Origin of the sequence: Streptomyces sp. NPDC005435, assembly GCF_040703155.1 — a bacterium.
Lineage (GTDB): Bacteria > Actinomycetota > Actinomycetes > Streptomycetales > Streptomycetaceae > Streptomyces.
Window position 1 is genome coordinate 1 of sequence record NZ_JBEXEQ010000024.1, and the last position, 56,464, is coordinate 56,464.

Annotated in this window: 49 protein-coding genes, 1 tRNA gene, 1 other RNA gene and 2 pseudogenes (1 of these 53 cut by a window edge); 11 read left to right on the plus strand and 42 right to left on the minus strand. The window is 72.4% G+C overall.

Going from position 1 to position 56,464, the window contains the following annotated elements; genetic code table 11:
- The 7 genes and pseudogenes from AB0898_RS26560 to clpS form a co-directional block, all read right to left on the minus strand.
- Positions 1 to 251, minus strand: a pseudogene (locus AB0898_RS26560) (hypothetical protein); the annotation flags it as partial.
- Between the two features lie 316 nt (positions 252 to 567).
- Complete coding sequence (locus AB0898_RS26565; RefSeq protein ID WP_366805516.1) at positions 568 to 1,518, minus strand: cysteine synthase; 951 nt, start codon at positions 1,516 to 1,518, stop codon at positions 568 to 570.
- Between the two features lie 16 nt (positions 1,519 to 1,534).
- The gene (locus AB0898_RS26570) at positions 1,535 to 1,813 is read right to left on the minus strand and encodes a MoaD/ThiS family protein (protein WP_361106667.1); all 279 of its coding nucleotides are present in this window, start codon (positions 1,811 to 1,813) and stop codon (positions 1,535 to 1,537) included.
- 162 nt (positions 1,814 to 1,975) lie between these two features.
- Positions 1,976 to 2,398: a Mov34/MPN/PAD-1 family protein gene (locus AB0898_RS26575; protein WP_018549663.1), complete on the minus strand. Its 423-nt coding sequence runs from the start codon at positions 2,396 to 2,398 to the stop codon at positions 1,976 to 1,978.
- Between the two features lie 145 nt (positions 2,399 to 2,543).
- Positions 2,544 to 3,962 carry an amino acid permease gene (locus AB0898_RS26580; protein ID WP_366805517.1) on the minus strand — a complete coding sequence of 473 codons (1,419 nt, stop codon included), beginning with the start codon at positions 3,960 to 3,962 and terminating at the stop codon, positions 2,544 to 2,546.
- 380 nt (positions 3,963 to 4,342) lie between these two features.
- A complete protein-coding gene (locus AB0898_RS26585; RefSeq protein ID WP_366805518.1) occupies positions 4,343 to 4,954 on the minus strand; it encodes a DUF2017 domain-containing protein in 612 nt (203 codons plus the stop codon).
- A gap of 9 nt (positions 4,955 to 4,963) precedes the next feature.
- Positions 4,964 to 5,329, minus strand: coding sequence for an ATP-dependent Clp protease adapter ClpS (clpS, locus tag AB0898_RS26590; RefSeq protein WP_051095398.1), 366 nt, complete (start codon positions 5,327 to 5,329; stop codon positions 4,964 to 4,966).
- Positions 5,330 to 5,337: 8 nt separating this feature from the next.
- Here clpS and AB0898_RS26595 point away from each other — a divergent pair, with 8 nt between their 5' ends.
- Both AB0898_RS26595 and AB0898_RS26600 read left to right on the plus strand, forming a co-directional pair.
- Positions 5,338 to 6,684, plus strand: a complete 1,347-nt coding sequence (locus tag AB0898_RS26595) for a nicotinate phosphoribosyltransferase (protein ID WP_366805519.1) — start codon at positions 5,338 to 5,340, stop codon at positions 6,682 to 6,684.
- Between the two features lie 93 nt (positions 6,685 to 6,777).
- On the plus strand, positions 6,778 to 7,371 hold the full coding sequence (locus tag AB0898_RS26600; RefSeq protein WP_366805520.1) for an isochorismatase family protein: 594 nt from the start codon (positions 6,778 to 6,780) through the stop codon (positions 7,369 to 7,371).
- Here AB0898_RS26600 and AB0898_RS26605 read toward each other — a convergent pair.
- The 3 genes from AB0898_RS26605 to AB0898_RS26615 form a co-directional block, all read right to left on the minus strand.
- Positions 7,361 to 7,714: a hypothetical protein gene (locus tag AB0898_RS26605; RefSeq protein ID WP_366805521.1), complete on the minus strand. Its 354-nt coding sequence runs from the start codon at positions 7,712 to 7,714 to the stop codon at positions 7,361 to 7,363. The genes AB0898_RS26600 and AB0898_RS26605 overlap by 11 nt on opposite strands.
- Before the next feature lie 216 nt (positions 7,715 to 7,930).
- The gene (locus tag AB0898_RS26610) at positions 7,931 to 8,251 is read right to left on the minus strand and encodes a hypothetical protein (protein WP_366805522.1); all 321 of its coding nucleotides are present in this window, start codon (positions 8,249 to 8,251) and stop codon (positions 7,931 to 7,933) included.
- Between the two features lie 121 nt (positions 8,252 to 8,372).
- On the minus strand, positions 8,373 to 10,718 hold the full coding sequence (locus tag AB0898_RS26615; protein ID WP_366805523.1) for an immune inhibitor A domain-containing protein: 2,346 nt from the start codon (positions 10,716 to 10,718) through the stop codon (positions 8,373 to 8,375).
- Between the two features lie 360 nt (positions 10,719 to 11,078).
- Here AB0898_RS26615 and AB0898_RS26620 point away from each other — a divergent pair, with 360 nt between their 5' ends.
- Positions 11,079 to 11,375: a hypothetical protein gene (locus tag AB0898_RS26620; RefSeq protein ID WP_366805524.1), complete on the plus strand. Its 297-nt coding sequence runs from the start codon at positions 11,079 to 11,081 to the stop codon at positions 11,373 to 11,375.
- 107 nt (positions 11,376 to 11,482) lie between these two features.
- Here the strand turns inward: AB0898_RS26620 and AB0898_RS26625 are convergent, their stop codons facing one another.
- Positions 11,483 to 12,292: an RDD family protein gene (locus tag AB0898_RS26625; RefSeq protein WP_366805525.1), complete on the minus strand. Its 810-nt coding sequence runs from the start codon at positions 12,290 to 12,292 to the stop codon at positions 11,483 to 11,485.
- Between the two features lie 71 nt (positions 12,293 to 12,363).
- Complete coding sequence (locus AB0898_RS31905) at positions 12,364 to 13,041, minus strand: RDD family protein (RefSeq protein ID WP_407078414.1); 678 nt, start codon at positions 13,039 to 13,041, stop codon at positions 12,364 to 12,366.
- A gap of 919 nt (positions 13,042 to 13,960) precedes the next feature.
- Between AB0898_RS31905 and AB0898_RS31910 the strand changes: the two genes are divergently transcribed.
- A complete protein-coding gene (locus AB0898_RS31910; protein WP_407078415.1) occupies positions 13,961 to 14,149 on the plus strand; it encodes a hypothetical protein in 189 nt (62 codons plus the stop codon).
- Here AB0898_RS31910 and AB0898_RS31915 read toward each other — a convergent pair.
- Positions 14,137 to 14,580 (minus strand): annotated as a pseudogene (locus AB0898_RS31915) (hypothetical protein); the annotation flags it as partial. The gene AB0898_RS31910 and the pseudogene AB0898_RS31915 sit on opposite strands and share 13 nt — an antisense overlap.
- Between AB0898_RS31915 and AB0898_RS26635 the strand changes: the two are divergent.
- Positions 14,516 to 14,929, plus strand: coding sequence for an SsgA family sporulation/cell division regulator (locus tag AB0898_RS26635; protein ID WP_199585872.1), 414 nt, complete (start codon positions 14,516 to 14,518; stop codon positions 14,927 to 14,929). The pseudogene AB0898_RS31915 and the gene AB0898_RS26635 sit on opposite strands and share 65 nt — an antisense overlap.
- 23 nt (positions 14,930 to 14,952) lie before the next feature.
- Here AB0898_RS26635 and AB0898_RS26640 read toward each other — a convergent pair whose 3' ends face one another.
- Entirely contained in the window at positions 14,953 to 16,362 is a 1,410-nt protein-coding gene (locus AB0898_RS26640) for an FAD-linked oxidase C-terminal domain-containing protein (RefSeq protein WP_366805527.1), read from the minus strand.
- A 97-nt stretch (positions 16,363 to 16,459) separates the two neighbouring features.
- Here AB0898_RS26640 and AB0898_RS26645 point away from each other — a divergent pair, with 97 nt between their 5' ends.
- The gene (locus tag AB0898_RS26645; RefSeq protein WP_366805528.1) at positions 16,460 to 17,935 is read left to right on the plus strand and encodes a tetratricopeptide repeat protein; all 1,476 of its coding nucleotides are present in this window, start codon (positions 16,460 to 16,462) and stop codon (positions 17,933 to 17,935) included.
- 34 nt (positions 17,936 to 17,969) lie between these two features.
- Here the strand turns inward: AB0898_RS26645 and hppD are convergent, their stop codons facing one another.
- On the minus strand, positions 17,970 to 19,115 hold the full coding sequence (gene hppD, locus AB0898_RS26650; RefSeq protein WP_366805529.1) for a 4-hydroxyphenylpyruvate dioxygenase: 1,146 nt from the start codon (positions 19,113 to 19,115) through the stop codon (positions 17,970 to 17,972).
- 123 nt (positions 19,116 to 19,238) lie between these two features.
- On the opposite strand from hppD, the gene AB0898_RS26655 reads away from it, so the two are divergent.
- Entirely contained in the window at positions 19,239 to 19,715 is a 477-nt protein-coding gene (locus AB0898_RS26655) for an Lrp/AsnC family transcriptional regulator (RefSeq protein ID WP_366805530.1), read from the plus strand.
- Here AB0898_RS26655 and AB0898_RS26660 read toward each other — a convergent pair.
- From AB0898_RS26660 to AB0898_RS26675, 4 genes are all read right to left on the minus strand, one after another.
- Positions 19,712 to 20,503 (minus strand): S16 family serine protease, encoded by a 792-nt coding sequence (locus AB0898_RS26660; protein ID WP_366805531.1) that lies wholly within the window; start codon positions 20,501 to 20,503, stop codon positions 19,712 to 19,714. The two genes, AB0898_RS26655 and AB0898_RS26660, sit on opposite strands and share 4 nt — an antisense overlap.
- Before the next feature lie 1,253 nt (positions 20,504 to 21,756).
- Positions 21,757 to 22,398 carry a helix-turn-helix domain-containing protein gene (locus AB0898_RS26665; RefSeq protein ID WP_366805532.1) on the minus strand — a complete coding sequence of 214 codons (642 nt, stop codon included), beginning with the start codon at positions 22,396 to 22,398 and terminating at the stop codon, positions 21,757 to 21,759.
- A gap of 390 nt (positions 22,399 to 22,788) precedes the next feature.
- On the minus strand, positions 22,789 to 24,588 hold the full coding sequence (locus tag AB0898_RS26670; RefSeq protein ID WP_366805533.1) for a DEAD/DEAH box helicase: 1,800 nt from the start codon (positions 24,586 to 24,588) through the stop codon (positions 22,789 to 22,791).
- Positions 24,589 to 24,772: 184 nt separating this feature from the next.
- The gene (locus AB0898_RS26675; protein WP_366805534.1) at positions 24,773 to 25,891 is read right to left on the minus strand and encodes an NAD(P)/FAD-dependent oxidoreductase; all 1,119 of its coding nucleotides are present in this window, start codon (positions 25,889 to 25,891) and stop codon (positions 24,773 to 24,775) included.
- A 53-nt stretch (positions 25,892 to 25,944) separates the two neighbouring features.
- Here AB0898_RS26675 and AB0898_RS26680 point away from each other — a divergent pair, with 53 nt between their 5' ends.
- Both AB0898_RS26680 and AB0898_RS26685 read left to right on the plus strand, forming a co-directional pair.
- Positions 25,945 to 26,631 carry a TetR/AcrR family transcriptional regulator C-terminal domain-containing protein gene (locus AB0898_RS26680; RefSeq protein WP_366805535.1) on the plus strand — a complete coding sequence of 229 codons (687 nt, stop codon included), beginning with the start codon at positions 25,945 to 25,947 and terminating at the stop codon, positions 26,629 to 26,631.
- 83 nt (positions 26,632 to 26,714) lie between these two features.
- Positions 26,715 to 26,789, plus strand: a tRNA-Cys gene (locus AB0898_RS26685).
- A 61-nt stretch (positions 26,790 to 26,850) separates the two neighbouring features.
- On the opposite strand, the gene AB0898_RS26690 is transcribed toward AB0898_RS26685, so the two are convergent.
- From AB0898_RS26690 to AB0898_RS26725, 8 genes are all read right to left on the minus strand, one after another.
- Complete coding sequence (locus tag AB0898_RS26690) at positions 26,851 to 28,029, minus strand: SUKH-4 family immunity protein (RefSeq protein WP_366805536.1); 1,179 nt, start codon at positions 28,027 to 28,029, stop codon at positions 26,851 to 26,853.
- 263 nt (positions 28,030 to 28,292) lie between these two features.
- Positions 28,293 to 28,433: a hypothetical protein gene (locus AB0898_RS26695; protein ID WP_366805537.1), complete on the minus strand. Its 141-nt coding sequence runs from the start codon at positions 28,431 to 28,433 to the stop codon at positions 28,293 to 28,295.
- Complete coding sequence (locus AB0898_RS26700; RefSeq protein ID WP_366805538.1) at positions 28,430 to 30,739, minus strand: molybdopterin cofactor-binding domain-containing protein; 2,310 nt, start codon at positions 30,737 to 30,739, stop codon at positions 28,430 to 28,432. The genes AB0898_RS26695 and AB0898_RS26700 overlap by 4 nt, the downstream gene beginning before the upstream one ends.
- Positions 30,736 to 32,427: a 2Fe-2S iron-sulfur cluster-binding protein gene (locus AB0898_RS26705; protein WP_366805539.1), complete on the minus strand. Its 1,692-nt coding sequence runs from the start codon at positions 32,425 to 32,427 to the stop codon at positions 30,736 to 30,738. Before AB0898_RS26705 ends, AB0898_RS26700 begins: the two co-directional genes overlap by 4 nt.
- Positions 32,424 to 33,317, minus strand: coding sequence for an FAD binding domain-containing protein (locus AB0898_RS26710; protein WP_366805540.1), 894 nt, complete (start codon positions 33,315 to 33,317; stop codon positions 32,424 to 32,426). Before AB0898_RS26710 ends, AB0898_RS26705 begins: the two co-directional genes overlap by 4 nt.
- A gap of 224 nt (positions 33,318 to 33,541) precedes the next feature.
- Positions 33,542 to 35,260: a beta-N-acetylhexosaminidase gene (locus AB0898_RS26715; protein ID WP_366805599.1), complete on the minus strand. Its 1,719-nt coding sequence runs from the start codon at positions 35,258 to 35,260 to the stop codon at positions 33,542 to 33,544.
- A 294-nt stretch (positions 35,261 to 35,554) separates the two neighbouring features.
- Complete coding sequence (locus tag AB0898_RS26720; protein ID WP_018549697.1) at positions 35,555 to 35,836, minus strand: DUF3039 domain-containing protein; 282 nt, start codon at positions 35,834 to 35,836, stop codon at positions 35,555 to 35,557.
- 29 nt (positions 35,837 to 35,865) lie between these two features.
- Entirely contained in the window at positions 35,866 to 36,438 is a 573-nt protein-coding gene (locus AB0898_RS26725; RefSeq protein ID WP_366805541.1) for a YqgE/AlgH family protein, read from the minus strand.
- 285 nt (positions 36,439 to 36,723) lie between these two features.
- On the opposite strand from AB0898_RS26725, the gene murA reads away from it, so the two are divergent.
- Positions 36,724 to 38,064 (plus strand): UDP-N-acetylglucosamine 1-carboxyvinyltransferase, encoded by a 1,341-nt coding sequence (murA, locus tag AB0898_RS26730; RefSeq protein ID WP_199588359.1) that lies wholly within the window; start codon positions 36,724 to 36,726, stop codon positions 38,062 to 38,064.
- Between the two features lie 197 nt (positions 38,065 to 38,261).
- Here the strand turns inward: murA and AB0898_RS26735 are convergent, their stop codons facing one another.
- The 10 genes from AB0898_RS26735 to AB0898_RS26780 form a co-directional block, all read right to left on the minus strand.
- A complete protein-coding gene (locus AB0898_RS26735; RefSeq protein ID WP_018549700.1) occupies positions 38,262 to 38,543 on the minus strand; it encodes an HU family DNA-binding protein in 282 nt (93 codons plus the stop codon).
- Positions 38,544 to 38,808: 265 nt separating this feature from the next.
- Positions 38,809 to 40,224, minus strand: coding sequence for an NAD-dependent malic enzyme (locus AB0898_RS26740; protein WP_366805542.1), 1,416 nt, complete (start codon positions 40,222 to 40,224; stop codon positions 38,809 to 38,811).
- 347 nt (positions 40,225 to 40,571) lie between these two features.
- Positions 40,572 to 42,887: a UvrD-helicase domain-containing protein gene (locus tag AB0898_RS26745; protein WP_366805543.1), complete on the minus strand. Its 2,316-nt coding sequence runs from the start codon at positions 42,885 to 42,887 to the stop codon at positions 40,572 to 40,574.
- Positions 42,888 to 42,974: 87 nt separating this feature from the next.
- Positions 42,975 to 43,748: a zf-HC2 domain-containing protein gene (locus tag AB0898_RS26750; RefSeq protein ID WP_366805544.1), complete on the minus strand. Its 774-nt coding sequence runs from the start codon at positions 43,746 to 43,748 to the stop codon at positions 42,975 to 42,977.
- Between the two features lie 38 nt (positions 43,749 to 43,786).
- Positions 43,787 to 44,371, minus strand: a complete 585-nt coding sequence (locus AB0898_RS26755; RefSeq protein WP_026249241.1) for a sigma-70 family RNA polymerase sigma factor — start codon at positions 44,369 to 44,371, stop codon at positions 43,787 to 43,789.
- Between the two features lie 269 nt (positions 44,372 to 44,640).
- Positions 44,641 to 45,234: a CGNR zinc finger domain-containing protein gene (locus AB0898_RS26760; RefSeq protein WP_366805545.1), complete on the minus strand. Its 594-nt coding sequence runs from the start codon at positions 45,232 to 45,234 to the stop codon at positions 44,641 to 44,643.
- Positions 45,235 to 45,277: 43 nt separating this feature from the next.
- On the minus strand, positions 45,278 to 46,615 hold the full coding sequence (locus AB0898_RS26765) for an acyltransferase family protein (protein WP_366805546.1): 1,338 nt from the start codon (positions 46,613 to 46,615) through the stop codon (positions 45,278 to 45,280).
- Complete coding sequence (locus AB0898_RS26770; protein WP_407078412.1) at positions 46,612 to 48,852, minus strand: bifunctional polysaccharide deacetylase/glycosyltransferase family 2 protein; 2,241 nt, start codon at positions 48,850 to 48,852, stop codon at positions 46,612 to 46,614. Before AB0898_RS26770 ends, AB0898_RS26765 begins: the two co-directional genes overlap by 4 nt.
- Positions 48,852 to 50,147, minus strand: coding sequence for a hypothetical protein (locus AB0898_RS26775; RefSeq protein WP_366805547.1), 1,296 nt, complete (start codon positions 50,145 to 50,147; stop codon positions 48,852 to 48,854). Before AB0898_RS26775 ends, AB0898_RS26770 begins: the two co-directional genes overlap by 1 nt.
- 223 nt (positions 50,148 to 50,370) lie before the next feature.
- Positions 50,371 to 51,345, minus strand: coding sequence for a LysR family transcriptional regulator (locus AB0898_RS26780; protein WP_366805548.1), 975 nt, complete (start codon positions 51,343 to 51,345; stop codon positions 50,371 to 50,373).
- An 86-nt stretch (positions 51,346 to 51,431) separates the two neighbouring features.
- On the opposite strand from AB0898_RS26780, the gene AB0898_RS26785 reads away from it, so the two are divergent.
- Entirely contained in the window at positions 51,432 to 52,658 is a 1,227-nt protein-coding gene (locus tag AB0898_RS26785; protein WP_366805549.1) for an MFS transporter, read from the plus strand.
- Between the two features lie 72 nt (positions 52,659 to 52,730).
- On the opposite strand, the gene ssrA is transcribed toward AB0898_RS26785, so the two are convergent.
- From ssrA to ftsE, 5 genes are all read right to left on the minus strand, one after another.
- Positions 52,731 to 53,099: a transfer-messenger RNA gene (gene ssrA / locus AB0898_RS26790) on the minus strand.
- A gap of 105 nt (positions 53,100 to 53,204) precedes the next feature.
- Entirely contained in the window at positions 53,205 to 53,744 is a 540-nt protein-coding gene (gene smpB / locus AB0898_RS26795) for an SsrA-binding protein SmpB (RefSeq protein ID WP_366805550.1), read from the minus strand.
- 67 nt (positions 53,745 to 53,811) lie between these two features.
- Positions 53,812 to 54,987 (minus strand): S41 family peptidase, encoded by a 1,176-nt coding sequence (locus AB0898_RS26800; RefSeq protein ID WP_366805551.1) that lies wholly within the window; start codon positions 54,985 to 54,987, stop codon positions 53,812 to 53,814.
- A 68-nt stretch (positions 54,988 to 55,055) separates the two neighbouring features.
- A complete protein-coding gene (ftsX, locus tag AB0898_RS26805) occupies positions 55,056 to 55,976 on the minus strand; it encodes a permease-like cell division protein FtsX (protein WP_366805552.1) in 921 nt (306 codons plus the stop codon).
- A gap of 34 nt (positions 55,977 to 56,010) precedes the next feature.
- Positions 56,011 to 56,464: the 3' portion of a cell division ATP-binding protein FtsE gene (gene ftsE, locus AB0898_RS26810; RefSeq protein WP_018549716.1), read on the minus strand. 236 nt of this gene lie beyond the right edge of the window; the window shows 454 of its 690 coding nt (coding positions 237-690); its start codon lies off the right edge, out of view — the gene reads right to left on this strand; it ends in the stop codon at positions 56,011 to 56,013.

Consider the following 56,464-nt stretch of genomic DNA (forward strand, 5'->3'; position numbering starts at 1 on the left):
GTGGCGCACAGATGGGTGGTGGGGACCTTCTGGCCGGCCTTGCCGGTGGTGTGGAAGGTCTGCCGGTCGGGGTCGGTCAGCGCCTTGTGGTTCTGGGTGACGCGGGACGCCGGGGCCGGGTGGGCCGCGGGGGCGGCTCCGGCCGAGGGCGCCGAGGTCATTCCGGCGACGGAGAGGGCGAGTGCGGGGAGGGCGACGGCGAGGAGTCTGGCCAGACTCCGTCTCCGCCCGCCGGTGCGTGACTCACGCATGGGGTACTGCCTCCATGGGGAAGTGGGGGTTCTCGCACTGGATTGGCAGGCACGTGACGCGCGTAGCGGCGGCAGAGCGCGCGGTCATGGGCATGACACTCTCAGACGTCCGACGTGTCGATGAGCGTGACATGTCAGGTCGCGGGAGGAACGTAGCCCCGGGGCGCGGACGCCCGGCAGTACCGCACGGAATTCTTTGCCCCGCCATAGAAAGCGGTTGGCCCCCTCATAGGAGGGGGCTGACGCGATCTTGTGAGCTTCCCGGGTTTGACCGGAAGAGGCCTTGTAAGAAAGGCCTCGCAGGACGGGGCCGGGCTCAGGCCCAGAGCTGGCCGTGCAGCGCCTCGACCGCCTCTTCGGTGGTCGCGGCGGTGTAGACGCCGGTGGAGAGGTACTTCCAGCCGCCGTCGGCCACCACGAACACGATGTCCGCGCTCTCCCCCGCCTTGACCGCCTTGCGGCCGACCCCGATCGCCGCGTGCAGCACGGCGCCGGTGGAGACGCCCGCGAAGATGCCCTCCTGCTGGAGGAGTTCACGGGTACGGGCCACCGCGTCCGCCGAGCCGACGGAGAACCGGGTGGTGAGCACGGAGGCGTCGTACAGCTCGGGGACGAAGCCCTCGTCGAGGTTGCGCAGGCCGTAGACCAGGTCGTCGTAGCGCGGCTCGGCGGCGACGATCTTCACGTCCGGCTTCTGCTCGCGCAGATAGCGGCCGACGCCCATCAGGGTGCCGGTGGTGCCGAGGCCCGCCACGAAGTGGGTGACCGAGGGCAGGTCGGCCAGGATCTCGGGGCCGGTGGTGGCGTAGTGGGCGCCCGCGTTGTCCGGGTTGCCGTACTGGTAGAGCATCACCCAGTCGGGGTGCTCGGCCGCCAGCTCCTTGGCCATACGCACGGCGGTGTTGGAGCCGCCCGCCGCCGGGGAGGGGATGATCTCCGCGCCCCACATGGCGAGCAGGTCGCGGCGCTCCTGCGAGGTGTTCTCCGGCATGACGCAGACCATGCGGTAGCCCTTGAGCTTCGCGGCCATGGCGAGCGAGATGCCGGTGTTGCCGGAGGTGGGCTCCAGGATGGTGCGGCCCGGGGTGAGGCGGCCGTCCTTCTCCGCCTGCTCGATCATGTGCAGCGCGGGGCGGTCCTTGACCGAGCCGGTGGGGTTGCGGTCCTCCAGCTTGGCCCACAGGCGGACGTCGGGGGACGGCGAGAGCCGCGGCAGACGCACCAGAGGGGTGTCGCCCACCGCGGCCAGCGGGGAGTCGTAACGCATGGAACCCGACGACCGATCAGGCCATGCCGCCGGCCACGGCCGGCAGGATCGTGACGGTGTCGCCGTCGGACAGCTTGGTGTCGATGCCGTCCACGAAGCGCACGTCCTCGTCGTTCAGGTAGACGTTCACGAACCGGCGCAGCTGACCGGCGTCGACCACCCGGTCCCGGATGCCCGCGTGCCGGGTCTCCAGGTCGGCGAACAGCTCGGCGAGGGTCTCCCCGGCGCCCTCGACCGCCTTCTGGCCGTCGGTGTACTGGCGGAGGATGGTGGGGATGCGGACCTCGATGGCCATGGTTGCGGGCTCCTGTCGAAAGATGTCGTCGGACCTGCGGGCTCGCTGTGTCAGCGGTGGGCCCGCACCACGGTCAGAACCATGGGCTCATCGTATCGATTCCCGGTCCGCCGACCGGAAGGCATTCCCACATGCCGGACATTTTCCGACCGCACCATGAGATCAGTACGTTTCGACGACCTTGATCTCCTCTTCGGTGACCTCGCCGTCCAGGATGCGGAAGGAACGGAACTGGAAGTCGCCGAGGCCGTCGGCGTCCGCCGTGGAGACCAGGACGTAGTGGGCGCCGGGCTCGTTCGCGTAGCCGATGTCGGTGCGCGAGGGGTACGCCTCGGTCGCGGTGTGGGAGTGGTAGACGATCACCGGCTCCTCGTCGCGGTCGTCCATCTCCCGGTAGAGCTTCAGCAGGTCCTGCGAGTCGAACTCGTAGAACGTGGGCGAGCGGGCCGCGTTCAGCATCGGGATGAAGCGCTCGGGGCGGCCGGTGCCCTCCGGTCCCGCGACCACGCCGCACGCCTCGTCGGGGTGGTCCGCGCGGGCGTGGGCGACGATCTTGTCGTACAGGTCCTGGGTGATGGTCAGCATGGTCGCCAGGATAAAAGCATGGGCCGTCCCGTACCGAGGTGCGGTACGGGACGGCCCACATGGCGGACGCCCTGAGCGGCGGCCGGCGGGAGTGCCACGAGTACTCCCGACGGCCGGGCGTCCTGGATGGTCTTGTCCGGTGGGGTCAGCCCACCTTCTCCAGAGCGGGTTCGTCGCGCTCCCCGGCCAGCGGCGTACGCGACTTCATGACGAACCAGCCGATGCCGAGGGCGACGGCCCAGACCGCCATCACGTAGAGGCAGATGCGGGAGTCGGCATCGTACGCGATCAAGCCCGTGACGAAGAGCAGGAAGACGATGGCGATGTACGAGCACACCGCGCCGCCCGGGGCCGGGAAGGACGAGGCGGGCAGCTCGCCCGCGACGACCTTGCGGCGGTAGAGCACGTGGCTGATCAGGATCATCAGCCAGGTCCAGATGCCCGCGGCGGTGGCGATGGAGGTGACGTAGCCGAAGGCCTTCGCCGGGACGATGTAGTTCAGGACCACGCCGATGCCCATGAAGAGCACCGAGACGGTGACACCGATCGCCGGCGTCTTGGAGGACGACAGCCGGGAGAAGATCCTCGGGGCCTCGCCGCTGTCCGCCAGGGTGCGCAGCATGCGGCCCGTGGAGTACATGCCGGAGTTGCAGGAGGAGAGCGCGGCGGTCAGGACGACGAAGTTGACGATGCCCGCGCCGGCCGGGATGCCGATCTCGGCGAACGCCTTCACGAAGGGGCTGACACCCGGTGAGAACTCGGTCCACTTGACCACGCACAGGATCACGGTCAGGGCGCCGACGTAGAAGAGGGCGATGCGCCAGGGCAGGGTGTTGATGGCCTTCGGGAGGGTCTTCTCGGGGTCCTCGGACTCGCCCGCGGTGACGCCGACCAGCTCGACGGCGAGGTAGGCGAACATGACGCCCTGGAGCGTCATCAGGGAGGAGCCGATGCCCTTGGGGAAGAAGCCGTCGAACGCGTAGAGGTTCGAGACGGAGGCGGTGTCACCGGCGGCGCTGAAGCCGAAGGTCAGCACGCCGAGGCCGATCACGATCATGCCGATGAGGGCCGTGACCTTGACCATCGAGAACCAGAACTCCAGCTCGCCGAAGAGCTTCACGGAGATCAGGTTGACGCCGAACAGGACCACCAGGAAGACCAGCGCCGTGACCCACTGCGGGACGGACGGGAACCAGTAGTTGACGTAGATCGCGGCGGCCGTCAGCTCGGCCATGCCGGTGACGACCCACATCAGCCAGTACGTCCAGCCGGTGAAGTAACCGAAGAAGGGGCCGAGGAATTCGCGTGAGTACTCGGCGAAGGAGCCGGAGACCGGGCGGTAGAGCAGCAGCTCGCCCAGGGCCCGCATGATGAAGAAGATGATCGCGCCCGCGAGGGCGTACATGAGGATCAGGCTGGGACCGGCCTTGGCGATGTTCGCCCCGGCTCCCAGGAACAGGCCGACGCCGACCGCGCCGCCGATGGCGATCATCTGGACCTGGCGGCTGCCGAGTCCTCGCTCGTACCCCTCCTCAGGGGCTTCGGTGACCTTCTCAGAGGCCATGGTGGTGCGCCTTTCTCCATGCCGACCCGTGGCCGGTCGACGGCCTCGGATCGGGTTTCGATCCCCCCGGAACTGATGGAGCTGGGCGGGTTACGAGCCCGCCCTTGCCTGGCCGACGGTCGCCGGCTCGGTGGCGCACCCGGCCGAACATGGGTGGTGTTCGCCGGGCGGTCGTGAAGATTTATCACGGCCGCAACAATGATCAAAGAGGGGCCCTGTGGCGCAACACACAGGAAGAAGCGGACAAAGAACGCACGAATAGTGCAAACCAGGCCGCAACGGTGACGCGATCGTTATCCGGATTTGAGCGTCCTCTGAGCGAACACGAAAACCGGCAGATCGTTACAAACCGCTACGGCATCGGGGTTACGGCGTAATGGTCACGGCAGCAGCGTGGAGACGAGCGTCTCCTGGAGGCCGCCCAGCCAGAGATAGGCGAGCACCATCGGCTTGCGCGGATCGTGGTCCGGGAGGTGGTACAGCGGGTCGGTGTCGTCCTCGTCGGTGATCTCCAGCCGGGCACCGATCGCGAGCCGCAGATCGTTGAGCGCGTTCAGCCACTGCCGGGACTCGTCCGGGGAGAGCTTCAGCACCGCCACGCCCTCGTCGGCCGCCGCCGAGGCGGGGGCGTCCAGGGTGCGGATCACCGCGAGGGCGTTGTCCCGCTTGCCCGCGCGCAGGTCGTTCTCGGTGTAGCGGCGGAACTCGGCCGAGTACTCCTGGCGCTCGGCCGCCTCCGCGGCGGTGTCCGGCTCCCGCTCGGGGTCGGTGTAGGCGTCCGGGAAGAGCCGGCGCAGCACCGGGTCGGTGGGCGGCTCGCTCGGGCCCTCGGCGAACAGCCCGGCCAGCGGGTCGGCGGAGGCGTCCTCGGCGGGGCCGGGGCCGATCAGCTCCAGGAGCTGGACGGCCAGCGACCGGATGATGGAGATCTCGACGTCGTCGAGCGCGACGGCCGCGCCGCCGCCGGGGAGCGGTTCGAAGTGTCCGGGCATGTGTCTGGGTTACTTCCGGTCCTGCTGGAGGGTGGCCCACAGGCCGTAGCCGTGCATCGCCTGCACGTCGCGTTCCATCTCCTCGCGGCTGCCGCTGGAGACGACCGCCCGGCCCTTGTGGTGGACGTCGAGCATGAGCTTGGTGGCCTTGTCCTTGGGATAGCCGAAGTACGTCTGGAAGACATACGTCACATAGCTCATGAGGTTGACCGGGTCGTTGTGCACGATCGTGACCCAGGGGACGTCGGGCTCGGGTACGGCGAAGACCTCCTCCGCCGACTCGGTGCGTTCGATCTCTACGGGAGCGGGTGACGTCACACAGCAATGCTGCCACGTGCCCCAGAAATCGTCACACTGACGAAATGGGAGTACCATCCCTCCTCATGAACGCAGCGGACCTTGGGCTGCCGGTCGACGTCCCCTCGACGGCGCTCTTCACGGACCAGTACGAGCTGACCATGCTGCAGGCCGCCCTGCGGGCCGGAACGGCCGAGCGGCGCAGTGTGTTCGAGGTCTTCACCCGGCGCCTGCCCGACGGCCGCCGGTACGGAGTCGTCGCCGGCACCGGGCGGGTGCTGGACGCGGTGACGAACTTCCGCTTCGACGCGGGGATGCTCGGCTTCCTGCGCGAGCGGGAGATCGTCGACGCCGCGACCCTCGACTGGCTCGCGGACTACCGCTTCCAGGGCGACATCTGGGGCTACCCCGAGGGCGAGGTGTACTTCCCCGGCTCGCCGGTGCTGCGGGTCGAGGGCAGCTTCGCGGAGTGCGTGCTGCTGGAGACGGTGATCCTCTCCATCCTCAACCACGATTCGGCGATCGCCGCGGCCGCCTCCCGGATGTCCTCCGCCGCCGGCGAGCGGCCGCTGATCGAGATGGGCGCCCGGCGCACGCACGAGCTGGCCGCCGTGGCCGCCGCCCGCGCCGCCTACATCGGCGGCTTCGCCACCACCTCCGACCTCGCGGCGGGCTTCCGCTACGGCATCCCGACCGTCGGCACCTCCGCGCACGCCTTCACCCTGCTCCACGACAACGAGCGGGACGCCTTCCGCGCCCAGGTGGACGCGCTGGGCGCGGGCACGACGCTGCTGGTGGACACGTACGACGTCGCCGAGGCGGTGCGTACGGCGGTGGAGGTGGCCGGGACCGGGCTGGGTGCCGTGCGCATCGACTCCGGCGACCTGCTGCTGGTCGCGCACCGGGTGCGGCGGCAGCTGGACGAGCTGGGCGCGACGGACACGCGGATCGTGGTCACCTCGGACCTGGACGAGTACGCCATCGCCTCGCTGGCGGCGGCGCCGGTGGACGCGTACGGGGTGGGCACGCAGCTGGTGACCGGCTCCGGGCACCCGACCTGCTCGATGGTCTACAAGCTGGTCGCCCGCGCGGAGTCCGCCGACCCCGCTTCGCCGCTGGTGCCGGTGGCGAAGAAGTCCAGCGGCGGCAAGACCTCCATCGGCGGGCGCAAGTGGGCGGCGCGGCGCCTGGACGGCTCCGGGATCGCGGAGGCCGAGGTCGTGGGCACCGGCCCGGTCCCGGACGACCTCGTCGACCGGCAGCTCCTGGTCGAGCTGGTCAAGGGCGGCGAGGTGATCGCCCGCGAGCCGCTGGACGTGGCCCGCGACCGGCACATCGCGGCCCGCGCGAACCTGCCGCTTTCGGCGACCCAGCTGTCCCGGGGGGAACCGGTCCTCCCGACGGAGTACGTGCACCTGGGCTCGGGTAGCTAGAGCGGGAGCGCTCTACGCCGTTCACGCCCTCTCCCGCCGGAGCCCGGAAGTCTCTAGGCTCGATTCCTTGGACCTCACTCGAAGGACACCAGCATGCGCCGCGCCTTGATCGTCGTAGACGTGCAGAACGACTTCTGCGAGGGGGGCAGCCTCGCGGTGGCGGGGGGCGCGGACGTGGCCGCCGCCATCACCGAGCTGATCGGCCAGGCCGCCGGCACGGGCTACCGGCACGTGGTGGCCACCCGCGACCACCACATCGCGCCCGGCGGCCACTTCGCCGACAACCCCGACTACGTCCACTCCTGGCCCGCCCACTGCGTCGCCGGCACCGAGGGCGTCGGCTTCCACCCCAACTTCGCCCCGGCGGTCGCCTCCGGCGCGGTGGACGCGGTCTTCGACAAGGGCGCCTACTCCGCCGCCTACAGCGGCTTCGAGGGCGCCGACGAGAACGGCACGACGCTCTCCGAGTGGCTCCGGGAACGGGGCGTGGAGGAGGTCGACGTGGTGGGCATCGCGACGGACCACTGCGTGCGGGCTACCGCCCTGGACGCGGCGAGGGAAGGCTTCCGAACCCACGTCCTCCTGGACCTGACAGCCGGCGTCGCTCAGGAAACAACGGACCAGGCCCTGGAGGCGCTGCGCAAGGCGGGCGTGAATCTGACGGGCAAGCCGGTGGTCAGCGGATGACGTGAATCTCCGGCAGGGGGCCGAGTCCGAGCCCCTCCCGGTCGAGCAGCTGCCGCGCCAGCCCCCGCGCCCTGGCCCACCCCTCGTCCCGGGCCGGCGCCTGCGGACTCCAGCGGTCGGGGTCGCCGCTCATCTCCCCGAACACGGCGTCGATCTCCCGCAGCCCCGCGAGGACGGCCGCATCGAGGACCCCCTCCGCCACGAGCCGCGGGGCGACGCCGGTGGCATGCTCAAGATCCAGAGCGATCTCATCCGTCACCACACCGTGCCTCCGCACCCACCCCACCTGCTCCTCAGCGGACGCGGCCACCAGCCGCAAGGCCCCGATCACGAAGCTCCTCATGGCACCCGACGGTACGGGTCGCTGCGCGGCCGTGACAGGTCGAGTGCGGGTGCGTGGTGGCTGGTCGCGCAGTTCCCCGCGCCCCTTTGAGGTGGGACCAGTCACGCCGGTCAGCAGGAGGCCCCTCGCTGTCGCCGGCGACGGACCTGGTCCCACCTGAAGGGGCGCGGGGAACTGCGCGACAAGCCACGACGCGCCCGCAGCCGAAAACGCACCTCACGTCCCCGAAGGCACCGCAGGTCTCAGCAAGGAGCGGATCGGCCGCCACAGGCCGGAGGCCGACGTGCCGTCCAGCGGTGCCGTCCGCCAGACCAGCCCGTCCGGATGGTGCAGGACGGCCGTGATCTCGTCCGGGGTGGGCGGCGCCGTGTTGCCCCGGAGGTACACCGCCCGGAGGCCCAGGTTACGGAGCCGGGTCAGCGCGCGGGCGCGATTGCGGGAGTGGACCAGGACTCGGACCCCGGCGGAGCCGTACGGCAGGTTCAAAGCCACCACCACCGTGCCGTTCGGCAGTCTGCTGAAGCCTCCTGCGGCCATGCGGTCACATCCCCGTTCCGTCCGGTGTCAATAAGCCGTCCACAGGACGCACCTAAACACGATCGGCGGCAACCCGCCAGGGGATTGCCGCCGATACGTCTGTGACCTGCGATGATGCCGACTACTTCACCGCGCGGCCGACCTCCAGCTCGATCGTCGAGCCGTCCGCCGCCTCCTTGGCGATCTTGATCTTCGTGTTGGTGTCAGTGATCTTGACGCCACCGGTGGGGTTCGCCGGGTCGTAGTAGGTGTTCGCGTGGTCGTTGAAGACCGACACCCCCTTCGACGCCTTGATCTTCGTCGCGACGTCGCTCTTGTGCAGCGTGATCCCGTCCGTGCCGTAGAGGCTGAACGGCGAGTCGTACGCCTGGACGCGGTTGCGCAGCAGCGTGCCGTCGGACCACTTCAGCGCCGTCGGGTGCGAGTCGACCGGCAGGATGAGACCCGTACCGGGGTGCCCGTTGGCGGAGTTGGTGTTGTTGTCCGCCTGGGAGGTGTCCCACTTCCAGATCAACAGGCCGTTCTGGTACGGGTAGTGCTCCACCCAGCCCGGCTTCGAGGCGAAGCCGAAGTTGTACGGGCCGACCTTCAGCGTCTTGTCGTACGACTCGTACTGACGGTTCTCCGCGATGTAGTACTGCGCGTAGTCCTTGGTGAAGGACGCCCCGATCCGGGAGAAGCCGTTGGCCGCCCAACCGGGGTCGGCGGACTCGGCGTTGTCGGAGAAGACGGCCGAGCCGTCGGCGGTCAGCGTGATCTCGTCGGCCGCGAAGCCCTTCAGCGCGAGGCCGCCGTCCGTCTGGTAGCGGAAGCGCACCTGGATCTTCTGACCGGCGTAGGCGTCCAGCGGGAAGGACAGCTTCTTGTAGCCGTCCACCGTGCCGGTGAGCGCGGGCTTGCCGGAGCCGTCCTCCGGGATGGCCGCGCCGTCCACCGTGCCGTTGAGCGCGGTCCAGTTGGCGCCGCCGTCGGTGGACACCTCGGTGTAGAGGTAGTCGTAGCCGGCCTCGATGTCGTACCAGCCGTCCAGGCTCAGCGTGGCCGAGGACTTGCCGGTGAGGTCGACGGACCGGGTCAGCGTGTTCTTGAGGTCGTTGCCGCTGCCGCTCCACCACTGGCTCGCGCCCTCGGCCGGAGTGACCACCTCGGTGGTGACCGCCTTCTTGGGCAGCGAAACCACCAGCGCCTGACGGTACTTGGTGTTGTACTCGGCGAGGCCCAGCTTGTGCCAGGAGGAGACACCCGCCTTGGCGGTGTCGTAAGTCAGCCAGCCCAGCTGGAGCTTGTCCCAGGCGTTCATGTCCCCGGGGAGGTCACCGATGGCCTCCTTGCCGGTGCCGAGCCAGGAACCGGAGGACATCAGGGTCCAGAAACCGGTGGAGTTGTCGCCCCCGGCGGTGTCGTACTCGTCCGGCAGCCCGAGGTCGTGGCCGTACTCGTGGGCGAAGACGCCGAGTCCGCCGTTCTCCGGCTGGATGGTGTAGTCGCCGACCCAGACGCCGGTGTCGCCGATCTGGGTGCCGCCGAGCTTGTTGTCGGAGGGACCGGTCGCGCCGGCGTCGGTGCCGAACGCGTACCAGCGGTGGGCCCAGATGGCGTCCTCGCCCTGCGCGCCGCCGCCCGCGGACTCGTCCTCGCCGGCGTGCACGATCTGGAAGTGGTCGATGTAACCGTCGGGCTCGTTGAAGTTGCCGTCGCCGTCGTAGTCGTAACGGTCCCACTGGTCGTACTTGGCGAGTTCCGCGTGGATCTCGGCGGCGCTGTCACCGGCGGCCTCGCGGTCGGCGACCCAGGCGTTGACGCCGTCCTGGACCGCGTACCAGGCGCCGGTGGAGGCCTTGTTGGAGCCGTAACGGGCCTCGTTGTAAGGGACCTTGACCCAGTCGGTGACCTCACCGTCGACCGAGTAGCGGCCCGAGGACTGCTTCTCGTAGTACTTCTTCAGCGACTCGGTGTTCTTGCCGGTGCCGAAGTAGAGGTCCTGGTAGTGCTTCTGGTCGTAATCCTTCTGCCAGGCCGTGGAGTTGTCCTGCTTGCGGTCCGGCGCGGCAATCTGGTTGTGCAGCGGCCCGGGGGTGCCGCCGTACCGGGAGTCCGTCTTGTCGCCGAACTCCACCAGGATGGTGAAGATCTTGTCCGTCTTCTCCCGTCCCAGCTCGACGTACTTGCTGTCGCCCTTGCGGCTCTTGAGCTGGACGACCTTGGAGCCGTGGCGGTCCTGCAGCTTGGCCTTGCCCGCGATGAGCTGGGAGACCGCCTCCCGGCGCTGAGCCTGCTGGGTCCTGCTCAGCGGACCGTCGAAGTCGTGCTTCCGCTGGGCCGCGGGCGCCGGGTCGTGCCGGTTCTCGGCCGCCGGCCGGGGCGCCGCGCTCGCCTCCGCGACGGCGAACGTCACGAATGTGGCGGAGGCCGCGGCGAGGGCCACACCTATCGCCGTGGTTCTGAACGTCCAGGATCTGCTGGTCACTTGATTTCCTCCCCCGCGCCGCGCGCACGGCAGGAGGGTTCCGGTTTCATGGAAGGTTCCGTGCGCGCACGATCAACGCGTGTAGTCAAGTGCCGTTATTTGACTAGAGGTTTAGAAGAAAAGACAGATCTTGACTTGTACAGGACAGGTGCACTATGCGCGGCGGGGGTTCGCTTTACGGACGGCCGCGTCCTCTGAACGGGCGCGCACATTCGCCCAGTTGAGGGCGGTCATGACTCCGTGCGCCCCCTGTGCACCGGTACCCGGGGCAAGGTCACGCTTACCTGGCGCGTGACTCGGGCATGGACGCGGGGAGAGTCCAGTGGCACCCCCACATCATCTTCCGAGGACACGATTGCCATGCCTCGTCCGACCGCCGCACAGCTCGCCTACGGTTCCTGCACCGTGATCTTCTCCACCCTCGCCATGCTGCTGCTGTCACAGACGAGTTCCGGCCCCGGAATCGCCGTGATCGCCCTGGCCGCGCTCGCCCTCGGCGTCCTGGTGGCCATGACCGTGCCGCACCCCCGGCGGGCGCGACCGGCCCACCCCCACAGCGCGCCGCGGAGCGTGCCGGCGCCCACGCCGCTGGAGAGCGCGCGGCGGGAGCCGGTGGCGGCCTCGGCCGAGCCGGTACGCCAACGGACGGCCTCCTGACGGTAGTTCACCCCCCGGCGTCGTACGCGTACGGGAGGGGCGGGCCGGGGTTTCTCGCCCCGGCCCGCCCCTGCCGTACGTGAGCGCGCCCTCGTCTCCGCCGCCGGTTACCGCGTGCTGACCACCACCGTCTTGGCCGCCTTGTCGTGCAGACCCTGCTTGTACGGGCGGTCGAAGTAGCTCCAGCCGCCGCAGATCGCCGTCCAGATGCAGGCGCAGCAGAACGCGAACGGCAGCCACAGCACCAGCGCGCGCACCAGGGAGGTCTGCGCGGAGGGGGTGGAGCCGTTGTCCAGGTTGGCCACGCGCATGTGGAACCACTTCATGCCGAGCGTCTGGCCGGTCCGCGCGATCAGGATCGTGTCGTACGCGATGTAGAGGATCGCGGCGATGACCGACTGCGCGAAGGACTTCCCGGCGTTCATGCCCTGGCCGTTCACGTCGTACTGGTGCACCCCGAACGCCCAGGTCACCAGCCAGACGACGATCCCGACCATGATCATGTCGAGGATGCGGGCGATGGTGCGCTTGCCGCTGTCGGCGAGCGGGGGCATGCCGGCGAGGGGGTCGGCGGGGTATCCGGGACCGCCCGGCCCTCCGGGACCGCCGTAGGGGCCGCCGCCCTGACCTCCGTAGGGGCCGCCGCTCTGGTTCCCGTAGGGGCCGCCCTGACCGCCGTACGGGCCACCGCCGCCCTGGCCGCCGTAGGGGTTGCCCGGCCCGTAGGGGTTGCCGCCGGGCTGTCCGGGGCCGCCGCCCGGCGGGGGTGGCTGGCCGCCGGGGGGCGGGGGCTGCTGTCCGCCGTCGCGCGGGGCGTCGTACGGCGAGCCCCACCCCTGCTCCGACGGGGGGCGCTTCCTCAGCGGATCGTCGTCGGGGGGCTGCGGTCCGGAGCCGGAGGGCGGTTCGCTGCTCATGGCCCGAGTGGACCGCGAACGCCCCGGCTCCGCACCCGGCGGGCGGCCGTACGGAGTACCGTCCGGCGGCCTCAGTCCGCGACGAAGGTGTGCGCCGCCTTGTCGTGCCAGCACTGGCGCCAGGGGCGGTCGAACAGCCCCCACAGCACACCGACCGCCCCGATGCCGAGGAGCCCCGGCACGCAGTAGACGAGCCAGCGGCGCAGGGCGGCGCCGAACGTCGGCGGCTCGTGCGCCTCGATGTCCCGCACCTGGAGCCCGACCAGCCGCTTGCCGAGCGTACGGCCCCACTTGGCGGTGGGCAGCACCTCGTAGACCACGCCGAAGAGGAGCAGTACGGCGAGGACGACGGCGAGGTACGTGCCGGTCGTGCCGTCGATCAGCCAGACGGTGACGGTACGGCCGGACAGCCGGGCCGCGTCGATCTTGTGCCGGAGGTGGTCCACGGCGCGGACCCCCAGGGGGACGGCGGCGGCCGCGGTGACGGCGCCGATGAAGAGGTTGTCGATGAGCCGGGCGACGAGTCGCTTGCCGAGCCCCGCGGGCCGCGCCGCCGCCTGCCGCCGGGCCGCGGCCAGGAACGGGTCCTCCACCACCGGCTTCCACGGCGCGACCGTCTGCTCCTCCCCTCCCCCGGCCAGCTGATGCACCTGCTGGGCCCAGGACGCCTGCCCGCCGCCTCCGGCGTTCTGCCCGCCGAGTTCGGGCGCGACGGGGCTCCCCGGCTGCCCGCCCCGCGCCCCGGGCACCCCGTACCCGCCCAGGGGACCACCGGGCAGCCCCTGGGCACCGGGAGCGGTGACGACGTCGAACCCACGGGGCCCTGCGGGGGCTTGGGCGGCGTGGGGGGTGCCGACACCGGCCGGACCCTGCGCGCCTGACCCTGCGGGGGCTTGGGCAGCGTGGGGGGTGCCGGCCCCGGCGGGGGTCTGACCCTGCGCGCCGGGAACACCTACGGCACCGAAGCCTCCGGCGGCTGCGGGGCCGCTTGTCCCGGTGGGGCTCTGAACACCCGGTCGGCTGCCGGCACCGGCAGCCCCCTGCGCGCCGGGAGCACCGAAGCCTCCGGCCGGGCCCTGGGCGCCGGCCCCGCCGGGACCGCTCGCCCCACCCGCCCCTCGGGCGTCGGATCCGGCTGCGGCGCCCGGGTGACCGCCCGTGCCGGTGAACCCCTGGGCACCGGCCCCCGTGGGGACACCGGCCGCGCCGGGACCGCTCGCCCCGCCCGCCCCCTGGGCACCGGGCCCGGCCACCGGGTGACCACCCGCACCGGTGAACCCCTGCGCACCGGGCGCCCCTTGGCCGTCGACGCCAGGTCCGCCCGCGCCGCCGGGGGCACCGGCCGGAGCCCAGCCCCCGGCCTCCGGTCCGCCCCCGCCGCTGCCCGCAGGGTCCTGCGCGGCGAACCGGCCGCCCGAGGCGACGGAAACACCCTCACCGGAACCAGCCGGCCCCCGCGCCCCCGGAACCCCCGCACCCCCCTGCGGAGACGCCCCGACGGGCCCCTGCGTACCGCCGAACCCACCCGCGCCCGCGCCACCGGGGTAGGACTGCGCACCGCCCCCGTGCCCCTGCGCAGCAGAACCCGAACCCCCCTGCTGAACCGGCGGAGCCTCCCGCTGAACCGGCGGAGCCCCCGGACCCGGCGTGGGCCGCCGGCTCAGGAACGTGTCCGCCACGGGCGCGTCCGTGTCCCAGGCGGGGTTCCCCGTAGGGGGTTCCTCGTCGAAGAAGTGGGGGCCCGTCTCCTCGACCACGGCGGGGGTGGCGGCGCGGCCCGTGGGCGGGGTGAGCGGTTCGCCGTCGGCCGGGGCGGGGCGGCTGGTGCCGGGCATCCAGGCCGTGCCGTTCCAGTAGCGGACGTAACCGGGGATGGACGGATCCGGGTAGTAGCCCTCACGGGGCCTGTCGTCACCGTGGGCCGGCGTAGGGGCGCTCATGTCCGTCCCGTATCTGCTCGGAGGTGGGATAGGAACCCCCACATCTATCAGACCCGCGCATCCGGCACCGCCAGTCCGGCCGGACCCACCCTTTCCGGGCGATGCCGGACCCCTGCGCGACGTACCGACGGGGTAGCGGCGACCGTACGAAGAACGCGCCGGCGGGGCCCCGCGGGAATCCCGGAAAAAACTTTCCCGAACCCGCGTAATGCCCGGGCCACTTCCCCCTCTCCCTTCCCGTGGGCCCGCCCAGGAGGCCCCGGTGAGAGAGGAAACGCAGGTCATGGAGCACACGGTGGTGGAGCGGGAACTGGAGCTCAAGCTCATCCTTTCGCCCGAGCGGAGCATCCCCGTCCCGGCCCGGCTGAGCTACCGCTCGGACGACCCCTACGCGATCCACGTCACGTTCCACATCAACTCCGACTTCCCCGTCAACTGGACGTTCGCCCGCGAGCTGCTGGTGGAGGGCGTGTTCCGGCCGTGCGGGCACGGGGATGTGCGGGTGTGGCCGACGAAGGTGAACGGCCGCAGTGTCGTGCTGATGGCGCTCAGCTCGCCGGACGGCGACGCCCTCCTGGAGGCGCCCACCCCGCAGGTCTCGGCGTGGCTGGAGCGGACGCTGCGGGTGGTGGCGCCGGGTGCCGAGGCCGAGCAGCTGGGGATCGACGCCGCGCTCGACCAGCTGCTCGCCAGGTGAACGGCCCGGCGTGCGAAGGGGGTTCAGAACAGCTTGCCGGGGTTGAGGATGCCGAGCGGATCGAAGACGCCCTTCACCGCGCGCTGCATCTCGACCCCGACGGGCCCGATCTCCCGCGCCAGCCACTCCTTCTTCAGCACGCCCACCCCGTGCTCGCCGGTGATCGTGCCGCCGAGTTCGAGGCCGAGCGCCATGATCTCGTCGAAGGACTCGCGGGCGCGGCGGGACTCGTCGGGATCGCGGGCGTCGAAGCAGACGGTGGGGTGGGTGTTGCCGTCGCCCGCGTGGGCGCACAGGCCGATGGTGAGGTCGTACTTGGCGGCGATCCGCTCGACCCCGGCGAGCATCTCGCCGAGCCGGGAGCGGGGCACGCACACGTCGTCGATCATCGTCGTGCCCTTGACCGCCTCCAGCGCGGTCAGCGAGAGCCGCCGGGCCTGGAGGAGGAGTTCGGACTCGGCGGCGTCCTCGGCGGGCACCACCTGGGTGGCGCCCGCCTCCGCGCACAGCGTGCCGAGGGCGGCGAGGTCGGCGGCGGGGTCCGGGGTGTCGAAGGCGGCGAGCAGCAGCGCCTCGGTGGTCTCGGGCAGGCCCATGCGGGCGAAGTCGTTGACCGCCTTGACGGTCGTACGGTCCATCAGCTCCAGGAGGGACGGCACATGCCCTCCGGCCATGATCCGGCAGACCGCGTCGCAGGCGTCGGCCGCCGAGGCGAACTCGGCGGCCAGCACCAGTTGCGCGGGCGGCTTGGGGCGCAGGGCGAGCACGGCCCGTACGACGATGCCGAGCGAGCCCTCGGAGCCGACGAACAGCCGGGTGAGGTCGTACCCGGCGACGCCCTTGGCGGTGCGGCGGCCGGTGGACATGAGCCGGCCGTCGGCGAGGACGACGTCGAGCCCGAGGACGTACTCGGCGGTGACCCCGTACTTGACGCAGCACAGCCCGCCCGAGGCGGTGCCGATGTTGCCGCCGATGGTGCAGGTCTCCCAGCTGGAGGGGTCCGGGGGGTAGTAGAGGCCGTGTTCGCCGACGGCGCGGGAGAGCGTGGCGTTGACGACGCCGGGCTCGACGACGGCGACCCGGTCCACGGGGTTGATCTCCAGGATGCGGTCCATCCTGGTGAGGGACAGCACGATGCAGCCCTCGGAGGCGTTGGCCGCGCCGGACAGGCCGGTGCGGGCGCCCTGCGGGACGACCGGCACGCGCAGTTCGGTGGCGGTGCGCATGACGTGCTGGACCTGTTCGACGGTCCGGGGCAGGACGACGACGGCGGGCGTCCCGGCCGGGCAGAAGCTCGCCATGTCGTTGGCGTAGGAGACGGTGACCTCGGGGTCGGTCAGGACGGCCTCGGCGGGCAGGCCCGCGAGGAGCCGGTCGGTGAGGCTGCCGGCGGTCGCGGTGTCGTCGTCGCGGGGCGCTTCGATACGGCTCATGATCCGAGCGTCGCACTCGGGGCCATCGGTGTGAACCCCGTACGCGCCGCCCTTGGGCCACCCGGATGTGCTCGTCATATTGGCGCACAGTTGCCGCATGGAGAAGCGACAGTACGGGCATCCCGGTCCCGGTACGTCCCTGGTGGCCGAGTCCGCGCCGCGCCGACGCCGGCGGTGGCCCCGGCGGCTGCTGGCCGTCACGCTGGTGAGTGGGGCGGCGGCGGGCGCGGTCGTTGCCCTGCCGTCCACCGGGCCCCGGCCGCGCGAGCAGCGGCCCCCGGCTCCGGCGCCGGGCCCCCGGGCGTTGGCGCTGACGGCGGTGACCACCGGGCTCCCGGCCGCGCTGCCCCAGCTGACGGGGCTGATCGCACGGCAGGAGGCCGCGGTGCGGCAGCGGCCGGCCGACGCGCGCGCCTGGGCGGCGCTCGGCGCGGCCTACGTGGCGCGGGGGCGCCAGACGGCCGACGCGGCGGACTTCCCGAAGGCCGAGCGGGCGCTGAACAGCTCGCTCCAGGTGAAGAGCACGGGGAACGCGGAGGCGCTCGGCGCGCTCACGGCGCTGGCCAACGCGCGCCGGGACTTCCCGGCGGCGAAGCGGTACGGCGAGCAGGTGCTGAAGCTGACGCCGAAGAGCTGGCCGGCGTATCCGCCGCTGATCGACGCGTACAACGGGCTCGGTGACTACACCAACGCCCGCGCCACCCTCGACAAGCTGATGGCGCTGCGCACCTCCCCGGCCGAGCGGCCCGCCGTGATGGCGCGGGCGGCCGGTGTCTACCGGGACCGGGGCTGGCGCGAGGACGCGGTGGCCCAGCTGACGGACGCGGCGGCGGCCGCCGGTACCCCCGCCGAGCAGGCGGCCTGGCTGGCCGGGGTCGGGCAGCTGGCCTGGGAGCGGGGCGACCGGGACGACGCGCTGCGGCACTTCGAGGCGGCGCTGAAGCTCGACCCGGCGCAGGGCGCGGCGGCGGCGGGCCGGGCGCGCACGCTGGCCGCGCTGGGCCGCACCGACCAGGCGCTGACGGCGTACCGGGATGCCCTCGCCAAGCACCCTGACCCTCAAACCGCGCTGGAATGCGGCGAGTTGTACGAGTCGCTGGGGCGCACCCAGGACGCCGAGAAGCAGTACGCGCGGGTACGGACCCTGGCCGCGCGGGCCGCCTCCGGCGGGGTGGACGAGGAGCTGCTGCTCGGCCGCCTGGAGGCGGATCACGGCGACCCGGACGAGGCGGTGACCCGGCTGCGCGCGGAGTGGAAGCGCCAGCCCGGCATCGAGGTGGCCGACGCGCTCGGCTGGGCGCTGCACCGGGCCGGTGACGACGTGGAGGCGCTGAAGTACGCCGTCATCGCCACCGACAAGGCGAAGGGCGGCGGGGTGCGCAGCGCGCCGCACGCCTTCCACCGGGGCATGATCGAGCGGGAGTTGGGCCATGTCGGGCCCGCGCGGCGGCAGTTGTCGGACGCGCTCCTGGTGAACCCGTACTTCTCGCCGGTGCGGGCGCCCGAGGCGCGGCGGGCGGTGGCGGGGCTGGGCGACCCGGAGGACGGGACGCTGCCGGAGGACGCGCTGTAGCAGGGGCGCCCGAAGAGGGGCGCCCCCAACTCACCTACAGATTCCCGCGCTTGGCCTGCTCGCGCTCGATCGCCTCGAACAGGGCCTTGAAGTTGCCCTTGCCGAAGCCCATCGAGCCGTGGCGCTCGATGAGTTCGAAGAAGACGGTCGGCTTGTCCTGGACCGGCTTGGTGAAGATCTGCAGCAGATAGCCGTCCTCGTCGCGGTCGGCGAGGATCTTCAGCTCGCGCAGGGTCTCGATCGGCACGCGGGTGTCGCCGACCCACTCGCCGAGGGTGTCGTAGTAGGAGTCCGGGGTGTCGAGGAACTGGACTCCGGCCTCGCGCATGGTGCGTACGGTGCGGACGATGTCGTTGGTGTTCAGCGCGATGTGCTGGACGCCCGCGCCGCCGTAGAACTCCAGGTACTCGTCGATCTGGGACTTCCGCTTGCCGACGGCGGGCTCGTTGATCGGGAACTTGACCTTGAGGGTGCCGTCCGCGACGACCTTGGACATCAGCGCGCTGTACTCGGTGGCGATGTCGTCGCCCACGAACTCCTTCATGTTCGTGAAGCCCATGACCTTGTTGTAGAACTCCACCCACTCGTTCATACGGCCGAGTTCGACGTTGCCGACGCAGTGGTCCACGGCCTGGAAGGTGCGCTGGGCGGGCGGCTGGACGATGGGCTCGGCGGCGGTGAAGCCGGGCAGGTACGGGCCGTCGTAGCCGGTGCGCTCGACCAGGGTGTGGCGGGTCTCGCCGTAGGTGGCGATGGCGGCGAGGACGACGGTGCCGTGCTCGTCCTTCACCTCGTACGGCTCGGCGAGCGGGCGGGCGCCGTGCTCGACGGCGTAGGCGAAGGCGGCGCGGGCGTCCGGGACCTCGATGGCGAGGTCGACGACGCCGTCCCCGTGCTCGGCGACGTGCTGGGCCAGGAACTCGCCCCACGGGGTGCCGGGCCTGATCACCGAGGTGAACACGAACCGGGCGGAGCCGTTCTCCAGGACGTAACTCGCGGTCTCCCGGCTGCCGTTCTCCGGTCCGGAGTAGGCGACCAGGGTCATGCCGAAGGCGGTGGAGTAGTAGTGCGCGGCCTGCTTGGCGTTGCCCACGGCGAAGACGACCGCGTCCATTCCCTTGACCGGGAAGGGGTCGGCCTGCCGGGCGGTGTCGGGAGTGTGGTCTGTGGTCTGCGTCATAGCCGAAGGGTGGCTCCGGTCCGCAAGGTGCGCAATAGTTCGCGTATCGACTGGGCAGTCTGTTCAGCCGTACGGCCGTGTCGGCGGGCTTTCTGTACAGGATGACCATTGCGGGAGGGTGCCGTGGCGATCGACCAGCTGGACGGGCGGATCATCGTGCTGCTCGCCGAGGAGCCGCGCATCGGTGTGCTGGAGATGTCCCGCCGGCTCGGGGTGGCGCGGGGTACGGCGCAGGCCCGCCTGGACCGGCTGCGGTCGGGCGGCGTGATCCGCGGCTTCGGCCCGCAGGTGGACCCGGCGGCGCTCGGCTACCCGGTCACGGCCTTCGCCACCCTCCAGATCCGCCAGGGCCGGGGTCCGGACGTACGGGCCCACCTCGCGGGCGTGCCCGAGGTCCTGGAGCTGCTGACGACGACGGGCACCGGGGACATGCTGTGCCGGCTGGTCGCCCGCTCCAACGCCGATCTGCAGCGGGTGATCGACCGGGTGGTGGCGTTCGAGGGGATCGAGCGGGCGTCGACGACGATCGTGATGGAGACGCCGGTGCCGCTGCGGATCATTCCGCTGGTGGAGCAGGCGGCGGACGAGTCCCCGGACTAACAGCTGGGGACCTTCCCCTTGCCCTTCTCCAGGGCGACGAGGGAGTTCACGGCACCCTTGAGGGTGGTCACCGGGACGAGGCGCAGGCCCTTGGGCAGCTCGGCCTTGGCGTCCGCGCACTCGGCCCTCGGCACCAGGAAGACGGTGGCGCCGTCGCGCCGGGCGGCCCGGGTCTTCAGCGGCACCCCGCCGACCGCGCCGACCTTGCCGTCGGCGTCGATGGTGCCGGTGCCCGCGACGGTACGGCCCCCGGTCAGATCCCCTCCGCTGCCGTCGCCGTCCAGCTTGTCCACGATGCCGAGGGTGAAGAGCAGACCCGCGCTGGGGCCGCCGACGTCGGCGAGCTTCAGGGTGACCTTCACGCGGTCGGGGTCCAGGTGCAGATAGTCCAGCGCGGCGTCGGTGGCCGCGTTCTGGGACTCCTTCATCTGCGCGGAGTTGTGCTTCTCGATCTCCTTGACGGTGTTCCCTGTGGGGTAGACCGAGCCGTGCGGCATGACGGCGCGGTCGGTACGGAACCAGTTGTCCACGACGTCCCCGAGCGAGACCCGCGCGTCCGGCGAGGTCGCCTCGATGGTCGTCATCCGCAGCTCACCACTGGTCTTCCTCACGGGCGCCCCGGCAACGGTGATCACCGGCGTCCCCCGGTTCTCCCCCAGCACATTCGCCGTCATCCCCGGCTGCGCCACCGCGAACGGCAACGGCACGACAGCCACCGTGACAATCAGCCCGACCACGGGCACAGCACACACGGCAACGGCCTGAAGACGCGAGAGACGAGAGAACACGCCCACAATCTAACGCGACGGGGTTCGTGGGGCGGGGGCGGCTCCGGGTGGGGGTGGGGGCCGGTGGGGCGAGGGGGCGCCGCTCGGGCGGGCGGCGGGGCGAGGGATGCGCTACCCGGACGGGCGGCGGACCGGGGCCGGGCGGGGGCAGAGGCGGCAGCCACGACCACTCAACGCACCAGCCGGGTCACGGCAGCCCAGACGGCGGCCAGGGCGGGGGCGCGACCGGGGCCGGACTGGGGCGGAGGCAGAGGCCAGCAGCCAGGACCACGCGACACACCTGCCGGGACACGGCACACCAGACGGCGGACCGGGGCGAGGGGTGCGCCGCCTGGGTGGGCGGGCGACCGGGGCCGGGCTGGTGCAGCGGCAGCGGCAGCTGCCACTCGACACGCCTGCCCGGTCGCGGCACGCCACACGGCGGACCGGGGCGGGGGACGCTGCCCTGGCAGACGGCCGACCGGGGCCCGGCTGGGGCAGCGGCAGCTGCCACTCGACACGCCTGCCCGGTCGCGGCGCACCAGACGGCGGACCGGGGCGAGGGGCGCGCCGCCTGGGTGGGCGGGCGACCGGGGCCGGGCTGGGGCAGCGGCAGCGGCAGCGGCCACTCGACACGCCTGCCCGGTCGCGGCACGCCACACGGCGGAGCGGGGCGGGGGTGCGCCGCCCCGGGCGAGCGGGCGCGGCCGGAGCCGGGCTGGGGCAGCGGCAGCGGCAGCGGCAGCGGCAGCGGCCACTCGACACGCCTGACGGGTCACGGCCCACCACACGGCGGACCGGGGCGGGGGGCGCTGCCTTGGCGGACGGCCGACCGGGGCCCGGCTGGGGCTGGGGCAGCGGCCGGGGCCCACTCGGCGCACCTGCCGGGGCGCGGCGCACCAGGCGGCGGGCCGGGGCGAACAACGTGAGAGGGGCCGGGCCCGGAGGTGCCCGGGGTGAAGGACGCGAGCGAGAACGGGCCCGGGGCGCGAATCGGGGCCTCTGTGGAACGGGTGAACCGGATCGGGTGACGCGGCCGGGGCCGGGCAGGCCGGAACACGGCGCCACCCGAACCAGCCGCCCGGCCGGGAGCCGCCATCACCCCGCAGACCGGCCAGACGGCGGCAGCCCAGGCGGAGGGGGCGACGGGCAGCGTGTCAGGGGCGCACGGCATGCCTGACAGGCGGACAGGCCCCGGCGTGGACAACGCGACCGCGACCCGCGCCGGTACTCCCCGCGTCCACGTCAGCCGGCGCCCCCGCCAAGACCCCGCGTCAGCGGAGCGCTTCGGAGATTTCCTGGGCCGCTTCCAGGACGCGGGGGCCGACGCGGTCGGGGATGGCGTCGGTGAGCATGACGACGCCGACGCTGCCTTCGAGGCCGGTGACGCCGACGAGGGGGGCCGCGGCGCCGCTGGCTCCGGCCTCCAGTTCGCCGTGGGTGAGGGTGTAGCCGGGCTCGGCGGAGCGGGAGTGGCGGGCGGCGAGGATGGCCCGGCCGGCGGCGCCGCGGTCCAGCGAGTGACGGAAGCCGGCGCGGTAGGCCACGTGGTAGTCGGTCCAGGTCGGCTCCACCACGGCGACGGCCAGCGCCTCGGTGCCGTCCACGAGCGTCAGATGGGCCGTCGCCCCGATGTCCTCGGCCAGCGAGCGCAGCGCGGGCAGCGCGGCCTCCCGTACGAGGGGATGCACCTGGCGGCCCAGCCGCAGCACCCCGAGCCCGACCCGGGCCCGGCCGCCGAGGTCGCGCCGTACGAGGGCGTGCTGTTCGAGCGTGGCGAGCAGGCGGTACACCACCGTGCGGTTCACTCCCAGCCGGGTGGACAGCTCGGTGACGGTCAGCCCGTGATCCGTGTCGGCCAGCAGCTTGAGGACGCGCAGTCCCCGGTCCAGCGTCTGGGAGGTCTCCGCGGTCACGACGCCCACTCCTTCGGCGGTGAGGTCGGCACCCTGCGGGCAGCGGCCCGCGCCGGACGGTCCCGTCCGCGACGCGCTGCGAGGGCGCCGATCGGCAGGACGGCCCGGCGGCCCCGGACCCTGTCGCTTCACGGCTGCGCTCCGCGGCGGCGCTGCCACGGGGCGTATGCGTAGCGGGACAGTAGCGAAGGGGGTTCGCTCAGCGGAAGGCTTCGTCCACAATCCGGGCGGGGAGTGGGGCGGGGCGGGCGTTTTGCCCGCGTATGGACGGCGGAGGGGGAGCCACACCGTGTCCCTCACGGGGTCCGGGGCGGAGCCCCGTGAGGCCGGCTTCTCAGCGGACCGGGACGGGCGGGCGGGTGGGAAGCATTCGCCGAACCCAGCGGAGCGTCACCGCATCCGGGTCGCCCACTCCTGCACCTTCTCGATCCGCTGCCTCAGCTGCCCCGCCGTCGCCTCCGCACTCGGCGGCCCCCCGCACACCCGCCGCAGCTCGGTGTGGATCACCCCGTGCGGCTTGCCACTCTGGTGCACATACGCGCTCACCATCGTGTTGAGCTTCTTCCGGAGCTCCATCATCTCCTTGTGGCTGACCACGGGGCGCCGCTCGGCGGGCAGCTCCAGCAGATCCGCCTCCGCGTCCGGCTTCTTGCGGCTGTGCGCGATCTGCCGTGCCTGCCGCTTCTGGAGCAGCATCTGCACCTGATCGGGCTCAAGGAGTCCCGGGATGCCCAGGTAGTCCTGCTCCTCCTCGCTCCCCGGATGCGCCTGCATACCGAACTCGGCACCGTCGTACAGCACCCGGTCGAAGACCGCCTCGGACTCCAGCGCCTCGAAGGAGAACTGCTCCTGCTCGCCGGTGTCCTCGTCCTGCTCCTTGTTCGCCTCGTCCATCTCCTTCTCGGACTCGGCGTACGGGTCTTCCTCGCCCTCCTTCTTCGGCTTGTCGAGGGCGTGGTCCCGTTCCTTCTCCATCTCGTTGGCGAAGGTCAGCAGGTCGGGCACGGTCGGCAGGAACACGGACGCGGTCTCGCCGCGCCGCCGGGACCGTACGAAACGCCCGACGGCCTGCGCGAAGAACAGCGGCGTGGAGATCGTCGTCGCGTACACGCCCACCGCGAGCCGGGGCACGTCGACGCCCTCGGACACCATGCGGACCGCGACCATCCAGCGGTCGTCGCTCGCGCTGAAGTCGTCGATCCGCTTCGAGGCGCCGGTGTCGTCGGAGAGGACCAGCGTGGCCTTGGTGCCGGTGATCTCACGGATGAGCTTGGCGTAGGCGCGGGCGGAGTCCTGGTCGGAGGCGATGACGAGCGCACCGGCGTCCGGGATGGCCTTCCGGACCTCGGTCAGCCGCTGGTCGGCGGCGCGCAGCACGCTCGGCATCCACTCGCCGCGCGGATCGAGCGCCGTACGCCACGCCTGGCTGACCGCGTCCTTGGTCATCGGCTCGCCGAGCCGGGCCGCGATCTCGTCGCCCGCCTTGGTGCGCCAGCGCATCTGGCCGCTGTAGCTGAGGAAGATCACGGGGCGCACGACGTGGTCGGCGAGCGCGTTGCCGTAGCCGTAGGTGTAGTCGGCGGACGAGCGCCGGATGCCGTCGTCGCCCTCCTCGTACGTGACGAAGGGGATCGGGTTGGTGTCCGAGCGGAACGGCGTACCGGTCAGCGCGAGCCGCCGGGTCGCGGGCTCGAACGCCTCCAGGCACGCCTCGCCCCAGGACTTGGAGTCGCCGGCGTGGTGGATCTCGTCGAGGATCACGAGCGTCTTGCGCTGCTCGGAGCGGTTGCGGTGCAGCATGGGGCGCACCCCGACACCGGCGTACGTCACGGCGACGCCCTGGTAGTCCCTGCCGACCGGGCCCGCGCTGTACTCCGGGTCGAGCTTGATCCCTATCCGGGCCGCGGCCTCCGCCCACTGCTTCTTCAGATGCTCGGTCGGCGCGACGACGGTCACCTGCTGCACGACATGGTGGTGCAGCAGCCAGGAGGCCAGCGTCAGCGCGAAGGTCGTCTTGCCGGCGCCGGGGGTGGCGACGGCGAGGAAATCGCGCGGCTGCTCCTGGATGTACTTGTCCATCGCCCCCTGCTGCCAGGCACGCAGCTTGCTGGCGGTGCCCCAGGGGGCGCGGCCGGGGAAGGCGGGGGACAGATGGTGGGACGAGGCTGAAGAGGCGGCGGTGGTAGTCACGGTCTCCGGGGTGGGGGCTGGGGGCGGCTCGACTACGTAGAACAACCGGGCCACCCTACCGGCGCGGGACGGCCCGCCGAGGGCGGACGAGGCGGACGCCGGTCCGGTTGGGACCGACGTCACAGTCACCCCGCGAGGCGCTCCGGCCCCTCCGCGATCTCCGCCCCGCCGGGCCTCTCCTGGGTCAGGACGGCTGGACCTCGTCGAACAGCGCGACGGCCTGGGCGGGGTCCGCGCTGACGAGGCGGTCCAGGCCGGCGGCCGTGATCTTCGCCCATCTGCCGGCCCGCTCCCACATGCGTTCCTCGAAGGCGCGGACGGTGTCGTCCAGGTCCGCGGGGCCGGCGGCGAGGGCCTCGGCGAGTTCGGCGCCCTCCAGCATCGCGAGGTTCGCGCCCGCCCCCAGGGGAGGCATCAGGTGGGCGGCGTCGCCGAGCAGCGTCACGCCGGGGACGTGGGTCCAGGTGTGGTCCACGGGCAGGACGTACAGGGGGCGGCGGACGAACGCGGTGCCCTGGCGGAGGAGGTCGAGGACGGGGTCGGCCCAGCCGTCGAACAGGTCCAGCAGGCTCGACCGCACGGCCTCGGTGCCGGCCGGGTCCGGTCCGGTGTGCCGCTCCAGCGGCGCGCGGAACTGGGCGTACACCGTGACGCGGCCGCCGCTGTTGCGCTGGGCGACGAGGCCGCGGTTCACGCCGTACACGGCCAGGGAGCCGTCGCCGACCAGCCGGGCGAGGGCGGGGTGGCGGGTGTCGACGTCGTCGAGGGAGGTCTCGACCGCGGTGACGCCGGTGTAGTGCGGTGTCACCGGAGAGACCGCCGGGCGGGTGCGGGACCAGGCGCCGTCCGCGCCGACCACGAGGTCGAACGTCTCCTGCCGCCCGTCCTCGAAGTGCACCCGTACACCGTCCCCCTCCCCCGGCACCACCCGCGCCACGCCCCGGCCCCACTGGACGTCGAGCGGGCCGAGCAGCAGGTCACGGAGGTGCCCTCGGTCGATCTCGGGGTTGGCCCGCTCGTCCGGGCGGGGCCGCCAGTCGCGCAGGACGGTCCCGTCCGGGTCCAGGATGCGCATGGCCTGCCCCTCGGGACGGGACAGCGCCTCGAACTCCGCCGGCAGCCCGGCCTTCTCCAGCGCGAGCCGGCCCATCCCCTCGTGCAGGTCCAGCGTGCCGCCCGGCGGGCGGGCGTCGGGGGCGGGGTCGCGTTCGAGGACGGTGACGGGGTGGCCGTGGCGGTGCAGGACGCGGGCGAGGGTGAGGCCGCCGGGGCCACCGCCGACCACTGCGATGCGATGTCTCATGTCGATACACTGTATTGATTCGCTACAGCGCATCGCAACAGTACGATGTGGCCATGACTGTGTGGGACCGGCCGGAGCCGCCGACTCGCCCCGTGCCGCTCGACCGGGAGCGGATCGTCGCCGCCGCCGTCGCGCTGGCCGACGAGGGCGGGCTCAAGGCGGTGTCGCTGCGCAAGGTCGCCGCCCGGCTGAACGCCGGCCCGATGCGGCTGTACGGATTCATCGCCACCAAGCAGGAGCTGTTCGACCTCATGGTGGACGAGGTCCAGGCCGAGATCCTCCCCGAGGAGCGGCCCGGTGACTGGCGGGAGGCGCTGAGCGTCCTCTCCCACCGCACCAGGCGGGCCGCGCTCCGCCACCCGTGGCTGGCCGACCTGCTCGGCGGCCGCCCCTCCCTGGGCCCGAACGGCCTCGCCGTGACCGAGGCCAAGCTCTCCGCCCTCGACGGCCTCGCGGACATCGACACCGTCCTGCGCGCCGTGGAGACCGTCAGTTCCTACGTCATCGGCGCGATCAGACGCGAAGTCGCCACCCTGCGCGCCGAACGCGCCACGGGCCTGTCCGAGCGCGACTGGCAGCGCGCCTCCGGCCCGCACGTCACGAACATGCTGTCCACCGGCCGCTTCCCGGCGCTCGCCAAGGTCGTCCACGACGCCACCGACATCGACGCCGAGACCTCCTTCACGACCGGCCTGGACTGGGTCCTCGACGCCGTCGCCGCCAGACTCCCTGCCATGTGAACGCACCATGGCAGTCGCATTGCACCCCGCCCCCTTCCCTTGCCCCGCCCCTCACCCCCGCCTACGTTCGTTCCACGACACACGGCCGTGTGCCCGAGTGGCTCAGGGACTCGCCTGCAAAGCGAGTTACGCGGGTTCGATTCCCGCCACGGCCTCCACCAAGTCCTCCCGCGCCGGGCGCCGGAGGCGTCAGAGTGCCCCGCCGGTCGGCCGGAGGCGTCAGAGCGCGCCGCCCGCCTCGTCCTGGAACAGTTCCGTCCAGTAGTGCCAGTCCGTCGACGGGTCGGTGCCCGTCGGGTCGAGGGACGCCAGCGTGTCGAGCAGGGTGGCCGCCAGCTGGTCGTAGGCGGAGGTCGTCAGCTCGTGGGAGAGGTGGTCGTCGATCGTGCGCTCGTGGTGGAGGAGCCAGAGGGTGTAGGCGAGGGTGGAGGTGTCGGTGTTGAGGGGGTGGAGGGTGCCGTCCGGCTCGGAGTAGCTGAGGACGGCGCCGGTGCGGCCGTCGACCACCAGGCTGGTGTCCTCCACCAGATGGCCGAGGCGGATCAAGTGGTCGGCGTGGGCGGGGAGAAGGTCGAGGGGGTAGTCCTCCGCGGCTTCCTCCGAGAAGTACTCCGTGAGCGTGCGCAGCGGGCCGTCCGCGTCCGCGTGGAACAGCACCGCCTCCTCCGGCAGCCCCGTCTCCCGCAGGAAGCGGCGCGTCGGCTCGTGGGTGAGCGTGCGCGGGAAGTCCACCTCCTCGAAGCGGACCACCCGGCCCGAGCCGAACTCCTCCTCCAGGAGCCGTCCGGGAAGGTCGAGGGTGAGACCGCCGGAGCGGCCCGGCGCGGCCACCAGGGACAGCGGGCGGATCAGGGCCGCCACCTTCCAGTAGGCCGGGACCGCGCCGTCCGTGCCCTCCTCGAAGAGCGCGAGGAGCCGGCGGGACGCCTCGGCCGCCGTCTCCGTGCCGTACCGCCCGCGCAGGCCCGCGAACCGGCCGCGCAGGCCCGCCAGTTCCTCGGTGACGGCGGCGAAGCGCAGCAGGGTGGCGAGACAGGGGGCGAAGGGGTGCGCGTCGGCGGGGTCGTACAGGTACGCCGTCGTCAGCTCGCCCGTCACCCCGTCGAGCAGGATGGACTGCTGCTCAAGACCGGCCGGGCCGAGCAGTTCGCCTATCACCAGCCGGTCCCGCAGCTCCTCCGCGAGCCGGAACGGGCCCTCGGCGGTGTCGATGACGTCGGCGGCGTCGGCCAGCCGGCGCAGCCCGTGCGTGCGGAGGGGGGCGAAGGTCAGCAGGCCGGTGTCCTGGGGCAGTCCGGGGCCGGTGAGCAGGCCGCGCGTGGGCGCGTGGGTGACGTAGCGGTCGAGCTCGGCCTCGGTCAGTGTGATCGCCGAGACCTCGGTGTCGGTCGTGCTCATCGCTCCCCCGCGATCTTCATAGGTACGTCGGTACGTCGTCGTACGGCTTCCCTGGAGACGGGACGCGGCCGGGCTCACCCGCAGCGCGCGGCCGGGACATCCACCGCCCGGAACATTACGCCGCACCACTGACAACGGGGCTCGTGCGACGACGGCCCCGTACGAGAAGACGCGCCTCCCCCGCCGCACGTTGCGTCACGGCGTGAGAAAAGGACGTGACGCGCACGACATCCGGGGCACCGGCCCCCGGCTCAGGTGAAGGCTCAGGTGAAGTAGATCCCGCCGAGCACGACGACGACCGCCGCCACGATGAAGAGCAGCACCCACAGGAACAACTTGCCCACGCTCGGGGCGGGTTCGTAACGAGGTTCGTCTGTCGCCGCGTCTGTCGGTCGGTCTGTCACTGGGAGGTCACCACTGCTGCTTGAGGCCGGATCGGAAGGCGGTTGACCGGGCGGCCGGTGGCCGCGCGGACGGCGGAGGCGACGGCGGCCGGGGCCGTGACCACCGGCACCGCCGAGACCGACTTGGCGCCGAAGGGCGCGACCACGTCCCGCTCCTCGACCAGCTTCACGATACGGATGTCCGGCGCGTCCAGTGACGTCGGGAGGGCGTACCCGGTCAGATCGGGGTGCCGGACCAGACCGCGCGGGGTGCGCAGGTTCTCGGTGAGCGCGATGCCCACGCCCTGCGTGACCCCGCCCTCGATGCGGGCCCGCAGCTGCGCCGGGTTGAGCACCCGGCCCACGTCCTGGGCGACCGCCAGCTCGACCACCCGGACCGCGCCCAGCTCCACGTCCACGTCCACCACCGCGCGGATCGCGCAGAAGGCGAGCCCGACGAAGGCGTCACCCTGACCGGCACCGTCCAGCGGCTCGGTGGGATGCGGGCGGCACTGGGCCGTCGCCCACAGCTCCTTGCCCTCCAGCGCCTCCGCGACGGTGGTCGAGAGCACCCCGTCGTACGAGGTGATCTTGCCGTCGGTGATCTGGAGCAGCTCGGTGGACATGCCGAACTTGTGCGCCAGCGGCTGGAGCAGCTGGGTGCGGACCATCTTGGCCGCGCGCTCCACCGCGCCGCCGGAGACCCAGGTGTGCCGTCCCCGGCAGCCGGGGCCCGCCTCGGGCTGGTCGGTGTCGACGGGCGCCACGTGCACCTCGTCCACGCCCAGGGTGTCCTGGACGATCTGCCGGGCCAGCGTGGTGAAGCCCTGGCCTGACTCGACGGCCGCGCACAGCACGGTCGCGACGCCGTCGTGGACCTTCACGGTGGCCGTGGAGACCTCGTCCGCGCCCTCGGCGCCGAGCATGTGGACCATGCCGAGGCCGTAGCCGACGCCCCGGCGGACCGCGCCCGGCTCGCCCGCGCCCTCGGGGCCGCCGGGCAGCAGCCAGTCCTCCTCCGGGGTGTCCTTGGGCAGCGGCGGCAGCGGGAACTCCTGTACCGCCTGGAGGAGTTCGGCCACCGGCGCCGGGCAGGTCACGGTCTGCCCGATGGGCAGCACGTCACCGGTCGCGAGGACGTTGCGCAGCCTCAACTCGGCCGGGTCCAGGTCGAGTTTCCTGGCCAGCTTGTCCATCTGCGCCTCGTAGGCGGCGCACACCTGCATCGCGCCCTCGCCGCGCACATGGCCGGAGGGCGGGTTGTTGGTACGTACGGCCCAGCCCTCGATGAAGGCGTTCGGGACGACGTACGGACCGCAGGCGAAGGAGACGGCGGCGGCGAGCGCTTCGGCCGAGGTGTCCGCGTACGGACCCGCGTCGAGCAGGATCTGCGCCTCGACCTTCACCAGCTTGCCCTCGGCGTCCGCGTGGTGGCGGTAGCGCAGCAGGGTGGGGTGGCGGTGGGCGTGACCGAGGAAGGACTCCTCGCGGGTCGCCGCGAGCTTCACCGGGCAGCCGGTCTTCAACGCCAGCAGTCCGAGCGGGAGTTGGAAGCCCTGGTCCTCGCGGTCGGCGGTCGCCCCCGGCACACCGGTGACGACGATCTTCACCCGGTCCGCGGGAAGTCCGTAGCAGGCGGCGGCGGTGTTGCGGTCGGTGTGCGGGTCGGTGGAGGCCAGATACAGCTCCACCCCGCCGTCCGGGCGCGGTACGGCGAGCCCGGCCTCGGCGCCGATGGGCGCGGGGTCCTGGCGGCCGATCCGGTACAGCCCCTCGACCACGATCTCGCCGGCCGCCTCCGGGTCGCCGTGGCGCAGCGGGATGTGGCGGATCAAGTTGCCGTCGGGGTGCAGGGGTTCGGCCTCGAAGGCCTGCTCGGGGTCGGTGACCGGGTCGAGGAGTTCGTACTCGACGATGACGGCGGCGGCCGCCATGCGCGCGGTGTCGGGGTGGTCGGCGGCGACGGCGGCGATGGGCTCGCCGTGGTGGCGCACGACCTCGGAGGCGAACACCGGCCGGTCCGGGGTGCCCCGGCCGTGCCGGGAGGTGCCGGGCACGTCCTCGTGGGTGATGACGGCGCGGACGCCGGGCATCTCGCGCGCGTGGGTGGTGTCGATGGACACGATCCGCGCGTGCGCGTGCGGTGAGCGCAGCACGGCGGCCCACAGCAGGCCCTCGGCCCACAGGTCGGCGGCGTAGGGGAAGGTGCCCTCGGTCTTGGCGCGGGCGTCGGCGTGCGGCAGGGAGGCGCCCAGGCCGTGCGGCAGCGGCTCGGGAGCGGGGACCGCTTCCGCCGCCGGGGTCGCGGTGGCGGCTTCGTTGCTCACGCCTGGCCTCCGTCCTGGCCGTAGTACGGGTCCTGCTGGGCGTACGGGTCCTGCTCGTGCGGGGCGTAGGCGCCCTGCTGCGGGTACGGCTCCTGCTGGTGCCGGTCGCCGGGGGTGTCGAAGGCGCCGGGCGCCTCGAAGGCCGAGGGGTTGACGCCGCCGGCGCCGGGGGGCGCCTGGTGCGGGATGCGGGCGGTGTCGCCGTCCGCGCCGGCCTCGGCCTCGGCGGCCGCGTGCGCCTCGCGCTCCGCGACGACCTCCTGCACGGCGTCGAGCACGCCCCGGTAGCCCGAGCAGCGGCACAGGTTGCCGCACAGGGCCTGCCGGGTCTCCAGCTCGGAGGGGGCGGGGTTGCCCTCAAGCAGGTCGTGCAGGGTCATCGCGATGCCGGGCACGCAGAACCCGCACTGGACGGCGCCGCACCGGGCGAGCGCCCGCTGTACGTCGGAGGGGTGTCCGTCGGCGGCCAGGCCCTCGACGGTACGGACCTCGCTGCCGGCCGTGGTGACCGCCGGGACCAGGCAGGAGGCGACGAGGCGGCCGTCCACCTGGACGTTGCAGGCCCCGCACTCGCCCTGCGAGCAGCCGTCCTTGGCGCCCGCGAGGCCGAGCCGCTCGCGCAGCACGTACAGCAGGGACTCGCCGATCCAGGCGTCGGTGACGGGGCGGTCGGTGCCGTTGACCCGCAGGACGTAGGAGGCGAGGGGGTGGTCGTCGTGGGGCTCGGCGCCGGGCTCGTCGCCCGCCGCGAGGTCGTCGGCCCCGGCCTGGTCGCCGTCCGGCCCGTCGGACTCGGGTTCAAAGTGTGCTTCCGGGCCGTCGGCCTCGGGTACAAATTTTACTTCCGGCCCTGCGTCGGCGGCGTTCTCCGCAGCCTCGGGGGCGGTGCCGGTCTCCGTGGCCGCGCCCGGTGCCGCCGGACCGTCAGCGGGGCTTTCAGGGGCCTGCTCGGGGGCGTCGGGCTCGGCGCCGTGGAGGTCCTCGTGCGGGCCGCCCGGGTACGTCTCCTCCGGCAGCGGCGTACCGGCCGCCGGGGTGTGCGGCCCGGGCTCCTGCGGCCGGCCCCAGGGGTCGCCCGCGGGCTCGGTGGCCCAGGGCGCCGACGCGCCGCCGGGCAGGGTCGCGGGCGCACCGGTGCCCCACTGCTCCGCCAGCGCGGAGGTGGTGAACTCGCCCGACTCGTCCGGCAGCTCACCGCCCGCGACAGGTACGGACCAGTGCCCGGTGACATCGTGCCCGGGCGCGGCGGCCTCCTCGACGGCCCAGTGCTGGTCGGCGGCGGGGTACTGGCCGGTGCCCGCATGCTGCTCCGGACCGGCGTAGTCGGCACCGGGGTGCCCCGGGGGGCCGTCCTGCGGATACGGCGCCGGCCGCGGGTCGTACGTGAAGCGGTCGCCGCCGCCCTGCCCGTCCGGTACGGGCCACTGGTGGGCGTCGGAGGGCGCGCCCCAGCCGCCCGGCGCGGCGGGCGGTGCCTGGCCCTCGCCGGGCGGGGCGGTCTCGATCCGGGGCGGCACATAGCCGTGGCCCGGCGCGGCCAGCGGGCTGTCACCGGACAGCAGGGCGTCGATGCCGCCCTCGGGGAGCTGGACGAAGGCGGTGGCGCCGTCGTCGTACTCGCCCTGGGGCAGCGGGTTCCACCGGCCGCCGCCCTGGGGCGTGCCCTCTCCGTGCTGGTCGTCGGTCACGACAGCGCCCTCCCCAGTGCTCGTCGGGCCAGCGCGGCGACGGTGCGCCGCAGGTGCAGTACGGCGGGCGGCAGCGCTGCCACCGTGCCGTCCGGCCCGGGGGCCGGGTCGGGGATGCAGGCCGCGGCGACGTACTCCCCGAAGGCCTGAAGCGCCTCGGGGACCAGCGCGCGGTCGTTGTCCCAGTCGATGAGCTGCGCGACCCACTGCTCGGCCTCCAGCGGGCGCAGCGGCATCGGAGCGATGGCGCCGACGGCGCACCGCACCCCGCGCCGGGCGGGGTCGAGCACGAGCGCCACGGAGGCGACGGCGCGGCCGGGTCCGGTACGGCCCGTGGCCTTGAGGAAGACCTGGGGGGCGTGCAGCAGCGGTACGCGGACGTAGCCGATGAGTTCGCCGCCGTTGAGCATCTCGACGCCGGCGAGCAGGTGCGAGACCGGGATCTCGCGGCGGGCGCCGTTCAGGCCCGCGATGATCAGCGTGGCCTCCAGCGCGGCGAGCACCGGGAGCGCGTCGCCGGTCGGGGCGGCGGTCGCGATGTTGCCGCCGAGGGTGCCGGCGTTGCGGATGTGCGGCGGGCCCGAGGCGCGCGCGGCGGCGGCCAGCGCCGGGATGAGGGCGGCGAAGTCGGGGCGGCCCATGCGGGCGTGGGTGAGTCCGGCGCCGAGCAGGGCGTGGCCGTCCTGGTACTGCCAGCCGCGGATCTCGCTGATGCGGCCGAGGCCGACGAGCGCGGCGGGCCTGAGCCTGCCGGAGTTGACCGCGTGCATCAGATCGGTGCCGCCCGCGACGGGGACGGCGGTCGGCATGGCGGTCAGGGCCGCCACCGCCTCGTCCAGTGTCGTGGGCAGCGTGACGGTCTGCGCCGCCTGCGGTGCGTGCGTGGTCAAACCGGCTGCCCCTTCCCGCTGCCCCACCTGGTCCCCGCCTGTGCTGCCGTACGGTACGGCCTGACAGGGCGGACGTGGCAACTCTGGCACATCTTCGCAAGCCCCGGACGCCGGGGTCCGCCAGGGGTGTTGAGCCCCGCCCCCGGCCACCCGTCCCGGTTTCCACCGGCATCGGACGGCTGGTCCGATTGACCCGCTTCGGCGAGTCCCGGGGGCTTTTTCCCTTACGTGTTCGTCGGCAGGTCGTTCGAGCCGGCCGGGGTGGCGGGCGCGGGCGGTCTGGCCGCCGGGACCGGGTGCGGCGGGGCCGGAGACACCGGGACCGGCCCCGGGAACGGCTTGCCCGGGACGCCCGGGCGGCGCTGCCAGGGGCGGGGGCCGGCGGGCGGGCGGTAGGCGACGCCGAGGGCGTCCAGGCGGCGGTAGTGCGTGGCCATCCGGCGCTCGAAGTCCGCGAAGTCCCGCTCGGCGGGCGGGGGCAGCGGGCTCCAGGCGGCCTCCGCGAACGCGGCGAGGCGGGGGAAGACCTGGTAGTCCACGCGCCCGGCGTCCTCCATGGTCTCGGTCCACACGTTGGCCTGGGTGCCGAGGACGCGGCGGGTCTCGGCCGGGGTGAGGCCGGGCGGCACGGGGTCGAAGCGGTAGACGTCCTCCAGCGTGCGCACATAGCCGACCGGCACCGGCTCGTCGGCGCCGGGCGCCTGCCGGTGGTCCAGGTAGACGTGCTGCTCGGGGCACATCACCACGTCGTGTCCGGCCCGTACGGCGGCGGCTCCGGCCGCGTGGCCGCGCCAGCAGGAGACGACCGCGCCGTCCGGCACGGGCCCGTCCAGGATCTCGTCCCACCCGGCGAGCACCCGCCCCCGTGCGGCGAGCCATGCCCCGAAGTGGCCGGTGAACCACGACCGCAGCGCGTCCACGTCCGCGAGCCCGAGTTCCCGGGCCCGGGCCCGCGCGAGGGCCGAGGCCCGCCACTCGTCCGCCGGGCACTCGTCGCCGCCGAGGTGCACGACCGGCGAGGGGAACAGTTCCAGCACCTCTTCGAGCACGCCCTCGTAGAAACGCAGTACGGCTTCGGTGGGCGCGAGGACGTGCGGTGAGATCCCCCAGTCGTCCCGGACGGTGAGCGCGGCGGTGTCGACGGCGTCGCGGTTGCCGAGTTCCGGATACGCGGCGATCGCGGCCTGGGAGTGGCCGGGAAGATCGATTTCGGGGACGACGGTGATATGCCGCTCGGCGGCGTAGGAGACGATCTCCCGGATGTCGTCCCGGGTGTAGTGGCCGCCGTGCGGTTTGTGTTCCCACAGGGGTGAGGCGCGGTGGCCGAATTTGGTCCGGGCACGCCAGGAGCCGGTCGCGGTGAGCTGCGGATGACGGCGGATCTCGATACGCCAGCCCTGATCATCCGTCAGATGCAGGTGCAGCACGTTGAGTTTGTGCGCGGCGAGCAGATCGAGCAGCCGCAGTACGCCTTCCTTGGGCGTGAAGTGCCGGGCCACGTCGAGCAGCAGTCCGCGCCAGGCGAAGCGCGGGGTGTCCTCGATCCGCACCGGCGGGAGGTGCCAGGTGCGGCCGGGGAGCGGGGCGCGGCGGAAGGCGTCCGGGCCGAGCAGCTGCCGTAGCGTCTGGGCGCCCCAGAACAGCCCGGCGGGGCCGCCGCCGCGCAGGTCGGCGTGGGTGGGGGTGACGGTGAGCCGGTAGCCCTCGGGACCGAGGCGGGCGGTGACGGCGGGGTCGACGGTGAGCCGTACGGTGTCGGGCCGGTCCGGGTCCGCCGGGGGCAGCGGGAGGCCGGTGGCGGCGCCGAGGGTGGCCCTGAGCGAGCGTTCGGTGCCGCTCGCGCCGTTTCCGGCCGCGATACCGGTGCCTTCTCCGAGGGTGAATCCCCGGGGGCCGTTCTCCGCCGTGGCGACGGGCGCGGGAATCACATCCGCCACTTCCATCCGTCCCTTGTCTCTCGTCACACGGAGGACCGTGCCCAGGGGCGGGGCGAAAAACTCGGGGAGCGGCGGAACGCCCCGGCGGGAAATCACGGAAACACGCGGTCCGACGATCTTGCGAACGTGTGCGCGAAACCGGTGGGGCGGGGGTGATCCGGGTCCACACGTAATACGCGTGAAACACGTGGAGACGGCGGTACGCGCGCGTTCCGGGGAAACACGAAGGCCCCCGGGGAAACGCGTCCACGCGCGTGCCGGGGGCCTCGTGAGGTCAGGACCGAAGGGGGCGTTGCTTCTTTACTTCTTGTCGCCGCCCTTGTCGTCGCCGCCGCTGCTCATGGATTCGTAGATCTCCTTGCACATGGGGCAGACGGGGTACTTCTTCGGGTCGCGGCCGGGCACCCACACCTTGCCGCACAGCGCCACGACGGGGGTGCCGTCGAGGGCGCTCGCCATGATCTTGTCCTTCTGGACGTAGTGGGCGAAGCGCTCATGGTCACCGTCGCCGTGGGAGACCTGCGGCGTCGGCTCGACGAGGGTTCCCGTACCAGTCCCGCGCTCGGGCTCAAGAGTGCTCATACCGCCAAGGGTACTGACTCCGGACCGCTTCAGTTGAGCGACGGGTCGTCCGGATAGGTGGCCACCATCGCCAGCTCGTTGCGCTGCCGGCGGAGCACCTCCCGCCACAGCTTCTCGGGCGCCGGGGAGGAGATGTCGCCCGGCTCGGACTCCACCACGTACCAGGCGCCCTGGGCCACTTCGTCCTCCAGCTGGCCCGGGCCCCAGCCGGCGTACCCGGCGAAGATCCGCAGCGAGCCGAGGGCGGACGCGAGCAGCTCGGGCGGGGTCTCCAGGTCCACCAGCCCGATCGCGCCGTGCACCCGCCGCCACCCGAGCGGGGCGGTGTCGCCGCCGTCGCCGCCCGGGATCACCGCGACCCCGAGCGCGGAGTCCAGCGAGACGGGCCCGCCCTGGAAGACCACCCCGGGCTCCCCCGCGAGCGTCTCCCAGCCCTCCAGGATGTCCCCCACCCCGACGGGCGTGGGCCGGTTCAGCACGACGCCGAGCGAGCCCTCCTCGTCGTGGTCGAGGAGCAGCACCACCGCACGGTCGAAATTCGGATCCGCCAGGGCGGGCGTGGCCACGAGCAGCCGCCCCGTGAGCGAGGACACCTCGGTCATGCCAGACATGATCCCGCATCTCGACCCGCTGTGGGGAGACGGGCGGGGTGAATCCGGTGCGGGCGGGTGGCGGACCGGGCCCGGCCGCCCCGCACCGGCCGCCCTCCGCCTCACCCACTCCGCCGGTAACCCCCCGTACCCGACGCGAAACCGTTCGTGTTGTGACACGGCGGTAGCGGCCTCGGGCTTACGGGTGGGGGGTGATCGGCGTTTACCCTGTCTCTCCGGCCCCTGCGCAAAGTGATCGGCCGACCCCTGCCCGACACTCATCGGAACGCGAGATACATGACCGTCAACGACGATGTCCTGCTTGTCCACGGCGGAACCCCGCTGGAGGGCGAGATCCGTGTCCGCGGCGCGAAGAACCTCGTGCCGAAGGCCATGGTCGCCGCCCTGCTGGGCAGCGAGCCGAGCCGCCTGCGCAACGTCCCGGACATCCGTGACGTACGGGTCGTCCGCGGCCTGCTCCAGCTGCACGGCGTGACGGTCCGTCCGGGCGACGAGCCCGGCGAACTGGTGCTCGACCCGACCTACGTCGAGAGCGCGAACGTCGCCGACATCGACGCCCACGCCGGCTCCAGCCGCATCCCGATCCTCTTCTGCGGCCCCCTGCTGCACCGTCTGGGCCACGCCTTCATCCCGGGCCTGGGCGGCTGCGACATCGGCGGCCGGCCGATCGACTTCCACTTCGACGTGCTCCGCCAGTTCGGCGCGACCATCGAGAAGCGCGCGGACGGCCAGTACCTGGAGGCCCCGCAGCGCCTGCGCGGTACGAAGATCGACCTGCCGTACCCCTCCGTGGGCGCCACCGAGCAGGTCCTGCTGACGGCCGTGCTGGCCGAGGGCGTCACCGAGCTGTCCAACGCGGCCGTCGAGCCCGAGATCGAGGACCTCATCTGCGTACTGCAGAAGATGGGCGCGATCATCGCCATGGACACCGACCGCACCATCCGCATCACCGGTGTGGACAAGCTCGGCGGCTACACCCACCGCGCCCTGCCGGACCGCCTGGAGGCCGCGTCCTGGGCCTCGGCGGCCCTCGCGACGCGCGGCAACATCTACGTGCGCGGCGCCCAGCAGCGCTCGATGATGACGTTCCTGAACACCTACCGCAAGGTCGGCGGCGCGTTCGAGATCGACGACGAGGGCATCCGCTTCTGGCACCCGGGCGGCCAGCTGAAGTCCATCGCGCTGGAGACGGACGTGCACCCCGGTTTCCAGACCGACTGGCAGCAGCCGCTGGTGGTGGCGCTGACCCAGGCCACGGGCCTGTCGATCATCCACGAGACGGTCTACGAGTCCCGCCTCGGCTTCACCTCCGCGCTCAACCAGATGGGCGCGCACATCCAGCTCTACCGCGAGTGCCTGGGCGGCTCGAACTGCCGCTTCGGCGCGCGCAACTTCCTCCACTCGGCGGTCGTCTCCGGCCCCACCAAGCTCCAGGGCGCCGACCTGGTCATCCCCGACCTCCGCGGCGGCTTCTCGTACCTCATCGCGGCCCTGGCCGCCGAGGGCACGTCCCGCGTCCACGGCATCGACCTCATCAACCGGGGCTACGAGAACTTCATGGACAAGCTCGTGGAACTCGGCGCGAAGGTCGAACTCCCCGGCAAGGCCCTCAGCTGATCCCAGGCCCATGGCCTCAAACGCCGGCCGGCATCTTTCAGCCCGGCCGGCGTTTGAGGCCATTGGTCAGCGCAACCACGATGGGGCGGCACCCGAATCACTCCGGGTACCGCCCCATCGGCGCTTTTACGGCTCTACAGCCAAGACACCCGTCTCCACGCCCCGTCATCCACGGGACGCAAAGACAGATGGCAAGGTCACTTGCCCTTGGCGGCTTCCTTGAGCTTCGAGCCCGCCGAGACCTTCACGCTGAAGCCGGCCGGGATGTTGATGGGCTCACCGGTCTGCGGGTTGCGCGCGGTACGAGCGGCACGGTGGGTGCGCTCGAAGGTCAGGAAGCCGGGGATGGTGACCTTCTCGTCGCCCTTGGAGACGATGTCGCCGACGACCTCGGCGAACGCGGCCAGCACGGCGTCGGCGTCCTTGCGGGTCACCTCGGCGCGGTCGGCCAGCGCGGCCACCAGCTCACTGCGGTTCATGTTGTTACTCCCGTGTTCTTCTTGCCATTGAGGCGTGAGGTGAGATCGATGCCGATGCGCTCGCGCCCAGGGACGCATCCTGCCCCTACCTGCGGCGGGAAAGCCAATCCGGCACCCGCAGGAGTCATGAGAGCACCCTGGGGAGTCACGCGGACACGCCTGCCCGGCCGTCACCCTAGAGGGCGCCGGGTAAAGGACTTCTCACGACTCGCCGTGCGAGGGCCGTGTCGATCATCACAGCCCCCGCACCCTACGGTACCTGCGGCTACGACGCCGCCCCGGCCGCCTTGGCCGCCTCGCGCACCGCTCCGGCGACCGCGCCCGCGACCTTGTCGTTGAAGACGCTGGGCACGATGTAGTTCGGGTTCAGCTCGTCCTCGGTGACGACGTTCGCCAGCGCGTGCGCGGCGGCGAGCATCATCTCCGTGTTGACGGTGCGGGACTGCGCGTCGAGCAGACCGCGGAAGACACCCGGGAAGACCAGCACGTTGTTGATCTGGTTGGGGAAGTCCGAGCGGCCGGTGGCCACGACGGCCGCCGTCTGGCGGGCGACGGCCGGGTCCACCTCGGGGTCGGGGTTCGCGAGCGCGAACACGATCGCGCCGTCCGCCATGGCGGCCACGTCGTCGCCGTCCAGGACGTTCGGGGCGGAGACGCCGATGAAGACGTCCGCGCCGCGCACGGCCTCCTTCAGGGTGCCGGTCAGGCCCTCGGGGTTGGTGTTGTCCGCGATCCAGCGCAGCGCGGAGCCGGCCGGGGCGTCCACCAGGTCCTCGCGGCCCGCGTGCACGACACCGTTGATGTCGGCGACGACGGCGTTCTTCACGCCGGCGGCGAGCAGCAGCTTGAGGATGGCCGTACCGGCCGCGCCCGCGCCGGACATGACGACCCGGATGCTCTCCATGGAGCGGCCGGTGACGCGCAGCGCGTTGGTGAGCGCGGCGAGGACGACGATGGCGGTGCCGTGCTGGTCGTCGTGGAAGACGGGGATGTCCAGCGCCTCGCGCAGCCGGGCCTCGATCTCGAAGCAGCGGGGCGCGGAGATGTCCTCCAGGTTGATGCCCGCGAAGCCGGGGGCGATGGCCTTGACGATCTCCACGATGGCGTCGGTGTCCTGGGTGTCCAGGCAGATCGGCCAGGCGTCGATGCCCGCGAAGCGCTTGAACAGCGCGGCCTTGCCCTCCATGACGGGCAGCGCGGCCTTGGGGCCGATGTTGCCGAGGCCCAGCACGGCGGAGCCGTCCGTCACGACCGCAACCGAGTTGCGCTTGATGGTGAGGCGGCGGGCGTCCTCGGGGTTCGCCGCGATGGCCATGCAGACGCGGGCCACACCGGGCGTGTAGACCATGGAGAGGTCGTCACGGTTGCGGATGGGGTGCTTGGACTGCATCTCGATCTTGCCGCCGAGGTGCATCAGGAACGTACGGTCCGAGACCTTGCCGAGCGTGACGCCCTCGATGGTGCGCAACTGCTCGACGATCTGCTCGGCGTGCGCGGTCGAGGTGGCGGCGATGGTGACGTCGATCCGGAGCTTCTCGTGCCCCGAGGCGGTGACGTCGAGGCCGGTGACCGAGCCTCCGGAGGACTCCACGGCGGTGGTGAGCTGCGATACGGCCGTTCCGCTCGCGGGCACCTCCAGCCGGATGGTCATCGAGTAGGAGACGCTGGGCGCCGTTGCCATGGCCGACTTCCTCTGCTTTCACCGTGTCGCGTGTTGTGCCGTCCGATCGTCGCACCTACCGCCGAGTACGTGGTAGTCGCCCCCGATTGCGGACATTGTGTTCTCCAAGACAAGAGGCCCACGTCACAGGGACGTGGGCCTCTCGCTCACTTTCATGACACCGACCCGCCATGCTCGCCTCGCGGCAAGTGGTCGCTCGTAGCGACGAAGGTTGGGCCCGGGGGCTTGGATCGAGCCGGTGTCACGACAAGGCTAACAAACAGGTGCCGGGGGGCATTCCCGTGTCCACACGGCTCGCCGGAATCAGCCGCGCGGCGCACGGGGATCAGCCGCGCGGCCCGCCACGATCAGTCCCGCAGCAGATCCGGCACCCCGGCCGCGTCCGGTGCGTCCCGCTCGCCGGAGACCACGGTGAGCTGCTGGGTGGCGCGGGTGAGGGCGACGTAGAGCACCCGCAGGCCCGCCGGGGACTCGTCGGCGATCTCGGCCGGGGAGACGACGACCGTCGCGTCGTACTCCAGGCCCTTGGCCTCCAGGCTGCCGAGGGCCACCACGCGGTCGCCGAGCCCGGCCAGCCAGCGGCGGGCCTCCTCGCGGCGGTTCATGGCGACGACGACGCCGACCGTGCCGTCGACGAGACCGAGAAGCCGTGTCGCCTCCTCGCGGACGGTGGCGCCGAGCGTGTCGTCCACGACGCGGAAGCGGGGCTGGACGCCGGTGGAGCGTACGGCGGAGGGGGGTTCGGCGCCGGGCATGGCGAGGGCGAGGACCTTGGAGGCCAGTTCGGCGATCTCGGAGGGGTTGCGGTAGTTGACGGTCAGCTCGAAGCGGCGGCGGGGGCGGGTGCCGAGCGCCTCGTCGCGGGCCTCGGCCGCCTCGTCCGGGTCGGACCAGGAGGACTGGGCGGGGTCGCCGACGACCGTCCAGGTGGCGTGCCGGCCCCGGCGGCCGACCATGCGCCACTGCATGGGGGTGAGGTCCTGTGCCTCGTCCACGATGACGTGGGCGTACTCGGTGCGCTCCTGGGCGAGCCGTTCGGCGCGCTCGCGCTGGGTCTCCTCGCGCGTCGGCATCAGCTCCTCCAGGCCGGTGAGGTGCGCCAGGGGGTCCAGTTCGCGCTTCTTGCGGGGGCGGGCGGGGACACCGAGGATCGCCTGGAGTTCGTCCAGGAGGGCGATGTCGTGCACGGAGTGGCCGTCGCGCTTGAGCGAGCGGGCGACCTTGCGGACCTCGCCGGGGTTGAACACGCGGCGCGACCAGCGGCCGAGGCGCCGCTCGTCGGCCATGGCGGTGAGGACGCCCTTGGGGGTCAGCTCGGGCCACCAGGCGTCCAGGAAGGCGAGGAAGGAGTCCTCGGTGGTCACGTCGTCGTCGAAGGAGGCGCGCAGTTCGGCGGCCAGCTCGGGGTCGGTGTGCCGGCCCGCCGCGCCGGACTTGGCCCACAGGGCGTCCAGGAGGAGTTTGCGGGCGCGCGGGCGGAGCAGGTTGACGGGTGCGGTGCCGCTGAGGGCGGTGCGGCGGACGTGCTCCAGTTCCCCGGCCTCCAGTTCGAGGCGGCGGCCGAAGGCGACCACGCGGAGCCGGTCGGGCGGGGCGCTGCCCGGGGCGCCGAGTTCGAGGGCGCCGCGCGCGGCCTTCCGCAGCACCTTGAGCATCCGGTACGAGCCCTTGGCGCGGGCCACGGCCGGGGTGTCGTGGAGCGTGGCCTCGACGCCGTCGACCAGGGAGCCGAGCGCGCGGATGGCGACCTGGCCCTCCTCGCCGAGCGAGGGCAGGACGCCCTCGGTGTAGGCCACGAGCAGCGGCGTGGGCGAGACGATCAGGATGCCGCCCGCGTAGCGTCTGCGGTCCTGGTAGAGCAGATAGGCCGCGCGGTGCAGGGCGACGGCGGTCTTGCCGGTGCCAGGGCCGCCCTCGACGTACGTGACGGAGTTGGCGGGCGCGCGGATGACCAGGTCCTGTTCGGCCTGGATGGAGGAGACGATGTCCCGCATGGTGTGCCCGCGCGCCTGGCCGAGGGCGGCCATCAGGGCGCCGTCGCCGATGACCGCCAGCTCCTGGCCGTCCAGGCTCGCCTTCAGCTCGGGGCGCATGAGGTCGTCCTCGACACCGAGGACGCGGCGCTGCCGGGAGCGGATGACCCGGCGGCGCACCACACGGCCGGGTTCGACCGGGGTGGAGCGGTAGAAGGGCGCGGCAGCCGGCGCCCGCCAGTCGATGACGAGCGGGGAGTAGTCCTCGTCGAGCACGCCGATGCGCCCGATGTGCAGGGTCTCGGCGATGTCGGCGGTGTTGTCGGGGCGTACGGCGCCCTCGGCGGGCTCGACGGCGGTGTAGGCGCCGTCGGGGCCCTTCTTGCCGTCCTTGCCCTGGAGCAGGTCGATCCGGCCGAAGAGGAAGTCCTCGTACTCGTTGTTCAGCCGGTTGAGATGGATGCCCGCGCGGAAGACCTGCGCGTCGCGCTCGGCCAGCGCGCCGGGTGTGCCCACCTGGCCGCGCTGGGCCGCGTCGTGCATGAGGAACTCGGCCTCGTGGATCTTCTCTTCGAGCCGCCGGTACACCCGGTCCAGGTGTTCCTGTTCGACGCCGATCTCGCGGTCACGCGCGGAATCGTGTGCGTCGCGTACCGAGCCGACCGCGGACTGCTGAACCTGAGCGGCCACCGGGCCCCCTTCTGACGTGCTGGGCAGCCGTCAACCGTACGCGAAGAGGGCCCGTCAGGGCTACGTGGCGGCGCGGGGAGGCATCCCCTACGCCTTCACCTGGACCAGTTCCTTGCCGTCCAGGGTGGAGACCACGAAGTGGTCGATGTCGCCGGGCTTGAGCGCGGTGCCGCCGCCGATGTACAGCGGGTTGCGGGCCTGCTCGGTCTTGGCGTCCGGGTTGCCGTACCCCCATTTGCCGACGGTCCAGGTGCCGAGCGTCTGGCGCTCGCCGTTGGTGCCGACGGCGATCAGGGAGCAGGTGAGCGGACCCTTGACGCCCTTGAGCTCCATGACCGTGTCCGTGCCCCAGTCCTTGCCCGCCATCGCGATGGTGGCGGAGGCGCCGGTGGCGGAGTTGGTGCCGGAGACCTTCTGGGACAGCTGGGCGAAGTGGTCCTTGGCGGTCGCCGCGAGCGGGGTCGCGGTCTGGGTGGTGCCCGAGTTGGACACGGCCATGACGCCGACGGGGGCCGCCACGATGAGCGCCGCCGCGGCCGCGATCATGTAGAAGCTCTTGCGCCGCTTGCGCGCGCGGCGCTCGGCGACCTCGTCGACCATGCGCTCGACGATGCGCGGGCTCGGCCGGGCGGACAGCGACTCCCCGATGGCGGGGGTGCTGCCGGTGCCGGGCAGGTCCGCGAGCGCGGCCAGCATCGGCTCCATCCCGGCGAGTTCGTCCAGCTGCTGGGCGCACCACTCGCAGCCCGCCAGATGGGTCTCGAAAGCCGTCGCCTCGGTGTCGTCGAGAATGCCGAGGGCGTAGGCGCCGACGGTCTCGTGCTCGTTCGGCACCGGAGATCCCTGCATGGGGCCAGACATACCCGTACCGCTCGCTCCGAATCCCCCGTACACACTCATCACGCCGTCACCCCCCGCTCCTCCAGCGCCAGCTTCATCGACCGCAGGGCGTAGAAGACCCGGGAGCGGACCGTACCGCTGGGTATCCCCAGGGTCTGGGCCGCCTCGTTGACGGTACGCCCCTTGAAGTAGGTCTCGACGAGGACCTCCCGGTGGGCCGGGGTCAGGTCGTCGAGCGCGTCCGTCAGCGTCATCAGCCACAGCGCCTTGTCGATCTCGTCCTCCGCGGGGATGACCTCCAGCGGCGACGGATCGACCTCCTGCGGCCGGGCCTGCCGGCTGCGGTGGCCGTCGATGACGATGCGCCGGGCGACCGTCACCAGCCAGGGGCGTACCGAACCGGTCGCCCGATTGAGCTGACCGGCGTTCTTCCAGGCACGGATGAGTGTTTCCTGCACCACGTCCTCGGCTCGCTGCCGGTCACCGGCGACCAGTCTGAGGACATACGCAAGGAGGGGTCCGGCGTGCTCGCGGTACAGAGCACGCATCAGCTCCTCATCGGGTTCCGAGGGCTGCGAGGACATGCGATGTCGGGCCCTCGATCCACTTTCATTGGCCACGGCCGCATCCTTGCGCACGCCCACCTCCGGTGTCCGGGGCTTCTCCCCGTCGGTCGCTCGTCCACACGTACGCGGCACAGGACGGGAATGTTCAAGGGGAGTTGGCGGTTTTCCCGTGGGTGACGTGACGAGCGGGACATGCGCGCACATTCCCCCCGCTCGTTCTTTACATTTCCGACACGCCGTCAAGATCACTCGGGCTGCCCGTGCTTGGCCAGAGGCAAACGCGGTGTAACGGATCTCACAGGAGGGCGAGTTCGGGAGGGTCGCGGCACAACTCCCTTACCGGACACTCAGGATCGGGCGAGCGCGGCGCGTCTGCGGTGCCGGGCGACGCGTTCGCGGTTGCCGCAGGTCTCGCTGGAGCACCAGCGGCGGCGCCGGCCGCGCGAGGTGTCCAGGTAGACGATCGGGCAGTCCTCGCCCGCGCATTCGCGCAACTCCGCGCGGGCCACCGGGTCGGTGAGCAGCTCCACCGCGTCCCGCGCGACGACGGCCAGCAGCGCGGCGCACCCGGGCACCCCGGCCAACTCCCGTGCGAGGGCGCCGTCCTCCGCGCGTACCGCGCGGGGCGCCGGGGGCGCGGCGGCGGCCAGTTCGTTGAGGCGGGCGAGGGCGTGGGCGTGCGCGCGGGGGTCGGAACCTCCGCCTTCGCGCACCAACGTCCCTATATGTGCGCGCAGTTCGCGGAAGCGGGGCGGCCAGCCGGCGTCGGCGTGGCCGAGCGGGGTGCCGGGCGGGACGAGCCCGGCACCCGTGATCCAGGCGCACAACGGGGCCACGGCGTCGAGGTGTTCACGGGGATGCGCGGTCGCCAGGAGGTCCAGGCAGCATCGCCCGGCGCCGAAGCGCAGTTCGTACGGGGCCGTGGCCGTATCCCGTGCCATGTGACCGTCACCGCCTGGGCAGGAACCGTTGCGTCGCTGCCTCTCACAGTGCCTGTCCGGGCGCCCGGCCGGAACCCCTCGTACCGCTCTTCGCGGGGCGCCCGTGTGCTCCGCCCCCGTGCCGGACCCGCCCGTCGGGCCACAGCCGGGGCCGCCGCCTGGCCGCCAGGTCCTCCACCCAGCCGAAGGCCATCACGCACAGGGCGACGAGGGCCCAGGTGACCGGCAGTTCCGGCCAGGAGCTCTCCAGGAGCCAGGTGAAGTGCAGTTCCAGCGTCTCGAAGCGCCACAGCTGGTCCCACAGGGTGGCGGCGATCAGGATGCAGATGTTGTGCCACAGATAGATCGTCACCGCGCGGGAGTTGAGCAGGGTGATGAGCCGGTCGAAGGGGCGCAGCAGGCGCGGCCAGGACGGCCAGGACGGGCTGAAGTGCAGCAGGAGCAGCACGGTGGCGAAGGACCACAGGGACTGGGCGAAGGGGATGTCGTCGAGGTCGTGGCCCTGCCGGAAGCCGTGTGTGAGCGCGTACCAGAGGCCGACGGCGGCGATGGCCGGGGCGACCGAGGGGACGGCATAGCGCGGGATGCGGCGCAGCACGCCCTGTTGATGGGCCATGCCGAGGATCCAGCAGGCGCCGAAGGTGCTGAAGTCGGTGAGGGCGGAGGGGAAGCGGTCGCCGGGGAGGGCGGGGTGGGCGAACTCCAGGACGGCGGCGAGCGCGAGGGGCATCAGGATCGTCGCCCAGGGCAGCCTGCGCAGCGCGCGCAGCAGCAGGGGCGAGAGCAGGACGAACCAGAGGTAGGCGCGCAGGTACCAGAGGGGCCCGGCCAGTTCACCGCCCCAGTCGGGGCCGAGCACACCGTGCACCCCGCGCAGCCCGTCGGCGTACGGCGGGTCGCTCAGCGGCAGGATCCAGTACCCGAGGTGCAGCCACCACCAGCCGGGGTGGCCGTCGGCGTCCGGGCGCCAGCCCTGGAGCACCATGCCGCTCACCCCGATCGCGCCGAGCAGCCACAGGGGTGGCAGCAGCCGGCGGAGCCTGCCGCGGACGACGTCGAGCGGGGGCCGTTTCAGCGAGCGGGCCATGAGGGTGCCGGCGAGGGCGAACATCACGCCCATGGAGGGGAAGACGACGGGCAGCCAGGACCAGCCCATCAGGTGGTAGAAGACGACCCGGAACAGGGCGACGGCCCGCAGCAGGTCGAAGTAGCGGTCGCGGGCGGGTTTTCGGGGCCCGGCCGCGTCGGGTAAGGAGGCGGGGGGTCCGGCGACGGCCGTCGTGGCCGGTGCCGCCGTGGCTGCCGGGGCGGTCTCCGCGATCGGCGCCACCGGCTCCACGCGGCGGGCGTGCCGGGCCGGTCCCTGCGAACTGGTCGTCACCGGGCCGCCCTCCCGCCCGCCGGGGCGACGGCGTCCGGCTGCGGGACGCCCACCCCGCCCTTGCGGCGCAGCTTCTGCCAGCGCAGCCGGCCGCCGGTCAGGGCGGTGATCCAGGACTGGAGCAGGACGACGTACATGAGCTGGCGGTAGAGGATCTGCTGGAGCGGAAGTGAGATCAACGGAGTGAGCCGTTCCCGGTCGAGGAAGAAGGCGTACGCCGCGCAGACCGCCTGGATGGCGAGGATCGCGAACCAGGAGCCGATCGTCCTGCCCGTGGGGCCGAAGACCAGGCCGTAGACGAGGAAGATGTCGATCAGCGGGGCCAGGAGCGGGGCGAGCACCATGAACAGGGACACCAGCGGCAGGCCGATACGGCCGAACCGGCCGGAGGGGCCGCGCTCCACGACGGCGCGGCGGTGTTTCCAGATGGCCTGCATGGTGCCGTAGGACCAGCGGTAGCGCTGGGACCACAGCTGCTGGACGGATTCGGGCGCCTCGGTCCAGGCGCGCGCCTTCTCGGCGTAGACCACCCGCCAGCCGTCGCGGTGCAGCGCCATGGTGACGTCGGTGTCCTCGGCGAGGGTGTCGTCGCTCATGCCGCCGACCCGTTCCAGCGCGGAGCGGCGGAAGGCGCCGACCGCGCCGGGGATGGTCGGCATGCAGCGCAGCACGTCGTACATCCGGCGGTCGAGGTTGAAGCCCATCACGTACTCGATGTGCTGCCAGGCGCCGATGAGCGTGTCCTTGTTGCCGACCTTGGCGTTGCCCGCGACGGCGCCGACACGGTGGTCGGCGAAGGGCTGCACGAGTTCGCGGACGGTGGAGGGCTCGAAGACGGTGTCGCCGTCCATCATCACGATCAGATCGTGACTGGCGTTCGCCAGGCCCCGGTTGAGGGCGGCGGGCTTGCCCGCGTTGAGCTGCCGCACGACGCGTACGCCGGGCAGCCCGAGCCCCTCGACGATGCGGGCGGTGCCGTCGGTGGAGCCGTCGTCGATGACGATGATCTCCACCGGGTGGTCGCTCTCGGTCAGCGAACGGACCGTGCTCTCGATGCACTTGGCCTCGTTGTAGGCCGGGACCAGCACCGAGACGGGCCGTGTCACGGGCTCGGGGCCCCAGCGGAAGCCCCGGCGGCGGGTGCGGCGGGCGTGCGTGGCGGAGAGCAGCAGCATCAGCCCGAACCGCCCGATGACCAGCACGCCGACGACCGCGAGGCCCGCCACCAGCACGTCGGTCGCGCCGTCGGCCGCCTTGATGAGCGCGATCCAGGCCCGGCCCTTCCACAGGGCGGCCCCGGTGACCGGGGTGTCGGCGCTCGGCGCGTCCAGGGCCTCGGTGAGGGTCTGGAACCGGTATCCCTTCCCCTGGAGTTCGGGCAGATAGCGGTCCAGGGCCGCGACGGTCTCGCCGCGGTCGCCGCCGGAGTCGTGCATCAGGACGACCGCGCCCTTGCCGCCCGCAGGGGTGGCCCCGCGCACGATCGCGTCCACGCCGGGCTTGCGCCAGTCCTCGCTGTCGCGGTCGTTGAGGACGGTGAGATAGCCCCGGCTGCCGATGTACTTCGTCACCGGCCAGGACCGGTCGTCCATGGCGGAGGCGAAGGAGGAGTACGGCGGCCGGAACAGCGAGCTGCGGATGCCGGCGGCCCCGGCGAGGGCCAGCTGCCCCTGGGACAGCTCCCAGTCGGCGCGGCTCCTGGAGTGGTAGGAGAGGTCGGGGTGGTTGAAGGTGTGCAGCCCGACCTCGTGGCCCTCGTCCACCATGCGTTTGACCAGCTCCGGGTAGCGCGAGGTCATCGTGCCGGTGACGAAGAAGGTCGCGTGGGCGTGGTGCTTCGCGAGGATGTCGAGGACCTTCGGCGTCCATGTCGGGTCGGGGCCGTCGTCGAAGGTGAGCACGAGCCGGTGCTTCGGCACGCGCAGGCTGTCGGTACGGCCGCCCCTGGTGTCGATGACCGGACCGCCGTCGAGGATCTTGCGGGGCACCTGGTCGGTCGCGGCCTCGGGGCGTACGCGGAAGTCGGCGAGGATCTCGTTGTGCACATAGCCGTGCAGGATGAGCATCGCCAGGGTCGCGAGCAGGAGCAGGAACGAGAGCGCGTAGCGCAGCGGGAAGCGGCGGCGGTCGGTGCGGGCCTTGCGGGACGGGCGGTCGGGACGGGCCGCGTGGTCGGGGCGGGCCTTGCGGTCGGTGCGGGCTTTGTGGTCGGTGCGGCGGCGGGTTCGCGAGGGCATCAGAGGGCGGTTCCCGCGCGGTGGGGGTCGAGGGCGGCGGCCGGGGCGGCCGGACCGTGCGGCTCGGGGCCGCCGTTGCCCGCCGGGGAACCGGTGGGCGTCGGGGTCGGGGTGTCGGCCGGGGCGGAGGTGGTCGGGGAAGGCCCGGTCGTGGGCGAGCCGGTGGCCGTGGGCTGCCCGGGCGACGTGGAGACGCGGGGCGTGGTGGACGTGCGCGCGGTCGGGCTCGTACTCGGCGGCGCGGACGGTCCGCCGGTCCCGGCGGGCGCGGCGGTCGGCGTGTCCGGGGCGCCGGGTACGGCGGAGGCGGCGGTGGGCAGCGGCTCGGCGGGGCCGGTCGCGCCGCCCGCGTCCGCCGCCGTCGGCGCGGTGGAGACGGTGGGCACGGGCGAGGTGTGCACCCGCCCGGCCGGCTTGTCCTCCTTGTCCGGCACCGGCAGCCAGGGCGCGTCCGAGCTGCCGGACAGCAGGGTGGCGACGATGACGACGGCGTACCCCGCGCAGGCGACGGCGACCGCGAGGCCGATCCGCCGGACGGTACGCCCGCGCCGGCCGGACTCGTCCACGAAGACCGGGCCGTCCGGACGGGCCTGCGCCTCCTCGGCGTTGACGGAGTCGAGCTGGACGGTGACCTCGTGCGGGTCGTGCGCGGGGTCGGCCGCGCTGCCGGTCCTGGCCGCCTTGCCGGTCCCGGCCGCCTCGGGGGCGGTGGGCCGGGCGGCGGCGAGGGCGTCCCAGGGGTCGCGGGGCGCGGTGGGCGGGGCGGTGTCCCGTACGACGGGCCAGCCGGGGGCCGCCGCGCCGGTACGGGCGGTACGGGCGGCGGGCCGGGACGAGCCGGTCGGCTGGGGCAGGACACCGGTCCGCTCGGTGGCGGAGGCGGTGGGCAGCACGGTGGTGCGCTCGGCGGCGGAGGCGGAGGCCGAGGTGGTGGGCAGGACCGTGGTGCGGTCCTCGGCGCCCGGGGCCTTCGGCAGGACGGCGGTGCGGTCCGCGTCCGGCACCGGCGTCGGCAGGACGGCCGTCCGCTCGGCGTCGGGGGCCGGCGTGCGCCGGAAGTCGGAGGCGGCGCGCGCGTTGCGCGGACGCGGGACGACGGCCGTCTCCTCGGCGCCGGTCGGGGCGGCCGGTCCGCCCCGGGGTATCACGGAGCCGGTGCCGCTCCGGGTGAGCGCGCTCTCTCGTACGACGGGCCAGCCGCCGCGGCCGGTCCCCGCGCTCCCCCGGCGGAGCGTGCCGGTCTCGGTGACCGTTCCGCTCTCCGGGAACGCCTGTGTCCTGCCGCCCTCCGTCACCGGCGGCTCCGGGGTCGCGGATGCGACATCGGGCCATTCCGGTTGGGCGTCTTCTCGCCACTGTTTCACGCGTGCACATCCCCCACGGAACCGTTCGGGGGGCGCTACAACCCCGAGCACCACGCCTGCGAACCGGGCCCCCACCAGGTCCGTGCGCCCCCTTTATCACACTGTGCTCGGGCCCCGAATGTAGCGCATGTGAAGGTTTCGGGGTCATGAAGCGTCAGATGTGGCCGTTCATCACATCTTCATCAGTGGCTGGAATCCATCCATCGGCGGGCCGCTTGAGCCAGCCCTCGGCGCGCGAGATCTCGGCGGCGGCCCTGCGGAGCGCGTCCAGCGCCGGATGAACCAGGCTCTTCCGCCACACCAGCGAGACGGGCGAAAGCGGGACAGGATCGACAAGCGGCCGCAGCACCGCGCCCGGCATGGCCGAAAAATCCACCACAGCAAGGACAGGAACGCGTGTTCTGGTCATGACCCGGGCAAACTCCTCGCGCCCCACGGCCATCGGAACGGGTGAAGCCGGAAGGATGCCGTATCGCTCGAAGAGCTGACGCGCGAGGGCGGTCCACTCCCGGGTGCCGGGGTTGCCCGCGCCGGCGTACACCGTCGCACCCGCCAGCGCGCGCACCGGCACCTCGGGCCGTGCGGCCAGCGGGTGGCCCTCGGGCAGGAAGACGGCCATGGGCTCGTAGCGCACGGGCTGGTGGGCGAGGCGGGCGCGGACGGCCGGGTCCAGTCCCGCGAAGCGGCCGAAGGAGGCGTCGAGCCGTCCGGCGAGGATGTCGTCCGCCGCCTTGCTGAGCCCGCTCTCGTACCGTGCCGTCAGCTCCAGGTCGGGGACCAGTTCCCGGGCGCGCAGGAGCACGCGGCGGGTGGTGCCCACGCCCTCGGAGTTGAGGTCGACCAGCAGCGGCCGGGCCCGCCCGAACGCGGCGAGCAGTTCCTCCTGCGCGTCGAGCACCCGCCGGGCCAGCGGCAGCAGCCGTTCGCCGTCGGCGGTGAGCGCCACCTGCCGTGTCGTCCTGACGAACAGCTCGGCCCCCAACTCCCGCTCCAGCCGCCGCACATCACGGCTGAGCGCCTGTTGTGCGACATAGAGCCGGGCGGCGGCGCGGGTGAAGTGCAGTTCCTCGGCGACGACGAGGAAGGCGCGGAGCAGACGGGGGTCCACGGAGGCGGCGGGTGCGGTCACGCCCGCGAACTTACAACGCTGGTGCGTGAATTGGCGTCGACAAAGGTGTTGGACGCGGGCCGGTGCGCCAGGCGAACGTGCATGTCATGCCCCAACCGACCAGTTACCGCACCCTGTTCACCCTACCCGGCACCCTCGCCTTCACGCTCGGCAACCTCGTCGCACGGCTGCCGATGGGCATGTTCTCGGTGAGCGCGGTCGTGATGATCGCGGGCGCCCGGGGCTCGTACGCGCTCGCCGGCGCCGTCACCGCGGCAGGCCTGGCGGCGACGGGTCTGGCCGGCCCCTGGACGGCACGGCTGACCGACCGGTACGGCCAGGCGCGTATCGCCGTGCCCGCGACCCTCACCTCGGTGGCGGGCAGCGTGGCCCTGCTGCTGTGCGTGCGCTTCGGCGCCCCCGACTGGACGCTGTTCGCCTCCTACGCCGCGACCGCCGCCACCCCCAACATCGGCGGCCTCTCCCGCGCCCGCTGGGCCCATCTCCTGCGCGACGACCCCGACGCCCTGCACACCGCGAACTCCTTCGAGCAGGCCGCCGACGAGCTGTGCTTCATGCTGGGCCCGGTCCTGGCGTCCTTCCTGACCGGCACGCTGTTCCCGGAGGCGGGCACGCTCGTCGGGGCGGTGCTCCTGCTGACCGGGATGCTGGTCTTCACCGCCCAGCGCGGGACGGAACCCCCGCCCATGCCCCGCTCCACGGCCCCGGCCCCGCTCCGCAGCCGGGGCGTCCCGCCCCTCCTGGCGACCTTCGTGGCCACCGGCGCGATCTTCGGCTCCCTGGAGGTGGTGACGATCGCCTACGCCGACGCCCACGGCCACCGCGCGGTGGCGGGCGCGATCCTGGCCCTCCAGGCGGCGGGCTCCTGCGCGGCGGGCCTGCTCTACGGCGCCCTGAAACCGACGGGCTCCCCCGCCCGGCGTCTCCCCTGGTGCCTCCTGGCGATGACGGCCCTGATGACCCTCCCCTGGCTGACCGCCACCACCACCGGCACCCTCACCCTGCTGGCCCCCACCCTCCTCCTGGCCGGCATGGCCACCGCCCCCACCATGGTCACCGCCATGACCCTCCTCCAGACCCACACCCCACCCGACCGCCTGAACGAGGGCATGAGCCTGGCGGTGACCTCCCTGCTGACCGGCATCGCCTGCGGCTCGGCGACGGGGGGCTGGGCGGTGGAACACCTGGGCGCCGGCACCGCCTACACCCTGCCTGCGGGCGCGGCGGCTCTGGCGCTGCTGATCAACACGGCGACCCGGCTCGGCACGACGGCACCGCGCGACACGGCGCTGCGAAGCAGTACGACGGCATGACGAAGGCCCCGTCGCTCGGAAGCGACGGGGCCTTTGCCCACATGGGGTGCGGAAAGCTCGGGAGCTTTCCGATCGTGGAGATGGCGGGAATCGAACCCGCGTCCACCGGTGCGGAAACAGGGCTTCTCCGTGTGCAGTTCGCTTCGATTTTCTCGGCCCCGGAGATCACGCGAACAAGTCTCCGACGGGCTCAGTCACTGTGAGATTTCCCTCTTCACCCCGTGACCGGGATCAAGGTTTAGTCCCCTAGCTGATGCCAGGATCCGGGTCGGGAACAGCCCCGGGCTGACACTTCGCAAGTCGCTACTTAGGCAGCGAGGGCGAAGGAATCGCGCTTGGTGTTGGCGATTATTTTTTTCGGCCTGTGGTTTACGAGATCATGGCCGCTTTCTCGACACGCTTCCCCTGCTTCGACAGCCGCTGTCGAAACCGATCATCCCCATGTTGTTTTTTCAAGTGCCCCCGGTGAGGGAGGCGCGCACCCGCTGTGAGGTGCAGGTGCCATCGTAAGGGAACAACGGCACGGCACGCCAGCGTATTCCCCGCTCAGGCGCGCTGGCGCCGCTTCGCCGCCGCGATCGCGCGGTCCGACTCCCGGCGGTCCTGCTTCTCCCGCAGGGTCTGCCGCTTGTCGTACTCCTTCTTGCCGCGCGCGAGCGCGATCTCGGCCTTGGCCCGGCCGTCCTTGAAGTAGATCGCCAGGGGCACGATGGTGTGACCCGTCTCCTGGACCTTGGAGGCCAGCTTGTCGATCTCCTCGCGGTGCAGGAGCAGCTTGCGCTTGCGGCGCACGGAGTGGTTGGTCCAGGTGCCCTGGAAGTACTCCGGGATGTGGGCGTTGTGCAGCCAGGCCTCGTTCCCGTCGATCTGGACGAAGCCGTCGGTCAGCGAGGCCCGCCCCTGGCGCAGCGACTTCACCTCGGTGCCGGTCAGGACGATGCCGGCCTCGTAGGTGTCGATGATCGCGTAGTCGTGCCGCGCCTTCTTGTTCTGCGCGACCATCTTGCGCTTGCCGTCCTTGGCCTTCGCGGCCGCCCCGCCCTGCTTGGGCTGGGACTCCTTCGGTACGTACATTCCCTTGCTCATAGTGCCCACATTTTCTCACCGGACAGGGGGTGCGAGGGAAGCGTATTTACGTGCCCGTACGGGGTGTCTACGACGGGTCGCCCAGCCCCGTCAGCACCGTCTCCGCCCGCTCCAGCGCCCCCGCCCCGGCGTCCAGGTCCGGGGTGATGCCCCGGCCGTCCACGGCGTGACCGAGCGGAGTGCGGTAGTGGCCCACGGTCAGCTCGGCCACCGAGCCGTCGGGCAGGTCGGTCGGCATCTGGACCGAGCCCTTGCCGAAGGTGCGGGAGCCGATCACGACCGCCCGGCCCCGGTCCTGGAGCGCGCCGGTGAGCATCTCGGCCGCGCTCATGGTGCCCCCGTCGACCAGCACGACCAGCGGGCGGGCGGTGTCCCCGCCCGAGGCGGCGTGCAGGGCGCGCTGGGCGCCGTCCACGTCGTAGGTGGCGACCAGGCCGCCGTCGAGGAAGGCGGAGGCGGTGGCCACGGCCTCGGTGACCAGGCCGCCCGAGTTCCCGCGCAGGTCGAGCACGACCCCGGCACCGGCGGGCGCCCGGCGCACGGCGGCGCGGACGGCGTCGGCGGAGCCCTTGGTGAAGGCGGCGACCCGGACGGCGCAGACGCCGGAGACGGGGTGGGTCACGGTCACGGAGTCGGTGGACAGCCGCGCCCGGTGCAGGGTCAGGCTCCACTCCCGCTCGCCGCGCCCGAGCCCGAGCACGACCGGCGTTCCGGCGGCCGCGTCCTCCGCGTCACCGCGCAGCAGGGAGACGACCTCGGTGACCGGGAGCCCCTCCACCGCGCGGCCGTCCACACTGCGCAGCCCGTCGCCCCGGCGGATGCCCGCACCGGCCGCGGGCGAGCCGGGCTGGACCCGGGTCACCTCGACCCGGCCGTCCCGCGTGCGCCGCGCCCACAGCCCGACGCCGGTGTACTCGCCGTCCAGGGCCTCCTGGAACTCCGCGTACTCGCCGGAGGAGTAGACGGCGGCCCAGCGGTCCCCGCTGCGGCTGACGGCCCGTTCGGCGGCCTCCGTCGGGGACTCGCCCGCGGCCATCGCCTCGGCGGCGGCCCGGCGTACGGCCTCGTGGCGGGCGGCGACGGACGGCGTGCTGTCGTGTACGGCGCCGCTCTCGCGGTCCCGGCCGTCCCCCGGCAGCGCGCCGGTCACCGCGCCCGCCGCGAGCACTCCCGCGAAGAACAGGGCCAGCGCGGCCCCGCGGCGGTTGCGGCGGGGCCGGCTGAACAGCTCACGGCCTGACATGGCGGTGAGTCTAGGACAAGGCGAAGGGCCGCACGGACGGATGTCCGTGCGGCCCCTCTTGGTATGTGTCACACCTTCAGGTACTTGCGCAACGCGAAGAACGCGGCAAGTGCGGGCATCAGCACGCTCGTGGCGAGGATCAGCGGCAGCTTGGTCAACACCGCGTCCCAGCCGACGAAGTTGATGAGCGTCAGCTTGTTCGACAGGGCCATGCCGTGGTCGATCGTGAAGTACCGGCCGACCACCAGGAACACACAGGCGAGGGAGCCGCCGATGAGTCCGGCGACCGCGGCCTCCATGATGAACGGCGCCTGGATGTAGAAGCCGGAGGCGCCGACCAGGCGCATGATGCCGGTCTCGCGGCGGCGGCTGAACGCGGACACGCGCACGGTGTTGACGATCAGCAGCAGGGCGACGATCAGCATCATCGCCATGACGCCGAGCGCCGCACGGTTCATCAGGTTGAGCAGCTGGAAGAGGTTGTCCAGGATGCCCTTCTGGTCCTGCACCGACTGCACGCCGTCACGGCCGTTGAACGCGGTCGCGATGACCTGGTACTTCTGCGGGTCCTTGAGCTTGATGCGGAAGGACTCCTGCATCTGGTCCGGCGTCAGGGAGCCGACCAGCGGGGAGTTTCCGAACTGCTCCTTGTAGTGCTTGTACGCCTGGTCCTGCGACTCGTAGGTGACCTTCTGCACGAGCGTGGTCATCTTGCCGAGGTCGGAACGGATCTGCTTCTTCTGGTCCTCGGTGACCGCGCCCTTGGCGCAGTTGGCGTCCGACTGCGCGTCGCTCTTGTTGCACAGGAAGATCGAGACGTTGACCTTGTCGTACCAGTAGCCCTTCATGGTGCTCACCTGGTCGCTCATCAGCAGTGAGCCGCCGAACAGGGCCAGGGAGAGGGCAACGGAGACGATGACCGCGAAAGTCATCGTCAGATTGCGGCGGAGACCGACACCGATCTCCGACAGGACGAACTGGGCGCGCATGGCGTCTGGTCGAGCCTTTCCGTCGTGAACTTGCTTAGTGCTGGTAGCCGTAGACGCCGCGGGCCTGGTCGCGCACCAGGCGCCCCTTCTCCAGCTCGATGACGCGCTTGCGCATCTGGTCCACGATGTTCTGGTCGTGCGTCGCCATGACCACCGTGGTGCCCGTCCGGTTGATGCGGTCGAGCAGCTTCATGATGCCGACGGAGGTCTGCGGGTCGAGGTTGCCCGTGGGCTCGTCCGCGATCAGCAGCTTGGGCCGGTTGACGAAGGCCCGTGCGATGGCGACGCGCTGCTGCTCACCACCGGACAGCTCGCCCGGTCTGCGGTCCTCCTTGCCGCCGAGCCCCACGAGGTCGAGGACCTGCGGCACGGACTTGCGGATCTCGCCCTTGGACTTGCCGATCACCTCCTGGGCGAAGGCCACGTTCTCCGCGACCGTCTTGTTCGGCAGCAGCCGGAAGTCCTGGAAGACCGTCCCCAGCTGGCGC

What these genes read in the sequence shown, in the direction of transcription:
- AB0898_RS26570 (WP_361106667.1), bottom strand. Translation starts at nt 1,813, where the DNA reads ATGGCCATCGAGGTCCGCATCCCCACCATCCTCCGCCAGTACACCGAC.
- hppD (WP_366805529.1), bottom strand. Translation starts at nt 19,115, where the DNA reads ATGACGCAGACCACAGACCACACTCCCGACACCGCCCGGCAGGCCGAC.
- ftsX (WP_366805552.1), bottom strand. Translation starts at nt 55,976, where the DNA reads ATGCGCGCCCAGTTCGTCCTGTCGGAGATCGGTGTCGGTCTCCGCCGC.
- AB0898_RS26640 (WP_366805527.1), bottom strand. Translation starts at nt 16,362, where the DNA reads ATGAGCCGTATCGAAGCGCCCCGCGACGACGACACCGCGACCGCCGGC.
- AB0898_RS26645 (WP_366805528.1), top strand. Translation starts at nt 16,460, where the DNA reads ATGGAGAAGCGACAGTACGGGCATCCCGGTCCCGGTACGTCCCTGGTG.
- AB0898_RS26585 (WP_366805518.1), bottom strand. Translation starts at nt 4,954, where the DNA reads ATGCCCGGACACTTCGAACCGCTCCCCGGCGGCGGCGCGGCCGTCGCG.
- AB0898_RS26625 (WP_366805525.1), bottom strand. Translation starts at nt 12,292, where the DNA reads ATGAGCAGCGAACCGCCCTCCGGCTCCGGACCGCAGCCCCCCGACGAC.
- AB0898_RS26760 (WP_366805545.1), bottom strand. Translation starts at nt 45,234, where the DNA reads ATGGCACGGGATACGGCCACGGCCCCGTACGAACTGCGCTTCGGCGCC.
- AB0898_RS26600 (WP_366805520.1), top strand. Translation starts at nt 6,778, where the DNA reads ATGCGCCGCGCCTTGATCGTCGTAGACGTGCAGAACGACTTCTGCGAG.
- AB0898_RS26635 (WP_199585872.1), top strand. Translation starts at nt 14,516, where the DNA reads ATGGAGCACACGGTGGTGGAGCGGGAACTGGAGCTCAAGCTCATCCTT.
- smpB (WP_366805550.1), bottom strand. Translation starts at nt 53,744, where the DNA reads ATGAGCAAGGGAATGTACGTACCGAAGGAGTCCCAGCCCAAGCAGGGC.
- AB0898_RS26785 (WP_366805549.1), top strand. Translation starts at nt 51,432, where the DNA reads ATGCCCCAACCGACCAGTTACCGCACCCTGTTCACCCTACCCGGCACC.
- AB0898_RS26565 (WP_366805516.1), bottom strand. Translation starts at nt 1,518, where the DNA reads ATGCGTTACGACTCCCCGCTGGCCGCGGTGGGCGACACCCCTCTGGTG.
- AB0898_RS26750 (WP_366805544.1), bottom strand. Translation starts at nt 43,748, where the DNA reads ATGTCTGGCCCCATGCAGGGATCTCCGGTGCCGAACGAGCACGAGACC.
- AB0898_RS26690 (WP_366805536.1), bottom strand. Translation starts at nt 28,029, where the DNA reads ATGAGCACGACCGACACCGAGGTCTCGGCGATCACACTGACCGAGGCC.
- AB0898_RS26595 (WP_366805519.1), top strand. Translation starts at nt 5,338, where the DNA reads ATGAACGCAGCGGACCTTGGGCTGCCGGTCGACGTCCCCTCGACGGCG.
- AB0898_RS26770 (WP_407078412.1), bottom strand. Translation starts at nt 48,852, where the DNA reads ATGCCCTCGCGAACCCGCCGCCGCACCGACCACAAAGCCCGCACCGAC.
- AB0898_RS26620 (WP_366805524.1), top strand. Translation starts at nt 11,079, where the DNA reads ATGCCTCGTCCGACCGCCGCACAGCTCGCCTACGGTTCCTGCACCGTG.
- AB0898_RS26735 (WP_018549700.1), bottom strand. Translation starts at nt 38,543, where the DNA reads ATGAACCGCAGTGAGCTGGTGGCCGCGCTGGCCGACCGCGCCGAGGTG.
- AB0898_RS26605 (WP_366805521.1), bottom strand. Translation starts at nt 7,714, where the DNA reads ATGAGGAGCTTCGTGATCGGGGCCTTGCGGCTGGTGGCCGCGTCCGCT.
- AB0898_RS26575 (WP_018549663.1), bottom strand. Translation starts at nt 2,398, where the DNA reads ATGCTGACCATCACCCAGGACCTGTACGACAAGATCGTCGCCCACGCC.
- AB0898_RS26680 (WP_366805535.1), top strand. Translation starts at nt 25,945, where the DNA reads ATGACTGTGTGGGACCGGCCGGAGCCGCCGACTCGCCCCGTGCCGCTC.
- AB0898_RS26800 (WP_366805551.1), bottom strand. Translation starts at nt 54,987, where the DNA reads ATGTCAGGCCGTGAGCTGTTCAGCCGGCCCCGCCGCAACCGCCGCGGG.
- AB0898_RS26675 (WP_366805534.1), bottom strand. Translation starts at nt 25,891, where the DNA reads ATGAGACATCGCATCGCAGTGGTCGGCGGTGGCCCCGGCGGCCTCACC.
- AB0898_RS26715 (WP_366805599.1), bottom strand. Translation starts at nt 35,260, where the DNA reads ATGGAAGTGGCGGATGTGATTCCCGCGCCCGTCGCCACGGCGGAGAAC.
- AB0898_RS26740 (WP_366805542.1), bottom strand. Translation starts at nt 40,224, where the DNA reads ATGGCAACGGCGCCCAGCGTCTCCTACTCGATGACCATCCGGCTGGAG.
- AB0898_RS26610 (WP_366805522.1), bottom strand. Translation starts at nt 8,251, where the DNA reads ATGGCCGCAGGAGGCTTCAGCAGACTGCCGAACGGCACGGTGGTGGTG.
- AB0898_RS26580 (WP_366805517.1), bottom strand. Translation starts at nt 3,962, where the DNA reads ATGGCCTCTGAGAAGGTCACCGAAGCCCCTGAGGAGGGGTACGAGCGA.
- AB0898_RS26720 (WP_018549697.1), bottom strand. Translation starts at nt 35,836, where the DNA reads ATGAGCACTCTTGAGCCCGAGCGCGGGACTGGTACGGGAACCCTCGTC.
- murA (WP_199588359.1), top strand. Translation starts at nt 36,724, where the DNA reads ATGACCGTCAACGACGATGTCCTGCTTGTCCACGGCGGAACCCCGCTG.
- AB0898_RS26725 (WP_366805541.1), bottom strand. Translation starts at nt 36,438, where the DNA reads ATGACCGAGGTGTCCTCGCTCACGGGGCGGCTGCTCGTGGCCACGCCC.
- clpS (WP_051095398.1), bottom strand. Translation starts at nt 5,329, where the DNA reads ATGGTACTCCCATTTCGTCAGTGTGACGATTTCTGGGGCACGTGGCAG.